Source organism: Streptomyces sp. NPDC045955, from assembly GCF_056430805.1.
The window spans coordinates 150,647-208,317 of record NZ_JBWKKY010000013.1; the positions used below are offsets into that span (position 1 = coordinate 150,647).

The 57,671-nt window shown below is 69.4% G+C and carries 38 protein-coding genes and 1 pseudogene (2 of these 39 running past the window's edge); 26 read left to right on the plus strand and 13 right to left on the minus strand.

Features of this window, described 5'->3' with window-relative positions:
* The 7 genes from AC07F0_RS26610 to AC07F0_RS26640 form a co-directional block, all read right to left on the minus strand.
* Positions 1-2,439: the 5' portion of a lantibiotic dehydratase gene (locus AC07F0_RS26610; protein ID WP_478982467.1), read on the minus strand. 231 nt of this gene lie to the left of the window's left edge; 2,439 of the gene's 2,670 nt are visible here — the first part of the coding sequence; the start codon lies at positions 2,437-2,439; its stop codon lies off the left edge, out of view.
* A 29-nt stretch (positions 2,440-2,468) separates the two neighbouring features.
* A complete protein-coding gene (locus tag AC07F0_RS26615) occupies positions 2,469-4,067 on the minus strand; it encodes a YcaO-like family protein (protein ID WP_478982470.1) in 1,599 nt (532 codons plus the stop codon).
* A gap of 269 nt (positions 4,068-4,336) precedes the next feature.
* Entirely contained in the window at positions 4,337-6,061 is a 1,725-nt protein-coding gene (locus AC07F0_RS26620; protein ID WP_478982472.1) for a hypothetical protein, read from the minus strand.
* An 87-nt stretch (positions 6,062-6,148) separates the two neighbouring features.
* A complete protein-coding gene (locus AC07F0_RS26625) occupies positions 6,149-6,847 on the minus strand; it encodes a nitroreductase family protein (protein WP_478982474.1) in 699 nt (232 codons plus the stop codon).
* A gap of 4 nt (positions 6,848-6,851) precedes the next feature.
* Positions 6,852-8,456 (minus strand): tpaE, encoded by a 1,605-nt coding sequence (locus AC07F0_RS26630; RefSeq protein WP_478982476.1) that lies wholly within the window; start codon positions 8,454-8,456, stop codon positions 6,852-6,854.
* Between the two features lie 30 nt (positions 8,457-8,486).
* Positions 8,487-9,059 (minus strand): TOMM precursor leader peptide-binding protein, encoded by a 573-nt coding sequence (locus tag AC07F0_RS26635; protein WP_478982478.1) that lies wholly within the window; start codon positions 9,057-9,059, stop codon positions 8,487-8,489.
* Between the two features lie 52 nt (positions 9,060-9,111).
* Entirely contained in the window at positions 9,112-10,356 is a 1,245-nt protein-coding gene (locus tag AC07F0_RS26640; protein WP_478982480.1) for a YcaO-like family protein, read from the minus strand.
* A gap of 716 nt (positions 10,357-11,072) precedes the next feature.
* Between AC07F0_RS26640 and AC07F0_RS26645 the strand changes: the two genes are divergently transcribed.
* The 6 genes from AC07F0_RS26645 to AC07F0_RS26670 all read left to right on the plus strand — a co-directional run bounded on the left by AC07F0_RS26645 (position 11,073) and on the right by AC07F0_RS26670 (position 24,450).
* Positions 11,073-11,705 carry a class I SAM-dependent methyltransferase gene (locus tag AC07F0_RS26645; RefSeq protein ID WP_478982482.1) on the plus strand — a complete coding sequence of 211 codons (633 nt, stop codon included), beginning with the start codon at positions 11,073-11,075 and terminating at the stop codon, positions 11,703-11,705.
* A gap of 170 nt (positions 11,706-11,875) precedes the next feature.
* Positions 11,876-13,066 (plus strand): cytochrome P450, encoded by a 1,191-nt coding sequence (locus AC07F0_RS26650; RefSeq protein WP_478982549.1) that lies wholly within the window; start codon positions 11,876-11,878, stop codon positions 13,064-13,066.
* Positions 13,067-13,433: 367 nt separating this feature from the next.
* A complete protein-coding gene (locus tag AC07F0_RS26655) occupies positions 13,434-18,650 on the plus strand; it encodes a family 43 glycosylhydrolase (RefSeq protein ID WP_478982484.1) in 5,217 nt (1,738 codons plus the stop codon).
* A gap of 249 nt (positions 18,651-18,899) precedes the next feature.
* The gene (locus tag AC07F0_RS26660) at positions 18,900-20,852 is read left to right on the plus strand and encodes a DNA/RNA non-specific endonuclease (protein ID WP_478982486.1); all 1,953 of its coding nucleotides are present in this window, start codon (positions 18,900-18,902) and stop codon (positions 20,850-20,852) included.
* A 51-nt stretch (positions 20,853-20,903) separates the two neighbouring features.
* The gene (locus tag AC07F0_RS26665; protein WP_478982487.1) at positions 20,904-22,844 is read left to right on the plus strand and encodes a S41 family peptidase; all 1,941 of its coding nucleotides are present in this window, start codon (positions 20,904-20,906) and stop codon (positions 22,842-22,844) included.
* A 226-nt stretch (positions 22,845-23,070) separates the two neighbouring features.
* Entirely contained in the window at positions 23,071-24,450 is a 1,380-nt protein-coding gene (locus AC07F0_RS26670) for a DEAD/DEAH box helicase (protein WP_478982551.1), read from the plus strand.
* 172 nt (positions 24,451-24,622) lie between these two features.
* Here the strand turns inward: AC07F0_RS26670 and AC07F0_RS26675 are convergent, their stop codons facing one another.
* On the minus strand, positions 24,623-26,077 hold the full coding sequence (locus tag AC07F0_RS26675; RefSeq protein ID WP_478982489.1) for a non-reducing end alpha-L-arabinofuranosidase family hydrolase: 1,455 nt from the start codon (positions 26,075-26,077) through the stop codon (positions 24,623-24,625).
* A 362-nt stretch (positions 26,078-26,439) separates the two neighbouring features.
* Here AC07F0_RS26675 and AC07F0_RS26680 point away from each other — a divergent pair, with 362 nt between their 5' ends.
* The 13 genes from AC07F0_RS26680 to AC07F0_RS26740 all read left to right on the plus strand — a co-directional run bounded on the left by AC07F0_RS26680 (position 26,440) and on the right by AC07F0_RS26740 (position 48,422).
* Positions 26,440-27,870, plus strand: a complete 1,431-nt coding sequence (locus tag AC07F0_RS26680) for an endo-1,4-beta-xylanase (RefSeq protein WP_478982491.1) — start codon at positions 26,440-26,442, stop codon at positions 27,868-27,870.
* A gap of 31 nt (positions 27,871-27,901) precedes the next feature.
* Complete coding sequence (locus tag AC07F0_RS26685) at positions 27,902-29,278, plus strand: RICIN domain-containing protein (protein ID WP_478982493.1); 1,377 nt, start codon at positions 27,902-27,904, stop codon at positions 29,276-29,278.
* Between the two features lie 523 nt (positions 29,279-29,801).
* Entirely contained in the window at positions 29,802-32,984 is a 3,183-nt protein-coding gene (locus AC07F0_RS26690; RefSeq protein WP_478982496.1) for a putative bifunctional diguanylate cyclase/phosphodiesterase, read from the plus strand.
* A gap of 74 nt (positions 32,985-33,058) precedes the next feature.
* The gene (locus AC07F0_RS26695) at positions 33,059-36,346 is read left to right on the plus strand and encodes an amino acid adenylation domain-containing protein (RefSeq protein ID WP_478982498.1); all 3,288 of its coding nucleotides are present in this window, start codon (positions 33,059-33,061) and stop codon (positions 36,344-36,346) included.
* Positions 36,343-37,131: a leucyl/phenylalanyl-tRNA--protein transferase gene (locus AC07F0_RS26700; RefSeq protein WP_478982500.1), complete on the plus strand. Its 789-nt coding sequence runs from the start codon at positions 36,343-36,345 to the stop codon at positions 37,129-37,131. The genes AC07F0_RS26695 and AC07F0_RS26700 overlap by 4 nt, the downstream gene beginning before the upstream one ends.
* Before the next feature lie 170 nt (positions 37,132-37,301).
* Positions 37,302-37,706 carry a response regulator gene (locus AC07F0_RS26705; RefSeq protein ID WP_478982502.1) on the plus strand — a complete coding sequence of 135 codons (405 nt, stop codon included), beginning with the start codon at positions 37,302-37,304 and terminating at the stop codon, positions 37,704-37,706.
* On the plus strand, positions 37,706-38,080 hold the full coding sequence (locus AC07F0_RS26710) for a response regulator transcription factor (RefSeq protein WP_436728560.1): 375 nt from the start codon (positions 37,706-37,708) through the stop codon (positions 38,078-38,080). The genes AC07F0_RS26705 and AC07F0_RS26710 overlap by 1 nt, the downstream gene beginning before the upstream one ends.
* On the plus strand, positions 38,080-39,177 hold the full coding sequence (locus AC07F0_RS26715; protein WP_478982503.1) for a HEAT repeat domain-containing protein: 1,098 nt from the start codon (positions 38,080-38,082) through the stop codon (positions 39,175-39,177). The genes AC07F0_RS26710 and AC07F0_RS26715 overlap by 1 nt, the downstream gene beginning before the upstream one ends.
* Positions 39,174-40,661 (plus strand): glycosyltransferase family 2 protein, encoded by a 1,488-nt coding sequence (locus tag AC07F0_RS26720; RefSeq protein WP_478982505.1) that lies wholly within the window; start codon positions 39,174-39,176, stop codon positions 40,659-40,661. The genes AC07F0_RS26715 and AC07F0_RS26720 overlap by 4 nt, the downstream gene beginning before the upstream one ends.
* Positions 40,658-42,757, plus strand: a complete 2,100-nt coding sequence (locus tag AC07F0_RS26725; RefSeq protein ID WP_478982507.1) for a sensor histidine kinase — start codon at positions 40,658-40,660, stop codon at positions 42,755-42,757. Before AC07F0_RS26720 ends, AC07F0_RS26725 begins: the two co-directional genes overlap by 4 nt.
* A 386-nt stretch (positions 42,758-43,143) precedes the next feature.
* On the plus strand, positions 43,144-45,903 hold the full coding sequence (locus tag AC07F0_RS26730; RefSeq protein ID WP_478982509.1) for a hybrid sensor histidine kinase/response regulator: 2,760 nt from the start codon (positions 43,144-43,146) through the stop codon (positions 45,901-45,903).
* A gap of 72 nt (positions 45,904-45,975) precedes the next feature.
* Positions 45,976-47,520, plus strand: a complete 1,545-nt coding sequence (locus tag AC07F0_RS26735; protein ID WP_478982511.1) for a diguanylate cyclase domain-containing protein — start codon at positions 45,976-45,978, stop codon at positions 47,518-47,520.
* 503 nt (positions 47,521-48,023) lie between these two features.
* Complete coding sequence (locus AC07F0_RS26740) at positions 48,024-48,422, plus strand: hypothetical protein (protein WP_478982555.1); 399 nt, start codon at positions 48,024-48,026, stop codon at positions 48,420-48,422.
* A 146-nt stretch (positions 48,423-48,568) separates the two neighbouring features.
* Here the strand turns inward: AC07F0_RS26740 and AC07F0_RS26745 are convergent, their stop codons facing one another.
* Positions 48,569-49,153 (minus strand): helix-turn-helix domain-containing protein, encoded by a 585-nt coding sequence (locus AC07F0_RS26745; RefSeq protein ID WP_478982513.1) that lies wholly within the window; start codon positions 49,151-49,153, stop codon positions 48,569-48,571.
* A gap of 116 nt (positions 49,154-49,269) precedes the next feature.
* Here AC07F0_RS26745 and AC07F0_RS26750 point away from each other — a divergent pair, with 116 nt between their 5' ends.
* The 3 genes from AC07F0_RS26750 to AC07F0_RS26760 are packed head-to-tail and all read left to right on the plus strand — an operon-like array spanning position 49,270 to position 51,548.
* Positions 49,270-50,106: an EamA family transporter gene (locus tag AC07F0_RS26750; RefSeq protein ID WP_478982515.1), complete on the plus strand. Its 837-nt coding sequence runs from the start codon at positions 49,270-49,272 to the stop codon at positions 50,104-50,106.
* Positions 50,107-50,152: 46 nt separating this feature from the next.
* Complete coding sequence (locus AC07F0_RS26755; protein WP_478982517.1) at positions 50,153-50,800, plus strand: FMN-binding negative transcriptional regulator; 648 nt, start codon at positions 50,153-50,155, stop codon at positions 50,798-50,800.
* 40 nt (positions 50,801-50,840) lie between these two features.
* On the plus strand, positions 50,841-51,548 hold the full coding sequence (locus tag AC07F0_RS26760) for a B3/B4 domain-containing protein (protein ID WP_478982519.1): 708 nt from the start codon (positions 50,841-50,843) through the stop codon (positions 51,546-51,548).
* Positions 51,549-51,596: 48 nt separating this feature from the next.
* On the opposite strand, the pseudogene AC07F0_RS26765 reads toward AC07F0_RS26760, so the two are convergent.
* Positions 51,597-51,947, minus strand: a pseudogene (locus AC07F0_RS26765) (aconitase family protein); the annotation flags it as partial.
* 280 nt (positions 51,948-52,227) lie between these two features.
* On the opposite strand from AC07F0_RS26765, the gene AC07F0_RS26770 reads away from it, so the two are divergent.
* Both AC07F0_RS26770 and AC07F0_RS26775 read left to right on the plus strand, forming a co-directional pair.
* The gene (locus tag AC07F0_RS26770; protein ID WP_478982521.1) at positions 52,228-52,491 is read left to right on the plus strand and encodes an RraA family protein; all 264 of its coding nucleotides are present in this window, start codon (positions 52,228-52,230) and stop codon (positions 52,489-52,491) included.
* On the plus strand, positions 52,472-52,714 hold the full coding sequence (locus AC07F0_RS26775; RefSeq protein WP_478982523.1) for an RraA family protein: 243 nt from the start codon (positions 52,472-52,474) through the stop codon (positions 52,712-52,714). Before AC07F0_RS26770 ends, AC07F0_RS26775 begins: the two co-directional genes overlap by 20 nt.
* A gap of 90 nt (positions 52,715-52,804) precedes the next feature.
* On the opposite strand, the gene adh is transcribed toward AC07F0_RS26775, so the two are convergent.
* Together adh and AC07F0_RS26785 are read right to left on the minus strand one after the other, a co-directional pair.
* Positions 52,805-54,322: an aldehyde dehydrogenase gene (gene adh / locus AC07F0_RS26780; protein ID WP_478982525.1), complete on the minus strand. Its 1,518-nt coding sequence runs from the start codon at positions 54,320-54,322 to the stop codon at positions 52,805-52,807.
* Between the two features lie 124 nt (positions 54,323-54,446).
* On the minus strand, positions 54,447-55,679 hold the full coding sequence (locus tag AC07F0_RS26785) for a GAF domain-containing protein (RefSeq protein ID WP_478982527.1): 1,233 nt from the start codon (positions 55,677-55,679) through the stop codon (positions 54,447-54,449).
* A gap of 301 nt (positions 55,680-55,980) precedes the next feature.
* Between AC07F0_RS26785 and AC07F0_RS26790 the strand changes: the two genes are divergently transcribed.
* A complete protein-coding gene (locus AC07F0_RS26790) occupies positions 55,981-56,283 on the plus strand; it encodes a hypothetical protein (protein WP_478982529.1) in 303 nt (100 codons plus the stop codon).
* On the opposite strand, the gene AC07F0_RS26795 is transcribed toward AC07F0_RS26790, so the two are convergent.
* Positions 56,249-56,737, minus strand: coding sequence for a hypothetical protein (locus AC07F0_RS26795; protein ID WP_436728580.1), 489 nt, complete (start codon positions 56,735-56,737; stop codon positions 56,249-56,251). The two genes, AC07F0_RS26790 and AC07F0_RS26795, sit on opposite strands and share 35 nt — an antisense overlap.
* A 709-nt stretch (positions 56,738-57,446) precedes the next feature.
* Between AC07F0_RS26795 and AC07F0_RS26800 the strand changes: the two genes are divergently transcribed.
* Positions 57,447-57,671, plus strand: partial view of a phage tail sheath subtilisin-like domain-containing protein gene (locus AC07F0_RS26800; RefSeq protein ID WP_478982531.1) — the start only. Its footprint extends 1,641 nt past the window's final position; the window shows 225 of its 1,866 coding nt (coding positions 1-225); the start codon lies at positions 57,447-57,449; its stop codon lies beyond the right edge, outside the window.

The window sequence follows — 57,671 nt, forward strand, 5'->3', positions numbered from 1 at the left end:
CTCGACCAGCCCGGACAGCAGGTTGTACTCGTCCAGGCGCTGAGTCAGCACGAACGCGTGCTGGGGCAGGCCCTGTTCGATGCGCCACTGGTCGAAGCGCAGCAGCGCCGGGTACGAGTCCTTGCTCAGCTCGGACAGTTCGGGGATCTCCCGTGCGGGCACCGTCCAGGTCCTGCGGCTGGCGACGACGTCGCCGACCATCAGCCGGGGGGACGAGCCCGGGTACCCGCGGTGACCCATCGCCCGCCCGATGTCGTCCATCGGCGCGTAGTTGTACCGGATGGTCGGGCTCAGGGCCTCTATGAGGTTGTAGAGGACCGGCACCACGATGGGGAGCAGGAAGTTCATGGGGGTCAGATGGACGCGCTCGTCGAGCTCGGGGTCCCAGAGGAGCAGCCCGCGGTGGGCGTGGTCGATCCGGATCATCAGCTTGTCGAGGCTGTAGGCCTTCATCTCCGGCGAGGTGGGCCAGGTGCCGGGGTAGTTCAGCACCCGGTCGGTGAGCGGCGGGTGCAGGTTGAAGTTGAGCCCGGCGACCATGTTGAGGTCCGTCTGCCCGGGGAATGCCTTCCTGAGGTGTTCCCGGACGGCCGACCGGAGCGTCCAGCCCTCGGCGGCCGAGCCCTCGATGAACGAGCTGAAGCGCGAGAAGTAGACGCCGTAGCCCGTCAGGACGCCGTTCACCACGACGTCGGGCGACGGGGCGCCGCCCGTGAGCTGGACCCGGAAGGTGATCGAGTCGGGGTCGACGCAGTCCTCCACGCCTGCGCACGCGTCCTTGAGCGCCTCGGGGGACATCCGGACGACGCCGTCCTCGGGCACGAGCTGCCCGCCGATGTCACGCAGGGCCTGGTCGCGCTGCGCGATGAAGGTCTCCGCCGCCGAGGAGTAACGCCCCCAGAACACCGCGTCCTGCTCGGCTTCCGAGAGCTGTACGAGCTTCTCGAAGAACGTCACGAAGGGCACGGTCTCGCGGTCGCCGAAGTTGTTCGCCGCGAAGGCGTACACGCCCAGCCGCTTCGTGTGGCCGTAGTCGAGCATCGACGACAGCCGCCACAGGCTCTCCAGCGCGGGGACGCTCTTGGCCACGGATTCCCGGTTCCAGGTGGCGGGAGGGTCGGGAGTCCAGAGGTCCTCGTACACCGGTGCCCGGGAGATCTCGGCGGGGGGCGCTTCCAGCCCGCAGATCTCGGCGATGCCGGTGAGGGCCTTGTCCGCGGCGCTGAGCAGCGGCCTGCGCTTCTCCGTGGGCGCGTCGGAAAGCGCCGTTTCCAGTTCCACGAGGGTGTCGAGGTGACCGCTCATCGCGGACACGGGCGGGGTCGTCCCGGCCCTCAGGACCCCCGCCAGCTTCTCTGAGTATCCCGGGTCCTGCTCGTCGAAGCCGGGGCTGACGTACAGCAGCTCGAGCCGCAGCATCGCCCGCAGGGCCTTCCTGCTGGCCTCGTCGTTGCCGGTCAACTCGGTCAGCGCCCGGAGCACCTCGGGCACCGACGCCGTGCCGGAGGCCATGACGGTCAGGATGCAGTTGACGACCCTGTCGCGCTTGAGTCTGACGACCGTCTCCGAGAGGCCTTCCCCGCCGCCGTCGGGGACGAGCCCGATGAACTCGATCGTCTTGTCGTCCGCGCGCAGCGACGAGTTCAGCAGCACCTGGCAGAGGTCGATGCCGCCGTCGACCCGTCGCAGTCCGGCGACCAGCCAGTTGACCAGCACCCGGTTCAGTGTCGACGTCGAGTACGTCCGGGGCTCGGACACGGCGTGCCCGGCCTCGGGAAGATCCGTGGGGAAGGCGCCGACCTCGGTGAACCGGCCGAAGGGCGACGGCTTCAGCGCGGCGCGATAGGCGAAGTTCACCAGCGTGGACTCAAGGACGCGCAACCGGCTCGGCTTGACCGTACCCATCTCGCCCGAGGTGTACCGGCGCAGGCTCTCGTAGAGCTGGTCGCCCGAGAGCTGGATGCTCCTCGCCATCGAGTCGTGCTCGAAGAGCCGGGCGAAACCGGCGCGTGCCGACTGCATCCTGGCGTCGAACAGCGACTGTGCCTCGTCCTCGCAGCGCCGCATCCGCTGAACGAGGTCGAACCACTCCCGCAGCGCGGCGACCGTGTCCGTTTCCAGGTGCGGTTCCACGACGTCGATCCGCCCCGCCGCCGGCTCGGCACGCTGGTTGTAGACGTCACGGCGCAGCCGGACGAGATCGGCACGCACCGACTCGTCCACGTGCGGGACGAACCCGGCCAGACGGTCGGACACCTCTTCCGCAACCCGCGCGCATTCCGCCCGGAGACGGCGGCTCTCCTCGATCCGCGCCCAGGTCTCGTCGAACCGGAGGTCCGCCAGTTCGGCTACCGGCAGCCGACTGCGCCGGAAGAGGACGTACGGGCTGACCCTCGCGGTGGACTCAGCCGGCGGCTCCGCATGCTCATCCGATCGCACGAAAGGGCTCTCCTTCTCTCACCAGCGGGCTACGCAAAGGGGTGCGGCGGGACGTCCGCCGGGGTCTGGTCGTCGGGCAGCAGGGAGGCACAGGGGAGCCGTCCGCCGTGCAGGCGCGGCAGCCCCTCCATACGCCTGGTGCGGTGCCCGAATGTCATGGGCAGGCATCCGGGGACGAAGCTGCGCGTGCACACCAGCCCGCGCCAGCGCAGCTCCGGCGTGGTGAGATCGGCCGCGTAGACGTGATTGCCGACGGCCTCGATCTGCGTGCGCACGTAGTCGAGGTCCTCCTTGAGGGTGCCGAACTCCGGGGCTGCCGCGGCCGCCGCGCTGAGACTGATCTCGGGCCGGTCCGGCGTCGTCAGGAACGCGAACCACTCCCGGGAGGCGGGCAGCGCACCGAGCAGGCTGTGGTCGTCCATGGTGACCAGCGAGTCGTAGTCCTCCGCGAGCCGCTGCCGGTGCTCCGGGTCGTCGTCGTACACGTACCTCATGGAGGCCACGCGCGCGGCCACCTCGAAGATGGCCGACTCGGCCGCCGCCCGCGGATACAGGCTGGCCGCGGTCGACACGAGCGTGCAGGGACCCGAGTCCGCGTCGCGCTGGGCGAGTGCCAGCACGACCGGGACCTCGATGTCCAAGGTCGCCCAGTACAGGCGGACCCGGAATCCGGTGACCACTTCGACGCGCTCCATCAAGTCCCTGATGTCGCTGTCGGCCGGTCCCAGGGTGAGTTCGGGGAGGAGCAGTTTGCGGTACCACGTGAGCAGGAAGGCGTCCCGTTCCACGATCTCGAAGAGCCCGTGCAGGGTCGCTTCCTCGTGACTCTGGCCCAGCGCGAAGCCGTTCGACGTGTCGTAGAAGAACGGCTGCCGTGTCTCCGGGCGGCGCACCCACGACAGCGCGACCTCCGGAAGGTATCGGGCGGGTCCTTCGCCGAGCGGCGTGACCGGGACCCATTCCACCGTTTCGGCCGCGTCCAGCGGCGTCCAGGGAAAGTCCTCGCGCGCGTACTGGTCGGCGGAGTGGTAGCCGAGGGTGCGGGGATCGATGGCCCGTGTCCCCAGCTCCGAGAGGGAGGCTTCCACGGTGCCGTCGACCGGCTGGTAGCAGAAGCCCGCGAGACGCTCCAGGCCCTCCAGCACCGCGGTCGTCCGGCTCTTGGCGAAGCTCCGGGAGCGCCCGACCCCGGGCTCCAGCACGCCGTTGCCCAGCGGCAGGCCCACCTGCGCCGTGGGGAGGGGGCCGTCCAGATCGGCGAGCGGTTCCCTGAACAGCGAGTGCGGTCCCAGGTAGTCGGACGTGAGTGTCGGCGGCAGCGGGCGGCCGGCCCGGAGCGCACCGTCGGACTTCTCGAGCAGCTCGGGCGCGGAGCCGAAGGCGACCGTGGTCGTGGTCGTCGCCGACTGGCATGCCGGGCATCCCGTCCTCGGCGGTACGAGTCCTTGTCGCACCGCGCCGCCGGCTCGGTCAACCATGGCGAGCGTGCCGGCCGGCGAGTTCTCCCGAAGGAAGAGTGCCGCGGTCCGAGTGACGACTGTGCGCACCGCGGGACCGGCCTGCTGCCAGAGCGCGTAGCTGCGCGCGCCTCCCGCGGAATCGCTGTCGGACGCCTCCTCGAACGGCATGTCGGCTGAGTCCACGTGCCTGGTGAGGGACCACGCCAGGCACCGCGGACATCCGCCGCCACCCTCGTCCGCCAGATCGTAGGCCAGGACGTAGACGCTGCCGCACCAGAACAACACGGCTATGCTCCGCCCCGTCCCGCCTCCATCGGCGTGTACCCGTGTGGGGTCGGTCAGCGGGCCCAGGAGTACCTCCGCGGGCCCGGGTGCGCCGGCGTCGGCCAACAGAGCGGAGACCAGGTCCGCAGCAGGTGGAACGTGCGTTTCCGTACTCATGCCATCTCCACCAGTCGGACCTGTTGCCGGGCGAAGGGAACCGTTTGCGCGGTCACCTCCGTACACTGCGGCCGTGTGATGTGCCGCCATACCTCGGTCCAGTCACGGAAGTGGGGGTTGAGCGGAACCAGGGCGCTGTCGTCGTTGACGAGCCGGAGCAACGCCATCGACACCGCTTCCGCGTAACAGGCGCCCGCGCCCTGCGTGACCGCTTTTCCGGTGGCGCGTCCCAGGACCCGGTAGATGCCGTTCGGCAGGCGGGTGCCGGACCACTGCAGCGCCTCGCAGCCACTGGTGCGCTCGACACCCCGCTGGATGTACCGGCTGAATGCGGCACACTCGTCGTGCCCCAGGTCGTCGTCGGACAACAGCACCAACTCGGCGTCGTCGGCCGGCGTCAGCATCGACCGCCTCAGCAGGGCACGGTAGACCGCCTCGTCCAGAGTCCAACCGGCGCTCAAGTTCGGCCGCGGTCCGTCGTGCTGCGCAGCGAAGAGTTCGAGGCCGTTGAGCGCTGCCTGATACAGGGCCTCCCGGGACGACAACGTAGCGGCGGTGATCTCGTGCGCCTCGGCAGGTCGGACGAGGAGGGTGGCCCGTGCCTGTCCGAACGGGACTTGGGGCAGGTCGCCCCCGTCCAGGTACCGGAAGGGGCCGACGAATTCGTCCGTCCAGCCGGCCAGGACGTCGATGATGTGCCCGTGGTCGTCGTCCAGCCGGCTGTCGTCGTCGGGACTGACGATGTTCCTGCGGACCAGGGCCTCTTCTGCGTCGTCGCGCTGGTCACCGGTGGCGGGTGGTACCACCGCCCGGTGGCAACGGCAGCCCGCTGCCGACCACGCGGGATGCGGTTTCACCGTCGGCAGGCTCGCGTCGAGGGGCATGGCCACCGCTGCTGCCGTGTGCTCACCGAGCCCGGCAGTGCGCTGGTAGATCGCGTGGATCACGGCTGCCGCAGTGAAGTCGTCCGGTGCCGGTGACACGGGGCCGGCCGGAGCACCGGGCTGTGCCGTGCGACCGTATCGGCACAGGCAGGCCCAGCAACCGGTCGACTTGTCGTCGGACCAGAGGATCCACTGGCGCCGGCCCGCCTCACCCACGATGCCGTGCGGTACGCCGCGGTCGAGCAGTGCGTCCTGCAGTCGCACGGTGCGTTCGTACGGGAGGCTGTCCGCGTCGATGACGACCATGCCCGCGTCCTCCCACTGCGGTACCGGGTCCTCGTCCGAGACGGTGTGGTACTCGGTCCGCAGCCCGAACAGCGGCGAACTGACCAGCAGTTGGCGCAGGTGCGCGAGCCAGTCGGCGCCGCCGTACAGGTGGAGGGTGGTGGCGAGCACACGGTCCAGCGCGCGCACCGGTTCATCCGTCAGCTGTGAGAAGAATGGAATCAGCCACTCCGCCGCGGGTCCCTTGACGGTGGCCTGATGGGCGATCGGCGCGTCGAGGACAGTCACGCACCGATGGGCCACCAACGCGTCGAGCACGCGCGACACCGCCGCGCGCGACCCGGCCGGGAACGCACCGACCAGGTCATGACCGGTGCGACTGCCGTCCGACCGGTCCAGCAGCGTCGAGACCACGCCGAAGGCGGCCGCACCCTTGATCGTGAAGGACGCGGAGCCGACACCGATCCATGCGCCGTGCTTCGTCCGCAGCGCGGACACGTCCGGGCGGGCGAGGACGACACCCGTCGCGTGCGACGCACCCTCGTAGGACATCAACTCACTCACTTTCGTCGCGCAGCATGTCGCGTCGCCGGATGACCGTCGACGGGGTGGGGAATGGGCGCGGGTTGACGCCGGTGATCACGGCGCCGGGTGGGCATAGGTTGCGGCGAGCAGGGGGTGCCGGGTCACACCGTCGCTCTGGATCAGATTCCGGACGGCCGAGCCGATGAACCCGCCGAACATGGTGCCGACGAGATCGTGGGACTGGCATCTCAGGTGGAAGTCGTACAGAGCCATGGAGGCACGCACCGCGCAGAGACGGTAGCCGTGCGATCCCGCCCACGAGTCCGCGCGGTCGATGTTGGCGTAGACGCTGACGATCCCGCCCGCGTCAGCGAACTCGCGCTGGACGCCGAGGAGTTCGGGATCGCCGAGGACCGAGGCCGGGGCAATGAACGACAACTCCTGCGCGGTGACCCGGTAGACCCCGGCCGGCTTCCCCTCGCTGCGCAGCGCGAAGACGAATGCCTCGAGTGGGCCGGCGTCGTCATCGAGCTTCCAGTCGTCGGCATCCCGCCGCAACGCGTTCTGCAGCAGGCTCAGGACCAGGTCCGTGCGCACTGGCGCGTCGGCGTAGTGCAAGGACGACCGGCGTGTCAGGAGGGTGGCGCGCAGATCGCGGGGGTGCCCGGGGGCCACCTGCTGCTCCTCGATGGCGACGGGCGTGGCATCCGCGAACGGCTTCGGTGACCGGTGTGCCGCGAGACCGTCGCCCGTACGGGCACGTGCGGCGAAACTGTCGAGCAGCGGTTGCATCATGGACGTGTCGGATCGCATCGATTCAGCCCACTTCCATGACCGCGGCGATGGGTTCTTCGGCCCGGGAGAGGCCCAGGTACTCACTCAGCAGGTGGTCGTCCCAATCCGTGACGAGTGCATAGTCAAGGTTCAGGTGGTCGGCGACCCTCCGGGCGGTGGACAGTCCGACGCCCGCGTCGCAGAGGGAGAGCCGGAGCCCGAACGTGCCGTATTTGGCGGCGATCTTCTTGAGGTTGGAGGTGACGACCAGCAGCAGCGGCCGGCCGCCCGGCAGCTCGTCGGTGGTGAGTTGTGCGAGGGAGTGGTCCTGGTCGCGGTACGCGTACCCGCCCACGGGCAGTACGGCCTCGTCACGGCTCACCACATAGGCCGTCGCCGAGCCGATGTTCCCGCCGGCCGCGGTCCATCGTTGTACCCACCCGTCGGTCCGCTCGCGGATGCCGAATGCCATCGCGAGCAGGAGGGAGACATCGGGCCGGCCAAGGTCAGCCCGGTCTTCGACCGGCGCTCCGGCCAACCTCGATACGTCCGCCTCGGGCAGCGCCACCCGCGGGCAGCTGGGCCAGCTCCGGAACTCCCACTGCAGCTTGATGTTGGAGGACTGGAAATGGGCCAGATGCCCTTTGGGATCCAGAAACCTGCGCGGTGGCAACGCCACGGCCGCCTCGTACGTCGCGCTGGACGGCGGCGCGGACGCCGTCGTGCCCTCGCTGAACGAGCAAGTGGGACACCCGGGGCGGGTCGCGCTGGGGCGGTGCCGCGTCGAGAGGGTGGTCAGGTCGATGATGCCTGCATCGAGCGGCAGGTAGGTCCGGATCGATCGCGAGACGAGCGCGAGCACGTGATGTGCGACGAGGCCGGCGATGAGGTCGTACGCGTGCTGCGGCGGATCGTCCGAGAGGTCGTCCTCGCCCGACACACCGCACTCCAGGCATGGGGTGAACGCGGGGTCGACGTACGGTCCCATGACCATCGAGGTGCTGTCGGCCCGGACGCGTAACAGGGACCGCTTCTCCGACCAACATCGGCGCTGCAGTTCGATGAGCTCCGGCTGAGACTGGCGGGTCTCGAAGAAGACGACGAAGGCGTCGCCGGCGACCGGCAGCCGATCGAGGTCGTCGACGACCTCGCACACCCCGCTCAGACAGCTCGTCGTGGCCTCCACCAGGGGGCAGTGTCCGGCGACATGGACGGTGGCGCGATCGAGCCTCGCGGCGGCGTCGGTCCAGGACAGGTTCACTCCGGTGGAGTTGCCGAGCCGTGACAACAGGCAGGCGATCTCGGGCGGCAACGCCGGGTGTTCGCCGACCCGGGTGCCCTCCTCCAAGGCCCCTGACGCCCACAACAGGGCCAAGGCTTTGTGGACGACCGCCTCGTCGAGTCCCACCGCGGCGGCGAGATCGGCATGCGTGGCGGTACCGTCACAAGCGGCAGCCAGCCGGCCAAGATGGCCGCGCGCGAACTTCCCGGTGAACACCTGCCGTTTGTCCGCGCCATCGAGCATCACGGCGTCGCCGGACTGGCGCAGCCGAACGCCCTTGCGGAGAGCGGGGCGGACGGGGACAGCGATCTGCTTGTCCCGACGCGCGACCCGTCCGAGGGTATCTGCCCTCAGCTCAACACCCATCGGTTGCACTCCTCCCCGAAAGCGAAAACCTCACGTGAGACCAGCCACCGCGCCGATGCCGGTCCGCCGGTCGCCCCATCGGGCACCACAACGCGGACAGCGATCCACCGCCACCGTCGACGCGGTCGACAGCGTCCCCGTGACCAGATCGAACTTCCGTACAGTGCCGCCGAGCCCCACTGGGCCCGTGCGCAGCTCGGCCATGGCCAGTGTCAGCAGGCCGTGCGCGATCGCGAGGTGCATGCGGCCGAAGCCCTCCGGCAGGCCCCGGGTCGCCTCGCCCACGGGATCGGTCTGGGCGGGATCCCGGTGCTGCTCGGCGCGCCGTAGGTAGCAGTCGTAGCAGGCCGTGGCCCCGGGGATGACGGCCGGACCGCACACGATCCTGGTCGGGTACAGCTCGACCGCCACCGTCGGGACGCCCCGCTCGAAGCCGAGCCGGTCGAGCGCGTCACGCAGTTTCTCGTCCTGCCCGGAATACACCGCCGCGATCACCGCGGCCTGTGACAGCCGGGCGTCGTCGGGAAGTTCACTGCCGGTCACCCGGCTCGATGCCGTCGCCTGGTACGCGTCGGCGTACTGCTCCCCGAACGCGTCCCTCACCAGGTACAGGCATTCCTCTGATTGCTCGGACAGCACGTGCCTTGTCCCCTATCTACGCAGCAGGCTGCGGTTCCGGATTCAGCGACTCCTCGCCGTGGCTCTCGTGTCCCATCGCCGTCGGCGCGGTGTAGAGCCGGTCCGTGCCGAGGTAGCGCTCGCTGTGAATGAACGACAGGGGCACGGCCTCGGGGACCAGCACCTTGACGGCGTGCATGCCGACCTGTCGTGCCTCGTCCGTGGTGACGTCCACCACGAGCACCTCGGCCCCCCGCGCGGCCACCCGGGACACCGCGGTCGCCAGCGGGTCCGGGTCGGCGGACAGGTCGGGCAACTCGTCGAGGCGTCGTACGTCCCGCTCGCCTTCCAGCAGGTGCCGGAAGGCGTCCCGTCGGTCGGCCGAGGCGTTGAAGGCCGCCGAGCCGATCACGCTGACGGTCCCGTCGTCGGGCCGTCCCGCCGGCCGGCTGTCCACCGCGCCGCGCAACGCCACCCGCACGGCGGCGAGTTCACGGTAGATCTTGGCCACGGCCCGCCGCGGATCGACGTCGCACGTGGCGCCGACGATCTGGGCCAACCGGTCTTCGTGGGGCGAGAGTTGCACGGCATACACCACGGGGATGCCGAAGTCCGTCGTCGCGTCGAAGAGCCGGACGTCGAGGTGACGCGCGGTTCCCGTCGCGTGGTAGGCGCGTTCGAGCGGTTCCAGCAGCTCCGGATCGACCGACAGGTGCGGCAGTCGCAGGCGTTGCAGCCACGCGAGCGAGAGCGCGTCCCGCTCCACGACTTCGAGCAGCCCGCCGAGCACCGCCCTGCGGAGATCGGAGTGGACGGCCGCTCCCGTGGTGATGCCCCTGGTGAAGCGTTCCGACCGTGACTGCGGTGCCATGTGCAGGTACACCGTGATGGCCGGGACGAGGACGGAGCACCGCCGGGTGAGCGACCAGGCCCGGACCCATCTGATCGGAACGGCCGGGTCGTACGGGACCAGACCGCAGTCGTCGCGAGCGAACTCGCTTGCGGAGCACTGGGGCCAGCGCGCCGGCGAGACGAACTCCTCGGTGAGCTCCTCCTCGGCGGCGACGAGGATGTCCTCGTCGTGCCAGGCGCAGACCGAGTACCGTTCGAGCGCCTCGGCGATCGAGATCAGCTTGGCCCGCTCGCCGGCCAGAGCGCTGCCGACACCGTCGATATTGCCCAAGTCCCCGTCGTTGTTCCAGCCCCGCATGCTGTGCAGGACCTTCGACGGATCGCCGATGCCGGCGACGCGGATGGCGAAGTCCGGATCGCCGTCGGCCACCGGCAGAGCCGCAGTGCGGGATACGAGGCCGTACGGCGAGACCAAGGACGCTATTCGCTGTAACGCAGGCGTACTGACGTCCACAGTTCTCCCCCGTTGAGAAACCTAGACACACGGCGGTTGGTCGGCCGCCGTGGGTTGATCGTTACCGACGGGACTCAGGCCTGTCAAGCAATCCCCTGCCGGTCGCATTAGTTGCGGGTTGAAATTCTTGCTGGTCAGAACGCCCTTTCTGCGTGTAGGCAGCATGCGTGCCGCTGGACGAAATTCGCGAGCTCAGGTGTGATGGTGGCAAGGCACTGGCCGTCCAGGGCGATGTACGGCACGATGTCTGGTCGGCGGAACGGGGAGAAGCGTCGGGACCTGCGGCGGTAGGTACGGACCTGCGTGCATGGAGCGGGAGTCCGTGGGGTATGTCCAGGTGTTGGCGCGGCCGAAGTGGCTCAAAACGCAGCCCAGAAACGGTTTTCGATAGGCCCCGGCCTGCCCGCAACGGAGACGAGAAGGCGGTCGAAAGGGGCACTCGTGGCGGATTCGTCGCGGATCTGAATTTGCGGACCTAGCCGATTGCGACACTTTTCTGGCACAGTCGCTGGAACCCCGAACCGAATCCGATGAGCGCGCTGGCCTGATGCCGCGTACGGTGCGGGGAGTTCCCCGCGGCGGACAAGTCAAGCCCGATCGGGCACGGGGCGGATTGACAACGGGAGAACGACGTGACCGACGTGACCAAAGAGAACGAGCGGCTCCTCGCACTGTGGCAGGAATACGCTCCCCGCTACGACCGTGACGCCGGGCGTCTCGAAAAGATGCTGCTCGATGACGGGCGTGCCTGGGTGGCCGGCCAGGCGAAGGGGGAAGTCCTCGAAGTCGCCATCGGCACCGGCCTGAATCTGGAGTTCTATCCGGCCGGGGTGTCCCTGACCGGACTCGACCTGAGCCCGGCCATGCTGGACCAGGCCCGGGACCGTGCCGCCGCACTGGGCCGGGAGATCGAGCTGCGGGAAGGACAGGCCCACGCGATGCCGTTCGCGGACGACTCGTTCGACACGGTCGTCTGCACGCTCGGGCTGTGCAGCGTGCCCGACGAACGGCCCGTGATCGCCGAGATGTACCGGGTGCTGCGACCTGGAGGGCGGCTGCTGCTGCTCGACCATGTGGGCAGTCACCACCGGTTGGTCTTCTGGTGGCAGCGCATGCTCGAGAAGAACATGCTGCGACAGTGCGGCGACTACCAGACCCGCAGGCCGCTCCCGCTGGTCCAGCAGGCCGGATTCGTCATCGAGTACCAGGAACGGCGCAAGTTGGGCGTCGTCGAGCGGGTCACCGCGCGCAAGCCGGCCGCATAGCGGCCGATTCACTTCGGTCGACCGCCAATTCGACGAGCAGCGGACCGCCCGGTGGAAATCACGGCTGCGGTGCCCGTGTTCGGGGACTTTCTCTTCTGAGCCCAGGACGAAGCCCTCCGCCGGCGGATCCATACCTACGTTCTAGCAAAGGATGACGAAACGTGACATCCATGGCCGACACCTGGGGAATCCACGAGGCGCAGTTCTGGCTACGTGGCCAGGCGCCGGAAGCCCCGGTGCGCTACGACGCTCAGGCCGGAATCTGGTGCGTCTACGGCTATAAGGAAGTCCAGCACGTCTTGGCCAACCCCGCGACGTTCTCCTCGAATACACAGCGTGTCATACCCAAGGACATGCTGGAGGGCCAGGAGGAGTTCAGCGAGGGCAACCTCATCCAGATGGACGGGCTGGAGCACAAGAAGCTCCGCGGGCTGATCAGTCATGCCTTCACACCGAAGATGGTGGCCGATCTGGAACCACGCATCGCCGAGCTGACCCACGAGTTGCTCGACGAAGTGCCCGACGGCAACCGGATGGAATTGGTGAACGACCTGGCCTATCCGCTTCCGGTCATCGTCATTGCCGAACTTCTCGGAGTGCCCGCCTCGGACCGGTACAGGTTCCGGGAATGGGGGGACGCCCTGATGGAGAGCACCCAGGAGTTCTCCTTCGCCGACCGGTCCGAAGACCAGCGGCAGCGGCTTCAGGACGCGATGCAGAAGGTCCGGAAACTCTCCGACTACCTGCGCGAACACGTGGAGGACCGCAAGAGGAATCCCCGCGAGGACCTGATCACCAAGCTGGTCCAGGCCGAAGTCGACGGTGAACACCTCACCGACAACGAAGTGGTGAACTTCTCCAACGTCCTGCTGATCGCCGGGCACATCACCACCACCATGCTGCTGGGCAACTCGATCCTGTGCCTGGACACCCATCCGGAGTGGTTCGCCAGGGTGCGCGAGGACCGGAGCATGATCCCCGCGGCGATCGAGGAAGCGCTGCGGTACTACAGCCCGTTCGCCGGGACGGCGCGGGCCACCATGACCGAGGTGGAACTCGGCGGCGAGCGCATCCCCGCCGACTCCTTGGTGGTGACGTTTCTCGGCGTGGCGAACCGGGATCCGAAGGTGTTCACCGACCCGCACACCTTCGACCCGACGCGGGACCCGAACCCGCACATGGCGTTCGGCCGTGGGGCACACTTCTGCATCGGCGCGCCACTGGCGAGGCTGGAAGGCAGGGTGGCGCTGAACATCCTCCTGGACCGCTTCCCGAACCTGCGGAGCGATCCGAACCGGCCGCCTCGGTTCCTTCCCAGCCTGAGCATGACCGGGGTCAAGGAACTGCCGCTGGTGTTCTGAGCACGCCACACCACAGGCCAACACCCGGGAGACGCCGAGTGGTTCGTCCACGACGGACCGATCACTCGGCGTCCGTCGGGTGATCAGGACGGTGCCGGCGAGTTCGCCGTGGCGCCGGCCGGACCAACACGGGGCGCCCGGCTCACCGCTGTAGACCACCGCGAGTCCCACGGGTTTGTTCGGCGGGTCGGACATTGTTCGGAACCTATTGACGCTGCCCTGGGCGTCGGCCGAGACTCTCGCAACACACGTCACCTGCGTGTAACGGCAGGCTCACGGCAAGGACATGCTGTCGCCTCGTCGTCTCCTCGTTTTCCGCTCCGCCTTGTCCGTCATCAGCCATGCCTCAGCAGGGACCTCAGAAGACATGACGCACGTCGCACGACTTCGCAGCCGCGCGAGACGTTGGGCGGGCCCTCTCGCCGGACTGACCGCCGCGTCGATACTGCTCACCCTCGCCGGATCCGCCGTTTCCGCGCAGGCGGCGCCGGCCGCACCGGCGGCCGAAGCCGCAGGCCTCACCGACGGTCTGGCCCTGTGGTACAAGCTCGACGCAGGCTCCGGCGGCACCGTGACCGACGCCTCCGGCAACGGCCGGAACGGCACGGTCAGCGGCACCGCCGACTGGTCGGCATCCGGTCAGGGGCTCGCCTTCAACGGGTCGGACACCTACATCAAGGTGCCGGACGACGTCATGAAGGGCATGGACTCGATCACCGTCTCCCTGGACGTACTGATCGACTCCACCCAGAGCACGCCCTACTTCCTCTACGGCTTCGGCAACACGAGCGCGGGTAGCGGCAACGGCTACCTGTTCACCACCGGCAACTCCTTCCGCACCTCCGTCGCGACGGGCAACTGGTCGACCGAGCAGACCACCAAGCCGTCCGACTCCCACAACCTGACCCGCGGCGTGTGGAAGCACATCACCTACGCGCAGACCGGTTCCACGGGCGTGCTCTACGAGGACGGCGTCGAGGTAGGCCGCAACACCTCGGTCACCACCACGCCCGGCGCCATCGGCTCCGGCACCACCAAGGCCAACTACATCGGCAAGTCCGTCTACAACGGCGACAAGCTCTTCAAGGGCCGGATACGCGACTTCCGTGTATACGACCGGGCACTGGACGGCTCGGAGGTCGAGCAGCTCTCCCTCCCCGTCACCACGCAGGGCGTCGCCGCCGACAAGGAGGCCCTGAGCCTCGGTGACACCAGCGGCGTCACCTCGGACCTGGACCTGCCCACGACCGGCCCGGCCGGCGGCTCCTCCATCAGCTGGGACAGCGACAACCCGTCGGTGGTGTCGGACACCGGCAAGGTGACCCGCCCCGAGGCCGGCTCACCGGACGGCCGCGCCACGCTCACGGCGACCCTGAGGAAGGGCACCGTGACCGGCACCAAGACCTTCGACGTCACCGTCCCGCCCACGCTCGACGACGACGCCGCCACCCGGCAGGCCGCCGAGGCGCTCACGGTCCACAACCTCGACGACGTGCGCGGCAACCTCACCCTGCCCAGGAGCGGCGCGTACGGCACGGCCGTCACCTGGTCCTCCGCGAACCCGGACGTCGTCTCCGCCGACGGCGCGGTCCACCGTCCCGCGCACGGCGCCGGCGCCACCACCGTCGACCTGACCGCCACCGTCGCCAAGGGCGAGGCCGAAGTGACCCGCGTCATGACGGCCAAGGTGCCCGAACTGCCCGCCGAGGCGGCCCTCAAGGGCTACATGTTCAGCTACTTCACCGGCGAGGGCACCTCCGACGGCGAACAGCTCTACGCGGCGCTCAGCAAGGGCAACGACCCGCTGCACTGGCGCGAACTGAACGACGGCAAGCCGGTCCTCACCTCCACGCTCGGCGAGAAGGGCCTGCGCGACCCGTTCATCATCCGCTCCCCGGAGGGCGACAAGTTCTACCAGATCGCCACCGACCTCAGGATCTACGGCAACGGCGACTGGGACGCCTCCCAGCGCACCGGCAGCAAGTCCATCATGGTCTGGGAGTCCACCGACCTGGTGCACTGGACGAATCAGCGCCTGGTCAAGGTCTCACCCGACAGCGCGGGCAACACCTGGGCGCCGGAGGCGTTCTACGACGCCGAGCGCGGCGAGTACGTCGTCTTCTGGGCGTCGAAGCTGTACGACAACGCCGACCACTCCGGCGACACGTACAACCGCATGATGTACGCCACCACCCGCGACTTCTACACCTTCAGCGAGCCCAAGGTCTGGATCGACCGCGGCTACTCGGTCATCGACTCCACGATGATCCGGCACGACGGGACGTACTACCGCCTGTCCAAGGACGAGCGGAACAACACCTCCTCCACCCCCAACAGCAAGTTCATCTTCGAGGAGAAGAGCGACTCGATCCTGAACCCGTCCTGGACCGCGGTCGCCGAGGGCATCGGCAAGGGCGCGATGAACGCGGCCGAGGGACCGCTGGTGTTCAAGTCCAACACCGAGGAGAAGTGGTACGCGTTCCTCGACGAGTTCGGTGGCCGCGGCTACATCCCGTTCGAGACGACCGACCTCGACTCCGGCACCTGGACCCCCTCCACCGGCTACGACCTGCCGTCCAAGCCCCGCCACGGCACCGTGCTGCCGGTCACCCAGGCCGAATACGACCGACTGCTGCGCGCCTACCAGCCGGACCAGGTCGTGAAGAGCGTCGAGGACGTGTCGGTCACGACACGGGTCGGCCGGGCCCCGGTCCTGCCGGCCACGGTGATCGCCGAGTACTCCGACGGCGTCAAGCGGCCCGTCGCCGTCACCTGGGAAGACGTACCGGCGTCGAAGTACGCCGGGCCCGGCACCTTCACCGTGGCAGGCAGTCTGCCGGACGGCGCCGCGATCCCGGTCCGGGCCGAAGTCACCGTGTCCGACGAGGGGCCTGACGTCCCGGCCGACCTGATGCTGCACTACGACTTCGACGAGACCGGCGGCAGCATCGCCCGTGACTCCAGCGGGCACGGCCACCACGGCACCTACGTGCGCACGCCCGCATTCGGATCCGGTGTCGAGGGAGGCTCGTTCAGGATGTCCGGCGACTCCGGCTCGCCGTACGTGAGGATCCCGAACGGTGTGCTGAAGAACGCCGGCAGCGTGACGGTGTCGACCTACGCCAAGTGGAAGGGCGGCAGCAGCTTCCAGTGGCTGTTCGGACTCGGACCTGACAGCGACAGGTATCTGTTCGCCACTCCGTCCAACGGCGGCTCCAGCCTCTACTCGGCCATCACGAAGGCGAGTTGGTCGGCGGAGTCGAAGCTCACAGCCGGCTCTCGGCTCACGCCCGGCCAGTGGCGGCACGTCACGGTGACGCTGGACGGCGCCACCGGCACGATGGTCCTCTACGCCGACGGTGTCGAAGCGTCCCGCACGACGACCACCATCAAGCCGTCCGAGCTGTACGACGCGGCCAAGGACTACAGCGGCTACATCGGCCGGTCCCTGTACGCGGCCGACCCCTACTTCGGCGGCGAGGTCGACGACTTCCGCGTCTACGGCCGTGCCCTCACGGGCGCCGAGGTCATGGAACTCAGCGGCAACACCGCGGGCATCGCCAAGGCGACGCACCCGGCGCTCAAGGTCGACGCGCTCATCGACGACGCGGGCGGCACGATCACCCTGCCGATGAAGGAGGGCACCGATCTCACCGCGTTGGCACCTCAGTTCGCGCTCGCCGCGGACGCGACGATCAGCCCGGCCTCCGGCAGCGTGCGCGACTTCACCCAGCCGGTGACGTACGAGGTCACCGGGTCGGACGGCAAGAAGCGCACCTGGAAGGTCTCGGCACTGATCATGAAGACACCGGTCCTTCCGGGTCTGAACGCCGACCCGAACATCGTGCGCTTCGGCGACACCTTCTACATCTACCCGACGACCGACGGCTTCGAGGGCTGGAGCGGCACGCAGTTCAAGGCCTACTCCTCCACGGACCTGGTTCACTGGAAGGACCACGGCGTCATCCTCGACCTGGGGCCGGACGTCAGCTGGGCGGACAGCAGGGCCTGGGCACCGGCGATGACGGAGAAGGACGGGAAGTACTACTTCTACTTCTGCGCGGACGCGAACATCGGCGTCGCGGTGTCCGACTCGCCCACCGGGCCGTTCAAGGACGCTCTGGGCAAGCCGCTGCTCAAGGCCGGTGACTTCCGCGGCCAGATGATCGACCCGGCGGTCTTCGCCGACGACGACGGCAAGCGGTACCTCTACTGGGGCAACGGCCGCGCCTACGTCGTCCCGCTCGGCGACGACATGACCTCCATCGACACCTCGAAGGTCACGGACATCACCCCGAACGGCTACAACGAGGGCACCTTCGTCATCAAGCGCAAGGGCACCTACTACTTCATGTGGTCGGAGAACGACACCCGGGACGAGAACTACCGCGTCGCCTACGCGACCGGCCCCTCGCCCACCGGCCCGTGGACCAAGCAGGGCGTGATCCTGGAGAAGGATCTCTCTCTGGGCATCAAGGGGCCGGGCCATCACTCCGTCGTCCACGTCCCGAACACCGACGACTGGTACATCGCCTACCACCGCTTCGCCCTCCCCGGCGGTGACGGCACCCACCGCGAAACCACCATGGACAAGCTGGAGTTCGGCTCCGACGGCCTGATCAGGAAGGTCGTCCCGACCCTCGGCGGCATCGACCCGGTCACCGTCGTCCGCGCGGGGCCGGACGTCACCGGCGCCGAGGGCGAGGCGATCACGCTCGCCGGCACCCTCTCCGGGGCCGGCACGCCCAAGTGGGTCGTGCAGGACGGCGCCCCGTGCGCCGTCAAGGATCCCGCGGCGGCCCGGACGACCCTCGTCTGCACCGACGACGGCACCTTCCAGGTCACCCTGACCGGCGGGCGCGGCACCGACACCGCGACCGTCCAGGTCTCCAACGCCGCGCCGACCATCACGTCCGCCAACGGTCCCGGCTCGCCCCTCCCGGCGGGCACGGCCGCCGTCGTCACCGTGTCGTTCGACGACCCGGGCTCGGCCGACCGCCATACCTGCACGGTCGACTGGAAGGACGACGGGCGGCCGACGACCGGCACGGTCACCGACTCAGGCTGCCGCGCCGCACACGTCTACGACGACGCGGGCATCCACCGCCCGGTCGTCACCGTCACCGACGACGACGAGGGCACGGACAGCACCACGCTCGGGGAACTGGTCGTGTACGACCGTGCCGCCGGGCCCGCTGCCGGCGCCGGCACGATCACCTCGCCGGCCGGTGCCTACCCGGCCGGGCCGGGGCTGACCGGAAAGGCGGCGTTCACCCTGAGTGCCCAGTACCGGAAGGGAGCCACTGTCCCCACCGGCAAGGCCACGTTCGTCTTCGGCTCCGCCCGGCTCACCTTCCGCTCGACCGGCTCCGACTGGCTCGTGGTGAACGGCTCCCGGGCCGTCTACCAGGGCACCGGCACGGTGGGCGGCAAGGGCGGCTACGCCTTCAGAGTCACCGCCACCGACGGCCCGGACAGCTTCCGCATCAAGATCTGGAACAGGTCCACCGGCGAGGTCCTCTACGACAACAAGACGGGCGCCAGGACGAAGGGCATCGTCACCGTCGGAAACCACCGGCGTTAGGTCCGTCTTCAACCGGTCGGTGGTTCATGGCGGCTCGATGTCCCGCCATGAACCCACCGGCCCTGGCACAGAAGCGGCAGCTCCAATGTCAACTTGCCTCTTGGTGCCGCTCGACCATCCTGGATATGAGGGGCAAATCACCGTCGGGCGTCGCTGCCCCGGACCGCGACTGCGCGCCCGACGCGCCGGTGCCGGCCGGCCTCCGGCGCATCTCCGTGCCTTCTCGCCCACGAAGGGATGCGTGCCAGCATGGCCACCAGAACCACGAACACGAAGAAGACCACCTCGAAGACCCCGCGACCGCAGGCCGCGTCCCACTCCGCGTCCAAGCCGGCGTCCAAGTCCGTTTCGAAGACGGCCTCGGCGAAGAAGGGCTCGCCCTCCGACGATGAACTCATCTCGTCGCTGCGGCAGTACATCCGCGTCCGGGGCCCGCACCTGCTGGAGGACCCGAACATCACGTCGGTGGGCGTCGGCCGCAAGGTCACCGGCGATCAGCCGGGCGGTGAGGTGGCCTTGCAGTTCACCGTGGCGACCAAGGCCGAGCCGGAGGCGCTGGAGTCCCTCGGCACCTCGCTGATCCCGGCCACGGTCACCGTCGACGGCTTCGAGGTGCCCACCGATGTCATCGAGCGCACCTACAAGCCGAGTTTCCACATGGTGGCCGAGGTCGAAAGCCCGACGCGCAAGAGCCGGCTGGACCCCATCCGGCCCGGGGCCAGCGTCGGCGCGGTGACGGTGTCGGCCGGCACCATCGGCTGCATCGTGTTCGACCGGGCCGACGGCACACCGTACGTGCTCAGCAACTGGCATGTGCTGCATGGGCCGTTCGCCGAGCTGGGGATCGACGTCGTACAGCCCGGCACCCGGGACGACAACCGCATCGACCGCAACAGGATGGGCGTGCTCAAGCGCTCCCACCTGGGCGTGGCCGGGGACTGCGCGGTGGCGACCATCGAGGACCGCGACTTCCGGCCGGAGTTCCTCGAACTGGACGTCGCCCCCCGGACCCTGGGGGAGCCCGAGCTCGACGACAAGGTGGTCAAGAGCGGCCGGTCCACCGGCGTCACCCATGGCATCGTCCGCCGCGTCGACACCGTAGCGAAGATCGACTACGGCGGAGTGACGGGCCTGCAGACCATCGGGTGCTTCGAGATCGGCCCGGACCCCGACCATCCGTCGGCGGACGGTGAGGTCAGCAGCGGGGGTGACTCCGGCGCGGTGTGGCTGTTCAAGGAGGGCGACGACCGCGTGAGCACGGTGCTGGCCGGCCTGCACTTCGCCGGCGAAGGCACCGGCGACCCGGACGAGCACGCCCTCGCCTGCCTGTCGACCTCGGTGTTCGAGAAGCTCGACATCACCCTCAGCCAGCCGTCGCCGGAACAGCTGGAGATCATCGCCGGCTACGACGCCGACTTCCTCGGCGAACGGGTCGAGGCCCCGGAGCTGGACGCCGACCTCGCGCGCGACGCCGCACTCCTGGACGGCTCGCCGGTCATCCCGTACACGCATTTCTCCCTCACCCTGAGCAAGAAGCGGCGCTTCCCGTTCTGGGTGGCCTGGAACGTCGACGGCGGCTCCCTGAAGAAGCTCAGCCGCAGCGGCATCCCCTTCGTCAAGGACCAGCGGCTGCCCGGCACGGCCCAGGTCGGCAACGAGCTGTACCAGGCCAACCGGCTCGACCGGGGACACATCGCCCGCCGCGCCGACCTGCTCTGGGGCAGCCTGCCGGAGGCGAGCAAGGCCAACACCGACTCGTTCTTCTACACCAACATCACCCCGCAGATGGACGACTTCAACCAGAGCTCCAAGGACGGTGTGTGGGGTGCGCTCGAGGACGCCGTCTTCGCCGACGTCGACGTCGACGACCTGAGGATCAGCGTCTTCGGCGGGCCGGTCTTCCGGGACGACGACCGGGTCTACCGGCGCGTGCGGATACCCCGGGAGTTCTACAAGGTCATCGCCTTCACCGAGAACGGAGAACTGAAGGCCAGGGCGTTTCTGCTCACCCAGAACCTGGACCAGCTCGAAGCGCTGGAACTGGACGAGTTCCGGGTCTTCCAGGTCACCCTCGGCGAGGTCGAGGACCGCACCCGGGTGCGCTTCCCCGCCGCCCTCCACAAGGGCGACACCCTGCGTGTGCCCGAGGCGGCGGCGGACCGCGCGCCGCTGGAGACCACGGCCGACATCCGGTGGGACTGACCACCCCCGGCACAGCCTTGATCACACACCACGAAGGACTGGCGCATCGCCATGACCCAACCGGTTCATGAGAAGAACGCAACAGGCTTCCCGAGGAACGCGGCGGAGCCGGTACGCGACCACCTGCTCGGTGCGGCTCCCCTGCCCGCGTTCCTGCACGGCGCCGGCCAGTTGTCCCTGGACGACCGCCGGCTCCTCGTCGACCAGGCCCTGGTCCTGCTGGAGCAGAACTACGTCCACCTTCCGCTGAAGACCGCGATGCACGCCGTCAACCCGGTCCAGCGGCTGCGGCTGCTGCGCCGGCGCATGGAACGGCAGACACCGCAGACCATGCCGAGGGAGTGGCTGTTCCACGCGGAGATGTCGGAGATCTTCCACTCGGTGCGGGACCTGCACACCAACTACCTGCTGCCCGATCCCTTCAAGGGCAAGATCGCCTTCCTGCCGTTCCTCGTCGAGTCCTGCACGGACCAGGACCGCACCCGGTTCCTGGTCACCCATGTGGCGAGCGGCTTCTCGGCGCCGGGGTTCGAGCCGGGGGTCGAGATCACCCACTGGAGCGGCATCCCCATCCGGGACGCCGTCGACCTCAACGCGGCCCGGTTCGCCGGCAGCAACACGGCGGCCCGGCGCAGCCGGGGTGTGCAGTCGCTGACCGTCCGGCCGCTCACCATCCATCTCCCGCCGCTGGAGGAGTGGGTGACGGTCAGCTACGTCGACCTCGCCGGAACGGCCCGGGAACTGCGGCAGAGCTGGCAGATCGTGGAGAACCTGCCCTCGTTCGTCTCCGCCGACCGGGGCACGGCCGTGTCCCAGGGCCTGGACCTCGACGGGGACGAGACCCAGCGGGCCAAGGTGCTGCTGTTCGCGCCCCGGGTGGTCGCCCAGGAGCGGGCCGCCGAGGCGGACGAACCCCTGCCGGACCTGGGAGCGGGCGAGATCGTCACCACCATGCCCAAGGTGTTCCGGGCCCGGGCCGTCACCACGCCGTCCGGAACGTTCGGCCACATCCGCATCTTCACGTTCAACGTCGACAGCCCCGGCGCCTTCGTCGCCGAGTTCGTCCGGCTCATCCGGCAACTGCCGCAGGGCGGTCTCGTCGTGGACGTCCGGGACAACGGCGGAGGGCACATCCACGCCGCCGAGTTCACCTTGCAGACGCTGACGCCGCGCCGGATCACCCCCGAACCGGTGCAGTTCGTCAACACCCCGCTCAATCTGCGGATCTGTCGGCGCTTCCAGGGTGGTCCGGGACTGGATCTGGGGCCGTGGGTGCCGTCCATGGAACAGGCCGTCGAGACCGGCTCGGTGTACTCCGGCGCCTTCCCGATCAGCCCCGAGAACGGCGCCAACGCCATCGGGCAGCAGTACTTCGGGCCCGTCGTGCTCATCACCAACGCCCGGTGTTATTCGGCCACGGACATCTTCGCGGCCGGCTTCCAGGACCACGGCATCGGCCCCGTGCTCGGCACCGACGAGAACACGGGCGCCGGCGGCGCCAACGTCTGGACGCACGACCTGCTGTCCGAGTTCCTGGCGGACGACCCGGGCACGCCCTACACACGCCTGCCGAAGGGCGCCGGGATGCGGGTGTCGATACGCCGCACGCTGCGGGTCGGCCCGAACTCGGGCACACCGGTCGAGGACCTGGGCGTCGTCCCCGACGAGCTGCACCGTATGACCCGCCGCGACCTGCTGGAGGGCAATACCGATCTCCTGGACCACGCGGGCCGGCTCCTGCATGGTCTGGCTCCGCACGCCGTGGCGATCACGGAGGCCGCACGCGCCGATGGTGCGCTCCGGCTGAAGCTCACTGCGGAGAACATCGACCGCGTCGACGTCTACCTCGACCAGCGCCCACGCGCCTCCGTCGACTTCACCGGCAGCCAGGCCGACCTGCTGGTCCACGGGGCCGCCTCCGCCCACACCGCTCGCCTGGAGGGCTTCGAGGCCGGCCGCCTGGTCGCGAGCGCGACCAGGGACCTGCCGTAGGCCCTCATCCGCTCCTGATCCGGCTTCTGAGCGGCGCGACCACGACAGGCCCGGGCGGCGTGCCCCGTGCTAACGTTGCCCGTTTGCAGCGTCGCTGTGCCGGTCTCCGTTCGGTGTCTCTGGCTGGTACGCCGCGTCCCTGCCGCGCCTTCCTCGGTACGGTCCCTTCGGAGGAAGGCTCTCTGTGAGCGAATCAGCACGTGCCGACGCCCGGCAGCAGGACGATGTGTGCGAGGTGTCGGGCGCCACTTCGGCGGTGCCCACGGCGGCGTCCTTCGCGCAGCTGGGGCTGCCGGCCGAGGTCCTGCGGGTGCTCGATGAGCACGGTGTGACCGTGCCCTTCCCCATCCAGGCGGCGGCGCTGCCGAACGCGCTCGCGGGACGGGACGTCCTGGGCCGGGGCCGCACGGGATCCGGCAAGACGCTCGCCTTCGGCCTGGGGATGCTCGCCCGGACGGCGGGGCGGCGCGCACAGCCCAAAGAGCCGCTGGCGCTCGTTCTGGTGCCCACCAGGGAGCTGGCGCAGCAGGTCGGTGAGGCGCTCACCCCGTACGCCGAGGCGCTGCGGCTGCGGCTCGCGACCGTGGTGGGCGGAGTGTCCATCGGACGGCAGGCCGCCGTACTGCGGGACGGCGCGGAGATCGTCGTCGCCACGCCGGGTCGGCTGCACGACCTCATCGAACGCAAGGGCTGCCGACTGGGACGGGTGCGCATCGTGGTCCTGGACGAGGCCGACCAGATGTGTGACATGGGGTTCCTGCCGCCGGTCACCGAGATCCTCGACCAGGTGCGTCCCGGCGGGCAGCGGATGCTGTTCTCCGCCACCCTCGACCGCGACGTCGACCAGCTGGTGCAGCGCTACCTGCGCGACCCCGCCGTCCACTCCGTGGACCCCTCGTCCAGCGCGGTCTTCGAGATCGAGCACCACGTCTTCGTCGTGCACGGCCCGGACCGGTACGCCGTGACCACGGAGATCGCCGCTCGGGACGGCCGCGTCCTGCTGTTCCTGGACACCAAGCACGGCGTCGACCAGCTCACACGGCATCTGCGGGCCAGTGGCGTGGCCGCCGCCGCCCTGCACAGCGGTAAGTCCCAGCCGCAGCGCACCCGGACCCTGGCCCAGTTCAAGAACGGGCAGATCACCGCGCTGGTGGCGACGAACGTCGCCGCACGCGGCCTGCACGTCGACGACCTCGACCTTGTGGTCAACGTCGACCCGGCCACCGACCCGAAGGACTATCTGCACCGCGCGGGCCGCACGGCCCGGGCCGGCCGCTCCGGCACCGTCGTCACCCTCGTCCTGTCGGCACAGCGCCGCGAGACGAGCCAGGTCATGGCGGACGCCGATGTCGCCCCCAAGGTCACCAAAGTGCGGTCCGGCGAGGCGGAGCTGAGCCGGATCACCGGCGCCAGGGCCCCCTCCGGAAAGCTGCTTGACGGCGGGTCGGCGGTAGCGCGGCCCAAGGACCACAACGCTCCGTTCCGCGGCCTGGGCAGCACCAAGGACGCCGGGGGCGGTTCCGGCGGCAGGTCTACGCGCAAGAGCAGCGAGGCCCGCAAGCTCGCGGAGGCCCGCAGAGCGGCCCGGGTACGGCGTGGCGGCTGAGACCGGCTTCCCGGAACCGCGTCACGGTATGGCCCTCGGGCCGGTGAGCGCTGCCCGGCCACCCGTTGCGTCGTCGTGTGAGCGCTGACGTGGTCGCGTGACCGGGCGGGCTCGGCCTTGCGCCGAGCCCGCCAGTCCGGCTCCCTACCGGAGCCGGACTCGTGTCACGCCGTCAGCGCCGCAGTGTCAGCAGACCCGGACGGTAGGGCCACTGGCTGTAGTCGCCGCCGGAGTTGGGGTTGCGTCCCTGGTAGAGGAACTGCAGGTTGCAGGGATCGACGGTGAAGGTCTGATCGGCGCTGGTGCGGATCAGTTCGCCATGGCTGATGTCGTTGGTCCAGGTGGCGCCGCTGTTGGCCTTGCCGGCGAAGGGGTTGCTCTCGGTCGCGGCCTGGGGTGTCCATGAGCCGTTCAGACTGGTGGCCGTGAACGAGCGGAAGTAGCGGCCCTGCGAGCCCCTCGCTTCGACGATCATGAGGTAGCGGTTCTGGCCCTGGAGCTTGTAGACCTGCGGGGCTTCGAACAGGTTGTCCGCCGTATCGCTCATGATCGTTGTGTAGGTCGAGCCGAAACTGCCCGGGAAGTTCCCGATCGGCATGCTGGCCCGGTAGATCTTGCCGTTGTCACCGGCGAAGAACAGGTACATGTTCTGGCCGTCGGCGATGAGCGTCTGGTCGATGGGGCCGGTGCCCGAGCCGGTGATGCTCCCGGAGAAGAGCACCTGCTGCGCTGACCAGCCATTGGGGTTGGTGGGGTCGCTCGACGTCCGGTAGGAGAAGGCGCTCCCACCGCCCCACTGGTAGGCGAGCACCCAGATGTTCTTCGGCGCGAAGTAGAAGAGCGTGGGCGCGACGGTGGAAGACGACATCGTGTTCTGGCCGGCCGAGGCCATCTCCGGCCAGTTGCCGAACAGGCCGAAGTTCATCGAACCCCAGCCCACTCCCGTTCCCGCGGTGCCGTGCGTCGTCGCGTAGACGAGATGCTTGCCGTTGTAGGGGGCGACGGTGAAGTCCTTGAGCGAGGCCCACCCGGGCTTGGGCTGCGCCAGCGCGCCCGTCGATGTCCAGCGGTATGTCGACGGAAGATCGCACGTGCCGGGGGTGCCGCTGCCGACCTTGACGAGCTGCCACTGCTGGTTGGTGCCGCCCCAGTCGTCGTACTGGACGATGTTCGCGTTGTCGGCGGTGGAGCCGCCTTGTACTTCCAGGGCCTTGTTGCTGTGGCGCGAGATGAGCCGCACGTAGCCGTCCGGGCTGTCGGCCAGCCGCCACTGCTGGTTGGTGGCGTTCAGGTCGGCCCACTGGACGATCGAGCCGCCGTTCGCGGTGGACCAGTTGTGGACGTCCAGCACCTTGCCCGAGTGGCGGGACTTGATGCGGAAGTAGCCGCCCCCGGAATCGACGAACTGCCACTGCTGCTGGCTCTGGTCGTTCCTGGTCCACTGGGTGATGCGGGCGCCGTCGCCGGTCGCCATGTTGTAGACGTCCAGGGCCTTGCCGCTGTTGCGGTTGACCAGAACGTACGAGGCGTTGGGGTCTACGGTCGCGGCGCCGGCGGGCTGGGCACCGAGGAAGGTGGCCACGAGCAGCAGGGGCGCAAGGACGGCGAGTAAGCGTCTCAGACGCATCAGGGGGCACTCCTTTGGGCGGGGGCGAGGGGACCCCGAGGACCATCTCGAAATGTTTCGAAGAATTCCCGGAAGCTGTGACGCCACAAGCTAGGAATGAGAGGGCCTCTGGTCAAGGCCTGTCGCTGAACTGTCCACAAACAGCGCTTCGCTCGCCCTCGAATGTTTCGGGTGGGAAATCGAAACTTCTTCTGCAAGGAGTATTGACGATGCATCGTCAATCCCTCAATCATCCGGTCTGAGAAACCGGCCGTGGTTCGAGATGTCGAACCACGTCGGCCCTGATCAATCTGTGCTGCACGACAGGCGCCACTTCCCCTGCGCTTCAGTCCTTCCTTGATTTCTACCTTGGAGGCACAGTCATGGGCTCGTATGCCCTTCCGAGACCCGTTGTCCGCCGGAAGATCCGCAGCCTGCTGCTGGCGCTGTTCGCCGGTGTCCTCGGCGTGGTCACCGCACTGGTCGTACCGCCGCCCGCACACGCCGCCGAGAGCACGCTCGGTGCCGCGGCGGCGCAGAGCGGCCGCTACTTCGGCACCGCCATCGCCTCGGGCAGGCTGGGTGACTCGGCGTACACGTCGATCGCGGGCCGTGAGTTCAACTCGGTGACGGCCGAGAACGAGATGAAGATCGACGCCACCGAACCGCAGCCGGGCCGGTTCGACTTCTCCGCCGGTGACCGCGTCTACAACTGGGCGGTGCAGAACGGCAAGCAGGTGCGCGGCCACACCCTGGCCTGGCACTCCCAGCAGCCCGGCTGGATGCGGAGCCTCAGCGGCAGCGCGCTGCGCCAGGCGATGATCAACCACATCAACGGCGTGATGGCCCACTACAAGGGCAAGATCACCCAGTGGGACGTCGTGAACGAGGCCTTCGAAGACGGCAATTCGGGAGCCCGGCGCGACTCCAACCTGCAACGCACCGGCAACGACTGGATCGAGGTCGCGTTCCGCACCGCGCGCGCCGCCGACCCGGCCGCCAAGCTCTGCTACAACGACTACAACGTCGAGAACTGGACCTGGGCCAAGACCCAGGCCATGTACCGCATGGTCCGCGACTTCAAGCAGCGCGGCGTGCCGATCGACTGCGTCGGCTTCCAGTCCCACTTCAACAACGACAGCCCGTACAACAGCAACTTCCGCACCACCCTGCAGAGCTTCGCCGCCCTCGGCGTCGATGTGGCCATCACCGAGCTCGACATCCAGGGCGCCTCGCCCACGACCTACGCCAACGTGGTCAACGACTGTCTGGCCGTCCCGCGCTGCCTCGGCATCACCGTCTGGGGTGTGCGCGACAGCGACTCCTGGCGGCGGGAGCACACGCCGCTGCTGTTCAACGACAACGGCAGCAAGAAGCCCGCCTACACCGCCGTCCTCAACGCACTCAACGGCGGCTCCACCACGCCCCCTCCGGACGGCGGACCGATCAAGGGCGTCGGTTCGGGCCGCTGCCTGGACGTGCCCGGCTCCAGCACCACCGACGGCACCCAGCTCCAGTTGTGGGACTGCAACAACGGCACCAACCAGCAGTGGACGCACACCGCAGCCGGTGAGCTCAGGGTCTACGGCAACAAGTGCCTGGACGCCGCCGGCACCGGCAACGGTGCCAAGGTCCAGATCTACAGCTGCTGGGGCGGCGACAACCAGAAATGGCGCCTCAACTCCGACGGATCCATCGTCGGCGTCCAGTCCGGTCTCTGCCTCGACGCCGTCGGGGGTGGCACCGCCAACGGCACCCTGATCCAGCTCTACTCCTGTTCGAACGGCAGCAACCAGCGCTGGACCCGCACCTGATGGGGCCTGCCACAGACGAAAGGCTGAGTCGATGAAGACCTACGGTGCGGCTTCCCCCGCCCCTCCGCGCAGACATCGCTGGTGGTCCCGGGTCGCCGCCGTGGTGGCGGCGGCCCTCGCGATCGGCATGCTCGCCGTGGTGAATCCGGCACCCGCCGAGGCGGCGACGGTGGACACCAATGCCTGGTACGTCCTGGTCAACCGCAACAGCGGTAAGGCGCTGGACGTCTCCGGCGCCTCCACCGCCGACGGCGCGCGGGTCAGCCAGTGGACGCGCAACGACGGAGCCCACCAGCAGTGGCAGTTCGTGGACTCCGGCGGCGGCTTCTACCGCCTCAAGGCCCGGCATTCGGGCAAGGTTCTCGACGTGGCCGGCGCCTCGACCGCGGACGGTGCCGCGATCCAGCAGTGGGCCGACCACAACGGGGCCAACCAGCAGTTCCGCCTGGCCGACTCCGACGCCGGCCACGTCCGGCTGGTCAACCGCACCAGCGGCAAGGCGGTGGAGGTGCAGGGCGCCTCCACCGCCGACGGCGGCAACGTCGTCCAGTACTCCGACTGGGGCGGCGCCAACCAGCAATGGCAGATGATCAAGCTGTCGTCCGGTGGCGGTGGCGGTGGTGGATGCGGCAGCGCCCCGACTCTGACGAGCGGTACGCACACGATTCAGAGCGGCGGCAAGAGCCGCAGCTTCATCCTCAGGGTTCCCGCCAACTACGACAACAGCCACCGCTACCGGCTGATCTTCGCGTTCCACTGGCGGGGCGGAACCGCCGGCGACGTCGCCTCGGGCGGCACGAGCGGGAACGCCTGGTCCTACTACGGCCAGCAGGAACAGTCGAACAACAGCGCGATCCTCGTGGCCCCCCAGGGCCTCGGCAACGGCTGGGCCAATGCGGGCGGTGAGGACATCACCTTCGTCGACGACATGATCCGGCGCATCGAGGGCGGCCTCTGTGTCAACCCGGCACAGCGCTTCGCCACGGGATTCAGCTGGGGCGGCGGAATGAGCTACGCACTCGCGTGCAGCCGGGCGAACGTCTTCCGGGCCGTCGCGGTCATCTCCGGCGCCCAGATCAGCGGGTGCAGCGGCGGCACCCAGCCCATCGCCTACTTCGGAATCCACGGCGTCAGCGACAACGTCCTCAACATCGGGCAAGGACGGTCCCTGCGCGACAGGTTCGTCAGCAACAACGGCTGCACCCCCCAGAGCCCGCGCGAGCCCGCGCCGGGCAGCCGAACGCACATCACCACCACCTACTCGGGCTGCCGTGCGGGATACCCGATCCAATGGGCCGCGTTCGACGGAGGCCACAGCCCCGGTCCGGTCGACGGCTCCCCCGGCGAAAGCGGCGTCGCCACCTGGACCAAAGCTGAGATCTGGAGGTTCTTCGCACAGTTCCAGTGACACGCCCCCGCACCACTGAGTGGAGCCAGGATCATCCTGGCTCCACTCTGTTCTGTCGACGGTGCCTTCGCGCTCTGGAAGATGCGATTCGAACTTGTTCGGCACACAGCGAATCGACCAGCTCCGGAGAGGGCCACAAGCATCGGACTCCACGCTCCGTCAGTGGCCGATCGTCTCCGGGAGGAACCGGTCCGGTTTCCGCGTCCCTATTTTCACGCATGTCGCGGAATCTCGCGAGGTGACGCGGTAGCTCTCCGTGCGCGTGCGGGAAATGGCAATCCCGGTAAGCTGGACGGAGGACACGTCGATGTCTTGGTGCAGAAGGAGCCCGCATAACGGCGACTGTGTATACCGCGGGCCAAGTATATCGGAAATCGTGTTCACAGGCGACCAGGGCCGAGTCCCGGCCCGGGGCCCGGAGAGTTCCCCTCACGTCAGCCCGGCCCCCACGGGCTTCTCCGCCCGGTGTCGTTCTCCCAGCTCAGCCGGTCCGACAAGTAACCCTCTCAGGAGGTTAGTTGGGATGAGCGCGCGACTGCGAAGCCAGGCTGCGATGGTCGCTGTCAGTTCATGCATCGTCGTGCTGACCGCGTTCTACTACGCATTTCCGGAAAAGCGGCTGCTCTTCGTCGCCATTGGAGCGACCGGCGTCATCGGTATCGTCCTGGGTGTCTTTCTCAACCACCCGGCGCATCGACTCCCCTGGCTGTTGCTCGCCGCGGGGAACCTGGCCTTCGCCGCAGGCCAAGCCACTCAGATCATCCTCATCCAGTTGCTCAAGGAGGATATCCCGTTCCCGTCGATCGCCGACGGCTTCTATCTCGCGGCATATCCGCTCTATGCGGCCGGGCTGCTGGGCTTCGTGCACTGGCGCACAAGCTGGCGCGACCGGGCGAGCCTGGTCGACGCGCTGACACTGACAGTCGGCCTGGCGCTGCTGTCGTGGCTCTTCCTCATCGATCCGTACGCCCGAGCCGCGGGTCTGACCTGGTGGCAGAAGGCGTTCGCCATCGCCTATCCGCTCGGCGACATCCTCGTCCTGGCGATGCTGCTGCGGCTGATCGTCGGCCGTGGCGGCAAGAGCCGCTCGCTCCTGCTGCTCACCGCGGGCACCGTCGGCCTGCTCACCGCCGACGTGCTCTACGGCCTGATCCAGCTGAACGGAACGTGGCGCACGGGTAGCGCGGTCGAACTCGGCTGGGCCGTCCTGTACGGGGCCTGGGCGGCCGCCGCGCTCCATCCCTCCATGCGCTTGCTGACGCAGCCGGTGATGCGGGCCGGAGCCGAGACCGGCACGGGCCGGCTGAGCCTGCTCACCCTGGCATCCCTGATCGCGCCGGCCATCCTCCTGACGGAGGCGGTGCGCGGCGTGAGGTCCAACGTCGGCGTCATCGGGGCCTTCTCCGCGGTTCTCTTCCTCCTCGTGCTCTACCGCCTGTCGGGGGTGGTGGCGACCCACCGGCGGGCGGTCAGCCGGGAGAAGGTGCTGCGCAACGCGGTGTCGTCGCTGGGCGGGGCCGGCGAGCTGCGGGATGTGGCCGCCGCCGTCCACTCCGCGGTGACGGAGCTGATGTCACACGGCCCGGCGCGTTCCGCGCTGCTCACCCTGCCGGACAGTACGCTCCGGGTGAACGGGGCGCATGGCGCCATGGGCGGGCCCCTGGCCGAGCGGGCGAACGCAGCCGCACGGGAACTGATGAAGTCCGGCGAGAACCGCCTGGTGACCCTCGAAGCGGTGGGGCCCGATCTCGCCGCCGGCCTCACGGGCGCGGACGAGGATCCGGTCCGCACCGGCCACGCGCTGGTCTGCCCGCTCGTCTCGCAGGATCACCTCTCGAGCGACCCGCTGATCGGGGCGCTGATCGTGGCCGGGGACGAGCACGACCTGCTCGTGCTCCGCGACACGCTGGCGACTCTCGCCGCGCAGGCGGCACTTGCCGCGGCGCGGGTCACCCTCGCCCATGAGGTGAACCGGCGCAACAGCGAGATGTACTTCCGCACGCTGGTGCAGAACGCCTCCGACGTCATCCTGATCCTCGACGACGACGACCGGGTCCGCTATGCCAGCCCCTCCGCCGAGCAGGTGCTCGGCCTGCCGGACCTGGAGGGCACCCTCCTCGTCGATCTGGTGCAACCGCAGGACAGCCGCGCGGTGGTCGAGACGCTCGCCCGGATACGGAGGGGCGAGTACCAGAGCAAGCGCGAGCACTGGCGCATGGTGCGCGCCGACAGGTCGACCATCGAGGTCGAGGTTAGGTGGAGCGACCTGCGGGAGGAGGAGACCGTCGGGGGAGTGGTGCTCACCTTGCGGGACGTGACCGAACAGCGCAAACTCGAACGCGAACTCACCCACCAGGCGTTCCATGACTCGCTCACCAACCTGGCCAACCGCGTGCTCTTCCAGGACCGGGTGAACCACGCCCTGGCGCAGGCTCAGCGGGACGGCACGGTGGTCGGCGTGCTCTTCATCGACGTGGACGACTTCAAGGTCATCAACGACATACATGGCCACGGTGTGGGCGACGAACTCCTGGTCGCGCTGTCACTCCGGCTGCAGACCACCGTCCGCGCCTCCGACACCGCCGCGCGCATCGGCGGCGACGAGTTCGCACTCCTGGTGGAGGGCTCCGTCACCACAGAGGGCGTGCAGCGGTTCACCGAACACGTGATGACCGTGTTCGCCGAGCCGTTCCGGCTCAGTGTGGGGCCGGTGATCACGTATGCCAGCATCGGCGTCGCGACGACGGAGGACAGCATCGACTCGGTCGAACTGCTGGCACACGCCGATCTCGCGCTGTACTCGGCGAAGACGGCGGGCAAGCGCCAGTGGCGCCGCTACCACCCGGAACTGCAGAGCGGCATGGCCGAGCGTGCCAATTTGCAGGAGGCTCTGGACAGTTCGACGATCGAGACTTCGTTCTTGGTGCTTTATCAGCCCATCGTGGAGCTGGCCAGCGGTAAGATCACCGGCTTCGAGGCGCTCGTTCGCTGGCCGCATTCCACGCGCGGCATGGTGATGCCGGAGCAGTTCATCACACTGGCCGAGGAGAGTGGGCAGATCGTCCCGCTCGGCGCCTGGGTGCTCGACCAGGCCGCGGCCGAGGCGGTCCGATGGCAGGACACCGTGCTGCGCGGCGGGACGGCCGACCGCAACGTGCCTTACATCAGCGTGAACGTGTCGCCGCGCCAGTTCCGGGACGATGAGTTCTACACCGTGGTCCGGCGTGCTCTGGATCTCTCCGGCATCGAACCGTCGTCTCTCGTATTGGAACTGACCGAGAGTGTGCTGATGTACAACGACGAACGTATCCTGGCTGAGATGAATGCGCTCACGGATCTCGGTATCCGTATCGCGATCGACGATTTCGGAACGGGCTACTCGTCGCTGAGCTATCTGCGTGAGTTTCCGATCTCGGTACTCAAGATCGACAAGTCGTTCGTCGACGAACTCGGGCGCTCGCCGGAACAGTACGCCCTTGTCGAGGGCATCACGCATCTCGCTGACACCCTCGGCCTCACGGTTATCGCCGAGGGGGTGGAGAACGTGAGGCAGCAGGAGTTGCTGATCTCCATGGGCTGCCGGTTGGCTCAGGGATACCTCTTCGCCGAACCGGTCACCGCGGAGGAGGCGAAGCAACTCGTCCTCGCGCCGCCGCTCGGACGCCTGGCCGAATTGCCTGTGAGGCCCGTGGAAGGGGAGCGGTGACAGCGGCGGTCCTTTCCCGTTAGGGGCGCAGGTCGTGCTCCGCGGGACTGCCGCGCGAAGGCAGGAGGCCCCGAGTGACGGATCGTCAGCACTCGTCGGCGGAGTCGGCTGCACCGTGTGTCGTGCTGCGCAACGACGAGGATCAGTACGCGATCTGGCCCGCCCACTGCCGGATTCCGGCCGGGTGGCGTCGGATCGGCGGACCGGAGTCCGCCGCGTGGTGCGGGAGCCTGGTCGACCGCCTGTGGACCGACATGCGGCCCGCGAGCGCCCGCGCCGGGGGGCGGCCCCCGGAATCCTGGCCGGGCACCGTGTCCGAGCTGGTCCGGGAGCGGGCGCGGCGTGAGCCGTCCGCTCTCGCGGTGCTCTCGGACGACGGTCGGCTCAGCTACGCCGAGCTGAGCGGCCGCGCCGACCGGCTTGCCGACCAGTTGCGGGGGTCGGGCGTCGGCGCGGAGTCCGTCGTCACCGTGTGCCTCGACCGCGTGCCCGAGCTGGTCGTGGCGCTGCTGGCGGTGCTGGGCTCCGGAGGCGCGTTCCTGCCCCTCGACCCGGCGACTCCGCGGCATCGGATGATCACACTGGTCAGGGAGACCGGTTCACGCCTCATCGTCACGAGCCGCGAACACGCCCCGATGTTCGCCGGGTGCGAGGCGCGGATCGTCTACGCCGGGGCCGCCGGGGAACCGGCCACGCAGGCGCCGCTGGAGACGCCGCGGCCGGCACGCGGCCCCCGGCCGGACGACCTCGCCTACGTGATCTACACCTCCGGATCCACCGGACCCCCCAAGGGGGTGATGATCACCCACCGGTCGCTGGCCCACTCCCTCACCACGGTGGCCAGGGCATACGAACTGACGCCCAGCGACCGGGTGCTGCACGCGGCGGCGCTCGGCTTCGACACCTCACTGGAGCAGATCTTCGCGCCGCTGATCAGCGGCGCGACGCTCATCCTCGGGGGAACACCGACGTGGGCGCCCACCGACCTGCTGCACCGCCTGCCCGAGCACGGGATCACCGTCGCCGACCTGCCCCCCGCCTACTGGCACCGGATCGTCTCCGTCGCGGAGCGCGATGAGATCCTCGCATCGCTGAGGCTCGTCATCGTCGGCGGCGAGATCGTCACGGCGAAGGACTGCCGCGCCGTTCTGCGACGGATCCCCGGCGCACGGCTCGTCAACGCCTACGGGCTCACCGAGACCACCATCACCTCCACGCTCTGCGACCTGAACCAGGAAGTGCTCGCCGCGCCGGACACCGCCGTCGCCCCGGTCGGCAGGCCCCTGGAGGGGACTCACGTCCACGTGCTCGACGCCGAACTACGCCCGGTACCACCGGGCGAGCGCGGCGAGATCTACATCGGCGGTCAGGGCCCGGCGCGTGGTGTCTGGCGGCAACCCGTCCTGACCGCACGGCAGTTCCTGCCCGATCCGTACGGCTCCGCGCCGGGGGACCGGATGTATCGCACCGGGGATCTGGGCCGGTGGCGCTCGGACGGCAACCTGGAAGTCCTGGGCCGGGTCGACGACCAGGTGAAGATCCGCGGGTTCCGGGTCGACCCGGCCGAGATCGAGGCCGCGCTCGTCTCCCACCCGGAGGTCGGCCAGGCGATGGTGGTGGCTCGGACGCGCGACAACGGCGACCGGGACCTGATCGCGTACTACACGCTGGTCTCACCGCCGGCAGCCGGTGGCGAGGCCGCGCTGCGCGCACGGCTGCGGTCGGCACTCGCCCAGGTCCTGCCGGGTTACATGATCCCGGCAGCCTTCCACGCGATGGAACGGCTGCCTGTCGCGCCCAGCGGAAAGCTCGACCGCAGAGCCGTGCCGGAATCGGGGACCGCGACGACGACGGCCGGCGCCGACGACCGTCCGGTGCCGCAGGGGCTGGCCCAGCTGTGGTGCCAGATCCTGGGTGTGGACTACGTCCGTCCGCACGACGACTTCTTCGAGCTGGGCGGCAACTCACTGCTGGCCATGGAGATGCTCGCCCGGACCCGCGTCATATTCGGCATCGGCGTCACCCAGATCCGCGACCTGACCCGTTCACTGCTGAGGCAGCCGATGCTCGCCGCGTTCGCCGAGTCCGTGCGCCAGGCACGTGCCGGCACACTGACCCACCCGGCCGGCGGGAGCGTCGACTTCGCCTCGGAGAGCGATCGGCGCGTTCCGGCGGTGGGCCGTGACGCGCCGGCACCGGATCACCGGCACCCCGGCGACGTCCTTCTCACCGGGGCGACGGGATTCTGCGGCACGTACATGATCGACGAGCTGCTGCGCAGCACGACGGGCCGCGTCCTTTGCCTGGTCAGGGCATTGGACGAGCAGCACGGCATGGAGATGCTCCGCGCGAGCCACCAGCGGTACGTCCTCAGCGAACTGTCCAGCCCGCGCGTCCAGCCGGTCGTCGGCGACCTGGGCAAGCCCCGACTGGGGCTGACTCCCGGCCGGTTCGAGGAGCTGGCATCGACCATCGACGCCGTCTACCACTTCGGCGCCCAGGTCAACTTCATCTACCCGTACCACGAGTTGCGCGCGGTCAACGTCGATGGAACGTACGAGATCATCCGCCTCGCCGCCGGCCGGGCCGTCCCCGTCCACTTCACCTCCAGCATGGCGGTGCTCGCCGGATTCGGGCCGGCCGGGGTGCGCGAGGTGACCGAGAGCACGCCGCTGGACTTCCCGGAATATCTGTCGGTGGGATACGTGGAGACCAAATGGGTCGCCGAGGCGCTGCTGAAGAAGGCATCCGACGCGGGCCTGCCGGTCGCCGTCTACCGCCTGATGGACATCACGGGCAGAAGCGGAACCGGCGTGATGAACACCATCAGCGAGATGGCCGCCCTCATCAGGTTCATCGTGCGCACCGGTCTGTGCCCTGACGTCCGGCTGCCGCTGGACTTCCTGCCGGCCGACTGCCTCGTCCGCGCAATCGGTCACGTCTCCACCTGCCGTCCCGCGCGCGGCGAGGTCTACCACCTCACCAACCCCCGTCCCGCGCTGCTGAATTCGCTGGCCGAGAGCATCCGCCGACTGGGATACCCGGTCCGGGAGATCCCGTACGCCGAGTGGGTTGCCGCTCTGGTGAAGTACGCGGCCGGGCACCCCACCGACGCGATAACACCGTTCGTCCCGCTCTTCGTCGACCTGTGCCACCACACCGACATCACCGTGAGCGAGATGTACTTCCAGGGCGTTTTCCCGGAGTTCGCCCGTGGCAACGCGGAACGGGCACTGGATGACGCCGGAATCGACATTCCGCCCGTGGACGCGGAGACGTTGGACAGCTACATCGACTTCCTCCAACAGGCCGAGCGCGTCCGGCCGGTACGGAGCCGAGAACGTGGAGCGGCACGGTGGTGAGGCGATGCCCTGGCTGGGAGGCGCTGGACGTGCTGGAAGCGGCGCCCGACGGTCCGGTGGCCTTCTCCGCCGACCTCAGTCCTGGCGGCCTCCTGGAGGCGTACCGCGCCGGGGTCTATCCGTTCCCGGCATCCGACGAGTACACCCGCGCCCTCAACGAAGTGGTCTTCGCCGATCAAGTCGAGGACGGCAGCATCAGGCTCGTGGGGGAGCTACTGGCCGATCCCTTCGCCGTCTCGTGGTGGTCACCGGACCCCAGGCCGGTGCTGCCCGTCTCGGCCGCGCACCTCAGCCGGAGCCTCGCCCGGCGGCTGCGCAACCGGCTGCCGTGGTCGACCAGCCTGGACCGGGAGTTCGAGCGGGTCGTCCGCGAATGCCGCGGTGACCGTGTCCCGCTGTGGCTCACCGAAGAGCTGATCGCAAGCCTGATCCGCCTGCACGAGCTGGGTCATGCTCACAGCGTCGAGGTGTGGGAGGACGGCGATCTGGTCGGCGGCGTCTTCGGCCTCAGGATCGGATCGGTCTTCAGCATGGACTCCATGTTCTTCCGGCGTCCCGGGGCCTCGAAGGTCGCGGTGAGCGACCTCGCTGCGCGTTTCGCGCAGGCCGGCGGCGAGCTGCTCGACGCGCAGCGCGACAGCCCGCACGTCCGCGACCTCGGCGGCGTGCTCGTACCGCGGGAGCAGTACGTGCGGCACCTCCGCCGCAGCACGCGTGACAGCCTCCCGATGCCCACCGCCACCTTGCCCGCCCACCGCCTCGCCCAGCCGGCGCAGTCGCGCTGAGACGTGTTCGTCGCACTACTCGGCGCCCCCGGCCTGCTCGTCTGCGACCCCCTGCCCAAGCCGACCCGTCACAGTCTGTGACGGGCGGGCGATGTCACCGTGGGATGGATGGGGCATATGTGGTGGAAGTGCGCTGTTGGTCCTAATTTTGTGACTGACGGTCTGACTTCGTGGACAGGACGGTGATGTTTCCACCGCGCGTACTCGTGATCGAGGACGACCAGGATGTGAGCGCCCTGCTGGAGCGGCACTTCCGCGAGCGGGGATGCCCCGTGACCGTCGCGTACTCGGGGGAAGCGGGGCTCGGCCTCGCTTTCGCCGACCCTCCGGACATCGCGGTCGTCGACGTGATGCTGCCCGGCATCGACGGACGGGAGGTCGTCCGCAGGCTGCGGGCGGACGAGCGGACGAGGAGATGCCGTCTGGTGGTCTCCTCGGTGCTCGACCCGGAAGATCTCGTCGGCCTCGCGGACGAGGTGCTGGCCAAGCCGTTCCGGCAGTCGGCCGTGGCACGGCTCGTGGACTCCTATCGAAGCCCCGTGGCCCAGGAGTCCCAGGAGTCCCAGGAGGAGTAATGGCTCATGTCCTGATAGCCGACGACGACGCGGACATCCGGGATCTGGTGGCGTTCAAACTGACCCAGAGCGGTCACCAGGTCACGGCCGTGGAGGACGGAATGGCGGCGCTCCGGGCCGCGCGTGAGAACACGGTCGACCTGGCACTGCTCGACATTCGGATGCCGGGCATGTCGGGCCTGGATGTGTGCCGGGAACTGCGCGCGGCGGCCCAGACCGCGACGCTCCCCGTCATCATGATCACCGCCCGTTCCCAGGAAGCGGACGTCGAGGTCGGCTTCGCGGCGGGAGCCGACGACTACATCATCAAGCCGTTCAGCCCGCGGGAGCTGTCCAGCAGGGTCACCGCGATACTCAACCGGGTGGAACGGTGATGCCCACCGGCCTCGTCAGTGGCGCGCTGCTGGGCCTGCTGGGTGTCGTCCTGGCGCTGGGCCTGCTGATCGTCGCCAACCGCCTCGTCCGCAGGTACCGACAGCGCAGACGCGAGCGGATCGCGGCACCGGTGCGCGGTCTCCTGCTGCAACTCCTGTGCGCGGAGGAGGATGAGCAGAACGAGCTGCTGCACCAGCTGGCGGAGATCGACAGACGGACCTGGGCCGCCCTGGAGCCGACCCTGACGGCACTGCTGGGCAAGGTCGCCGGCGGAGCCCGTACGGCGCTGGTCCGCCTGTACGAGCTGCGCGGGGCCGCCGTGGACGCCGTTGCCGACCTGTCGAGCCGCAGCGCGCCCCGGCGCGGGCGCGCCGCACATGTGCTCGATCAGCTTCGCCACCGTCCCGCCGCCCCGTCGCTGTGCCGTCTGCTGGCCGATCACGACCCCGAGGTCCGCCTGGCCGCAGCACGCGCGCTGGGCCGGTGCGGGGGACCCGAGTCCGTGCCGCACCTCCTGGAGGCCCTGCACGGACCGCGGGCGGTGCCGCCCGGCGTGGTCATCAGGGCGCTGGTCTCCCTGGGCCTGGATGCACAGCGGAGCGTCGCCGCGGGACTGGAGCATCCGGAGCCTCTCGCCAGAGCCGTGAGCATCGAGGTCCTCGGCGCGACCGGGGCGGTCTCCCACACGTCCGAGATCGTCCGCGCACTGCGCGAGGACCCCCAGACGGAGGTACGCATCAAAGCGGCCCGCGCGCTGGGCAGACTGGGTATGCCCGACGGCCTGGAGCCGCTGCTGGCGGCTGTCCGGCCCGGTCAGCCGGTCGCCCTGCGCATGGTGGGCGCCGGGGCCCTCGGCGCTCTGGGAGCCGTCGCCGCGACGGGCCCGCTGGCAAAGCTGCTCGGCGATCCCGACCCACATGTGGCAGCCGCCGCGGCTCGCGCGCTGCTGCAGCTCGGCCCGGAAGGGCAGGCCGCGCTGCGCGGGGTGGCCGACGACCGCTCCCGCGGACAGGCCGCCGCCCAGGCCAGGGCCGTGCTCGCCGAATCGGCGGTCGGGGCCGCACGCCACGACGTCCGCGCGGAGGTGGCTCTGTGAGCTTGGCGGCGGGCGAACCGTGGGCGTCACTGCTGGGTGCGGCGCACATGTTGGTCGCCGTGTGCGACAGCGTGGTGATCATGTACTTCGTGGCCATCAACACCAGTTATCTGGTGCTGATCCTCATCGCTCTCGGGGAGTACGTCAGAAGGCTGCGCCGGGCTCCCTTCGCGGGCCATGACGAGGCCGCCACCAACCCCCTCACCCCACCCGTTTCGGTGATCATGCCCGCGTACAACGAAGCGGCCGGCATCGTCGAAGCGGTACGGGCCATGCTGCTGCTGCGCTACCCGGAGTTCGAGGTGGTCGTCGTCGACGACGGCTCCACCGACGGCACGCTGGACGCCCTGCGGGACGCCTTCGACCTCGCCGAGGTGGAGTACGTGGTGCCCGACGACGTCCCCGTGCGCGGCAGGGTCACCTCCGTCCATCTGCCCAGGGGCGGCCCGGTGCGCCTGGTGGTGGCCCGCAAGGACAACGGCGGCAAGGCCGACACGCTCAACGTCGGGATCAACCTGGCGCGCTATCCGCTGCTGTGCATGGTGGACGCCGACTCGATCCTCGACTCCCAGGCGCTGCTCGCGGTGGCCAAACCGTTCTGCGACGATCCGATGCGGGTGGTCGCCTCCGGCGGCGTGGTCGGTCTCGCCAACGGCTGCACGGTCGTGGCGGGGCGGGTGGTCGAGGCGCGTGTGCCCCCGGACCTGATCGGCCGCGTTCAGGTCGTCGAGTATCTTCGAGCCTTCCTGCTCGGCCGCACCGGATGGTCCAAGCTCGGCAGCCTGCTGATCATCGCCGGGGCCTTCGGTCTCTTCCGCAAGGACGCGGTAGTGGCGGTCGGCGGGATGGACCCGGACTGTATCGGCGAGGACGCGGAACTGGTCATCCGCCTCCACCGGCACATGCGCGAGCAGGGTCGTGACTACCGCATCGTCTTCGTCTCCGAGCCGATCTCCTGGAGCGAGGCACCCTCGAAGCTGATGATCCTGGCACGCCAGCGGCGGCGGTGGCACCGCGGCCTGACGGAGATTCTGCTCAAGCACCGCCGCATGATCGGCAACCCCCGCTACGGCCGCATCGGACTGCTGGCACTGCCCTTCTACGTCGTCTTCGAACTGCTGGCCCCGCTGGTGGAGCTCGCGGGGCTGGTTCTCGTGCCCCTGGGCGTACTGATCGGCGCGGTGGACGTCGACTTCCTTTGGCGCTTCATGCTTGCCGCCTACGCCTACGCCATCGTCGTCAGCATGGTGTCGGTCGGTGTGGAGGAGTACGCCTTCCACCGCTTCACACGGTGGCGGGACGTCTGGGGGGCGGTCTGCGGGGTGGTCGTCGAGAACATCGGATACCGCCAGTTGACAGCGTGGTGGCGGCTGCGCGGCATGTGGGACGCGTTGCGCGGGGCTCCCCAGGTGTGGGGTGCCATGACCCGTGCCGGATTCGACTCGCCCGACCAGGTGAAGGAGAGCGGAGGTGATCGTGCGTGAGCCGTGCTTCGGGCCGGGGCGGCGGCCGGGTGGCGCACCGGCTCGGCCTCGCGTTCGGACTGCTGACCCTTCTGATCGGCCTGTGCGGAACCGGTACCCTGATCGGCGCGCTGGTGCTGGACAGCCGGCGCGACCGGATCAGCGACCGTGTCCACCCCGCCGAGAACGACAATCTGCGCCTGCTCAACGCGGGCATCAGCGTGCAGCGTTCGATGCGCGGCTATTTGATCACGGGGGACCGCAGAGAGCTCGCCGCCTTCCGTGCGGCGCGGGACAGCATCCCGTCGTTCATCGACAGCGTCCGTGGGCACGAGGTCGCGGACGAAGGCGATCTCGCGACACAGCAGCGGCAGATCGAGGCGTATCTGCGCGTGGCCGGCAACCAGGCGCAGACCACTCCGGGAAGCGCGCGGGCCGTCGCGCTCACCCGTGAGGCCAGTCGGCGGTTCGACGCGTTCGAGGTCACCAACGCCCGTCTGAACAACCAGCTGAAAGAAGAAGAGCAGCGTCTTGAGGGGCACACCGACACGATGATCCGGGCGGGCCTCGCCGGGCTCGGCGCGGCGCTGGTCGTGGCCCTCACCGTGGCCGTGTACACGTCGGTGCACGCCACGCGCGCGCTGACCGGGCCGCTGCGCAGAACCGCGTGGACGCTCGGCCGGCTCACCGCCGGAGACCATGCGGCCCGGGCCGATGTGACGGGGCCGGAGGAGATCCGGGCGGTGGCCAGGTCGGTCAACCTGCTCGCGGACCAGAGCGACCGCCTGCGGGCGGTCGAGCAGGAACGGCAGCGACTGTCGACGGCCGCGAGGGAGTTGGGCATCCGGATCAGGGACCGCCTCGAGGTCGACTATGTCCTCGACGCGGCGTGCCACGGCATCGGCGAGGTCCTGCGCGCCGACTACGTCTTCATCCTGCTCGCCGAGAACGGCGGCTCCGGGTTTCCCGTGGTCCGGGTGTGGTCCGCGGAGCGGGGCCTGCTGCCCGACGAGGAGCGCGGACGCATACCGACGCTCCCGGCGGACGTGGTCCGCGACCATTACCGGCGGGGAACGGCCTGGCTGGTCACCGACCTGCCCCGGTACGTGTCCGACACCAGACGGATGCCCGGTGCCCCTGGCTCCTTCGGGACGACCGGTATGCCGGCGGAGAACCGCGCCGTCGCGGCGGCGCTGGGCCTGTACTCGGCGGTGATCACCCCCATGGGGGTGGGGGAGGAACCGATGGGTGCCGTGTCCGTCGCCCGTACCAGCGCCGACCGCCCCTGGCGTCCGGTGGACATCGAAATCGCCGAGTCCATGGCCGGCGGTGTCGGCCGGGCGCTGCACACCGCCCTCCTCTACGAGAAGGAGTCGGGCCTGGTGGACAAGCTGCGCGCCCTGGACAAGGCCAAGAGCGACTTCCTGTCCACCGTCTCCCATGAGCTGCGCACCCCGCTGACCAGCATCGTGGGATACATCGAACTGCTGAAGGACGAGGACACCGGTCCGCTCTCCCCGTCACAGCTGCGCATGCTGGACGTCGTGGACCGCAACGCCAACCGGCTGCGGTCACTGATCGAGGATCTGCTCACCCTCTCCAGGATCGAATCAGGAGCGTTCACCTCCCACAAGGCACCGATCGACCTGCGACGGCTGGTGGCCTCGGCGGTCGACGCGATCAAACCGGCCGCCGAGGCCGCCTCGGTCACACTGGAGACGCGGTACCCCGAGCAGCCCCTGGTGCTGGACGCGGACGGCGAACAACTCGACCGGGTCCTGATGAACCTGCTGTCCAACGCGGTGAAGTTCACCCGCGGCGGCGGGAAAGTCAGTGTAAGAGCCGACGCGCAGAACGGGGAGGCGGTGCTGAGCGTGAGCGACACCGGCATCGGCATCCCCGCGGCCGATCAGGAGAAGCTCTTCCAGCGGTTCTTCCGCGCCTCGAACGCCACCGAGCAGGCCATCCCGGGTACCGGTCTGGGACTGACCATCGTGCACACGATCGTGGCGAACCATGGCGGCCGGACGGAGGTGCGCTCCGAGGAGGGCCGGGGTACCACCGTCTCCGCCTGGCTGCCGCTCACCGGTACGGACGGTGGGGCGGGCTCCGCCTGAACGGCGCCCCGCGGCTTCCAGGTGGCGCCCGGCACGCCGGGACCCCCTGACCGGACTTCAGTGTCCGGCAGTGCAGGGGCGGACCAGTCCTTCCGCGTCGAACTGAAAGGCCGTCAGATGGTCGCCACGGAAGCCATGGGCATGAGGGTGCCTGGCAACGGGCTCCCCGAACACCGCAGCCCGGCCCCGGATCGGCGTCCGCTTCCTCGATTTGCGATCTTCAGTGGTTCATTCTTTGCTGGAAATGTCGGACGAGTGGATCGCTTGGTCTCCGTCATCGCACGCCGCACCGAAACCGTCGCGACCGGTTTGTTCAAGGGGCCCGGCCGCGCCTCATGGTCGTGCCCGAAATGTGGAGGCGGACGATGGAACGGGAATCGAAAGCCATGCCAAGGCAGTATGCGGCCGACGACGACGAACGGTTTCGGCTGCTGCTCAAGAACTCTCCGGACATGGTCTTCAGCCGGACGATGGAGGGTGTCTACCGGGAGGTGTCCGCCGCGGGGGAGGAACTGCTGGGCCGTCCGGTCGAGCAGATCGTGGGGACGTCGCTGGAGTCCTGGGTGCATCCGGGCGATGTCGAGGAATTCGCCTGGGCCGAGCGGGATCTGCGCCGCAACGGCCGAGTGGCGGTCTGTCTGCGTCTGCGGCATGCCGACAGGCACTGGATGTGGACGGAGATGACGTCCTGGGTGGTGCGGGACCCCGCAGGCGTGCCGATCGAAGTACGCGGTTTCATCCGTGAGGCGGAGAGCCAGCGGCGCAGGGAAGAAGCGCTGCGGCTCTTGCAGGATCAGGCACGTTCGGTCATCGAGACCGCCCGGGACGCCTTCGTCTCCGTCGACGAGGACGGTCTGGTCATCGACTGGAACCTGAGCGCCGAAAGACTGTTCGGGTTCAGCCACCATGAGGCGATGGGCCGTCCGCTGACGGAGACGATCATCCCTGAGCGGTACCACGCCGCGCACAGGGCCGGTCTGCGACGGGTGCTGTCGGGCGGGGAGCCTCATGTGCTGGGCGGTCAGGTCGAAGTCACCGCCCGTCATCACGACGGCCACGAGATCCCGGTCGAACTGGCGGTGTGGCGGCTGAAGTCGGCGAAGGCGCGCTGCTTCAACGCCTTCATCCGGGACATCAGCGAGCGCAAGCAGGTCGAAGCCGCTCTGGCGGAGGCCCGTGACCAGGCGATCGCCGCGTCCCAGGCGAAGTCCCAGTTCGTCGCCTCCATGAGCCACGAGATCCGCACCCCCATGAACGGCGTCATCGGGCTGAGCGACCTGCTGCTGGGCACCGCACTGGATGCCGAGCAGCGACGTTACGCCGAGGGCATTCAGGCCGCCGGCACGGCACTGCTGTCGCTGATCAACGACATCCTGGACTTCTCCAAGCTGGCGGCGGGCAAGCTCGAACTGGACGAGGTCGCCTTCAGCCCGCAGGTGCTGGTGGAGGAGGTCGTCTCGCTGGTGGCGCAGACCGGGCACGCCCAGGGGCTGGAACTGCTCAGCGACTGCCATCCCGACCTGCCCGCAATGGTGCTCGGCGACGCCGGCCGATTGCGGCAGATCCTGCTCAATCTGGCGTCCAACGCGGTGAAGTTCACCCAGTCCGGCGAGGTCGTGCTCCGTGCCCGCCCGGCTCCGTCCCGGCCACCCGCGGAGCAGGCGCCCTGGCTGCAGTTCGAGGTGGCCGACACAGGCATCGGTATCGCCGAGGCCGATCAGGCACGGATGTTCGACGCCTTCTCCCAGGCCGATGCCTCCACCACCCGCCGCTACGGAGGCACCGGTCTGGGCCTGGCCATCTGCCGCAGGCTCACCGAGGCCATGGGCGGCTCCATCGGCGTCACCAGCCGGCTCGGCCAGGGCAGCACCTTCTCCTTCGTGGTACCGGTTCGCGCGCCCGACACCCCCGCACAACCCCCGGCCCCACCGCATCCCGACATCCTTCGCGGGCTGCGGGTCCTGGTCGTCGACGACAACGACACCAACCGGCTGATCCTCGACACGCAGCTGCGCAGATGGCACATCCAGCCGACCATGGTCGCGGGCGGCCCCCAGGCCCTGGTGGCCCTGCACGAGGCAGAGGCCGCGGGCCGTCCCTTCGCCGTCGCCCTGATCGACATGTTCATGCCTGACATGGACGGCCTGGAACTCGCCCGCCGGATCACCACCGACCAGAACTTCGCCCGTGTGCCGCTGTTGCTGCTCACCTCCGGCCCCCCGCCGCCTGCCGCCGAGCTGCATGCGGCCGGGATCGCCCACAACCTGTCCAAGCCCGTCCGCCAGTCTCAGCTCCTGGACACCCTGGTCGAACTCGCCACCCGGACAACGCCGGTGGCCGCGGCGGCTCCGGCGGCGCAAACCCCCACCGCGCCCCAGCCCGCCCACCGAGGCCGTCTCCTGCTGGTCGAGGACAACGACATCAACCAGATGGTCGCCCAGGGCATGCTCACCCGGCTCGGCTACGGCACGGACACCGCCGCCGACGGCATCGAGGCCCTGCGCATGACCGAGGAACACAGTTATCAGGCCGTCCTCATGGACTGCCACATGCCCCGGATGGACGGCTACAGCGCCACCCGGGAACTGCGCCGCCGGGAACGGGACCACGGCCGTCACCTGCCGGTGATCGCCATGACCGCCGGCGCCCTCGCTGATGACCGGGAACGGTGCCTGGCCGCGGGCATGGACGACTACGTCTCCAAACCCGTCAACGCCGACGAACTGGAACAAGTTCTCGCGCACTGGGTCCCCCCACAGGAGGACAACGAGGACCTGCGCGCCTCCATCGAGCAGCGGCTGAACGAACTACGCGGCACCGGCACCCCGGCCGAGCACGAACTGGTGGACAGGCTGGTGGACCACTTCCTCATCCGGGCTCCCGAGATGACCAGCGCACTCTTCCACGCGCTCGACCACCACGACACGCAGGAGATCGGAAACCTGGCACACAGCCTCAAAGGCGCCGCCGGCAACATGGGCGCCGAGGGCCTCGCCGCCCGTTGTCAGGAGCTGGAAGAGCACGCGCAGGCCGGACACCCGGCCTCACTGGCCGATACCGCTCCCCGCCTCCAGGATGAAATCGACCGCACCTGTCGCACCCTCGAGTCGCTCCGCTTCCGCCCTCCCGGCCACAAACCTGGCTGAGGAGCCGCTCGCATGCCGCAGCTCGCATGCCGCCGCCCGGTGCGTACAGGCCGGAGGAGAAAGGGAGAACCTGTGGGCAAGGTTCAGGTCCTGTCGCCCGCTCACCGTGGTGCTGTGGCGACCTGGGCGTATGCGGCAGCAGGGACCGCGGTCATCGCCATCTATCTGGTCACCTCCGCCACAGCCCGTTACATGCTGCCCGTGCTGGTAGCCGCCTCGGTCGTCTTCGCGATCGCAGGGGGAATGACCAGGAACAGGCCACCATCGATCCTTCCGTGGTGTCTCTTCGCGGCGGGCATGGCACCGTACACGGCGGCGGACGCGATCTGGGGCATGTACCAGGTCCGCGACGCAGAGGTTCCGTTTCCGGGTTGGGCCGACACGCTCTACCTGGGCAGCTACCTGTTGTTCGCCGCGGGCCTGGTGACGTTGGCCCGGCAGCAGTCAGGCCGCCTGCACTGGGCGGGGCTGCTGGACGCGGGAATCGTGACGCTGGGATTCGGCATTCTGTCGTGGGCGTTCATCATCGCCCCCTACGTGCGCAGCGAGCTGTCCGCGTGGCCGCTCGCGGTGTCCATCGCCTATCCCGTCGCCGACCTGGTGCTGTTGTCCGTGGCCGCGCGGCTGATGCTCACCACCGGCAAGCGCACACCGTCGTTTCTTCTGTGCGTCGGATGGCTGCTGGTCCTCCTCGCCGCCGACGGCCTCTACTACGGAACGCTGGCGACGACCGGGACCGCGATCGGGGAGGACGTTTCCGAAGTGGGGTGGATGGTCTCGTCCCTCATGCTGGGGGCCGCGGCGCTGCACCCATCCGTCGGCCGGCCGGTACAACTGTCGGACGGCAGGGAGAAAATGCCTCGGAAGCGACTGTCGGTCCTGATCGCGCTCATCCTGGTGGGGCCGTTCATCGTGCTGGCCAACGTCGGGGGCATCCGGGACCAGCCCGTGAATGTCACGGTGATCGTCGGCATGCTGGCGACGCTTTCGTTGCTGTTGGTGCTGCGCATCGCGTTCCTGGCCCACTATGCCCAGACCATGGCCACCGAAGCGCGGACGCAGGCCCAGGACCTCGCAGCGTCACTGCGGGAGCAGGAAGAGCTCCAGAAGCAGCTGAGCCATCAGGCCACCCACGACCCGTTGACGGGTCTGGCCAATCGAGCGCTGTTGGACGCGCGTATGCAGTCCGCTCTCAGCCGGTGCTCCGCCTCTTTCCCCGCCGGATTGCTGATGCTCGATCTCGACGGCTTCAAGGACGTCAACGACACGCTGGGGCACCCGGCCGGCGACGAACTGCTCGTCGACGTCGCAGGGCCGCTGACGAGCAGGGTCCGCGAGCAGGACATCGTGGCCAGGCTCGGCGGGGACGAATTCGCACTCCTCGTGGAAGGCGTGGACGCGGGCACGCTGTACGACTACGCCATGCGGATCCTCGACTCCTTCAAAGACTCCTTCATCCTCGACCATGGCCATTCGGTAAACGTGACGACGAGCATCGGAGCACGGAGCATCACCAGGCCGACCACGTCGGCAGAAGCTCTGCGGGACGCTGACGTCGCCCTGTACCGAGCCAAAACCGCAGGCAAGAACCGGGCCGCGTTCTTCGAACCCCCATAGCGCGATCTGGACCGCCGAACTGCCCGTCCAGATGCCGGCGTCGGTGTGGTCGTTCTGGACGTACTACCGCTACACCGGCAACGCCGAACGCCGTCACCGTCGCCTACCCGGCGGTCAACCACCCTGCGGAGGACCAGGACTGGGAGGACTGCGAACATCGAGGCCCGCGTCCTGGACATCTGCTGGTGCTACCTGGCCCTGGACACCGCCGCCAAGCTCGCCGACCTCAGCGGCCAACTCCGGTGACGTGGCCGGGGGGAAGTCCCCATGCTGCGCGCCCCGATCAGGGCCAGCAAGCCCACGGCCTGGGGCGCGGTCCAGGCCGCGCTGAACACCGTCCTCACCCGGTTTCTATGGCTCTGCCCAGATCTACGGCTTTTTTCCGTCTGGGGAAACCGGTTGACTGAAACTTCGGCGAACGTTAAGTGCCCCTGGTGGACGCCCTGCGGCGCAGTCCGGTCCCGCACGTCTTCCTCAACCGATGACCGGGGCGCGCCGAGGCGATGAGCAGCCCATCGACCCGGCCCTCCTGCTACCGCGGCGGTGTCGTGCTGAGCAGCGCCCTGGCCGGCATCGACCAGGCCCTGTGGGACATCGCGGGAGGCCGGCACCGCGGCCTTGGACCTGCGGGCTGCGCCGGATCGGTCGATCTGCGCGCCATACGACCGGCGGTCATCGCCTCCGGTCTGGCCGTGTCCCGCCGGCTGGGCTGGCATCCCTCGGCCGGAGTGCGATCCGGAGCGCGACAGGTCGGCTTCGCCGGGGCCGGGGACGGTCACCGGCAGCTCCGTGAGGCTGGAGGCGGCCCTCACGCCGGCCCGCCGGCCCGTGCCTTGTGCACCACGCATACGGCATCCGGGAGCGGTGACCCCGTCGGCGAGGCGGGACGGGAACCGTCGTGACGGATGAGGTTCCCCCGCGGTACGGCGCCGCCGGGCGGGCGTAGGCAAACTGCTTGGGCCCCTGTCCAAGATCCCGTCCTCCGGTGCCGTCGGCACCGGCACTGCGCATCGTGTGCCGGACCGGCGAGGACTTCGTCCGTCATGGATCAGGGTGCGGCGGCTGGGCCGGGCGGCAGCTGGACCGTCATGATCAGGTGACAGGTCTCGTTCCCGGATCCGCGGTAGGTATGCGCGGTGTCGCCGTCGAAGCTGGCGGTCTGTCCGGCCTCGAGAGTGTGCTCGGTGCCGTCGACGACCAGGGTCATCCGGCCGGCGGTGACGCTGACGGTCTCCACGACCCCGGCCTGGTGGGGATGGCTCGGGTACTCCTCACCCGGCTCCAGCCGCCAACGCCAGACCTCGACCGGGGCCGGGCCGGAGGTCGTCAGCATGAGCCGGGCCTCGCCGCCCGACTCGCCTGTCCACAGCGGGGCCACGGCGTCGGCGGCCACGATCCGGACCCGGCCCTCGTGCGGTCCCTGCATCAGGGCGGACACCGAGATGCCGAGGGTGTCGGCCAGCCGGACCAGGGTGGCCAGATTGGGGTTGCCCTGCGCCTTCTCCAGGGCCACCAGGGCCCCCTTGCTGACTTGGGCCCGTCGGCTGAGTTCTTCCAGGGACAGGCCCGCGCGGACCCGGGCCGCCCGGACGTTGTGCGCGACCGTCCGCAGCGCCGTGGCTGTCTCGGCCACGTGATCACCGTCCTCGTCAGTGGACCAGCTCGATGCACCGCACGGTCGTTTGGTTGACACCCGCTGGTCGTTTCGTTGTACCGTATGGCCGTTCCATTGATAGTAAGGGATGTGCTGTGATCGCTCTGCTGCTGGCCCTGGGCAGCTCACTCGCCTACGGTTGCGCCGACTTCCTCGGAGGCATGGGCGCCCGTAAGGCCCATGTCCTGCGCACCGTGATGGTCGCGGCTCCGGCCAGCCTCGCGGCCGAGCTGCTGCTGTGGCCGGTGCTGGGCGCGTCGTTCAGTACATCGGCCCTCGGCTGGGGTGCCGCCTCCGGGCTCGCGTCGGCCGCCGCGTTCGCCCTGCTCTACCGCACACTCGCGATCGGCCCGATGAACGTGCTCTCGCCCGTCACCGCGCTGGTCTCCGCCGCCCTGCCCGTGGGTGTCGGCCTGCTCCAGGGCGAGCACCTCGGTGCCGCCGCACTGGTAGGGCTGCCGTTGGCGCTGTTCGCGGTGGTGCTGGTCAGCGCGGGACACGGCGCGGGCTCGGCACGCCCCTCCCGCACGGCGTTGCTGCTGGCGTCCGGCGCCGGCGCCGCCATCGCCCTTCAGCTGATCTTCCTGCACCAGGCACCGTCCGACAGTGGAGTGGCCCCTCTGATCATCGGTCGAGCCGTCTCCTCGGCCGTCACCCTGGCCGCGGCGGGTCTGCTGCACCGCAGGCTGGGAACCGAGCGGCCCGCGTACGCGATGTCGGCCGCCGCGGGTGTGCTGGACTCCGTGGCGAACCTGTTGTTCCTGTTCGCCGCCCGCAGCGGGGACCTCACCGTCGTCGCGGTGATCGTCGCCCTCTACCCGGCCGGCACGGTCCTGCTCGCCCGCGGGGTCCTCGCCGAACGCATCCACCGCGGCCAGCTCGTCGGCCTGGGCACCGCCGCCGTGGCCGTCAGCCTTCTCGCCGTGACCTGAGCGGGTCCCCCGCTCCACCACGCCGCCACCACGCAAGGAACCCAGCATGTTCATACAGCCTTGGGACGCAAGCCTGGACGAAGCAGAATGGCGGGCCTGGATCGCCGAAGGCCACGACTTCGGTCAGCTGAGTGTCAACGGCCTGCCCGGTCATCCGCCCGTCGTCGTCCCCACCCACTTCACCGGCGACGGCAACCATCTGCTGATCCACCTCGCCCGGCCCAACCCGGTCTGGAAGGCGATCGAGCACGACCCGCACGTGATCTTCAGCGTCATCGGCGATTACGCCTTCATTCCCGGCCCCTGGCGTGCCAAGCCCGGCATCCCGGCCACGGATGGCGTACCCACCAGCTACTACGCAGCCGTCCAGTTCACCTGCCACGCCACCATCGTGGACGACCCGGAAGCCAAGGCCGAGCTGCTGCGCCGCCAGCTCGCCCACTTCCAGCCCGACGGCGACCACGCCCCCGTCGCCGTCGACCAGCCGCCGTACGGCCGGATGCTGTCCGGCATCCGTGGCCTGCGCCTGGAAGTCGCCCACGTGGTGGCCAAGTTCAAGTACGACGACCACAAGCCCGTCGAGCACCGCACCTCCGTCGCCGACCGCCTCGCCGACCGCGGCGAGGGCCTGGACGTGCCCACCGCGCGCCAGCAGCTCCGCCGCCTGGACCGCATCGGCCCCTGGAAGCCCTGACCCCCCTCCACTCCACACGCAGGAAACGGAACCGTCACCCATGACCGCCTTCCGCCTCGCCCCCGCCGTCGCCGACGCCTTCCCCGCCACCCTCATCGCCGTGGTCACCGCCACCGGACTGCGCGGCCACGAACCCTGGCCCCACACCGTCACCGCGCTGGAGGAACTGGAGCAGCAGCTCGCCGACGGGACCTGGCAGCCCGCGGACGAGACCGACCCCCGCATCGAGGCATGGCACACCGCCTACCGTTCCTTCGGCACCAACCCGCGCCGCATCCGCCCCAGCGTCGACGCGCTCGGCCGCCGCCTCGCGAAGAAGGGCAGCCTCCCGCGCATCAACCCGGCCGTCGACTCCTACAACGCCGTCTCCGTTCGCCACGGACTGCCCGCCGGAGCCTTCGACCTCGACCACGTCACCGGCGACGTCGACATCCGCTACGCGGACGGCACCGAGTCGTTCACCCCGCTCGGCGAACCCGACACCATCGAGAACCCCAAGCCCGGCGAAATCATCTACGCCGACACCACCGACGTCCTGACCCGCCACTGGAACCACCGCGACGCCCACCGCACCCGCGTCACCGAGGATTCCACCCACGTCGCATTCGTCCTCGAAACCCTCCACGCCGACCGAGACGGCGACCTCCTCACAACCGCAGCGGACGAGCTGCAGGGCCTGCTCGCACCGCACGCCAAGCAGACCGCCGTGCACTACCTCAGCCCGGCACAACCCCAGGCCGCGGCCTGATACTTCCTCCCCGGCCGATGGACCCTCTACCCCGCATAGCCCCCCGTCCGCGGAGACACCGGTGCCGTCGAACTCGACGAACCTGCCGATGACTCCGTGGGCCCGCGGCAGTTCGGTGAGGGTGAGCACCAGGTCGGTGGCCGTGGCGCCGGCGGCAAGTTCGCCGGTGAGGTGTACGCCGACGACGTCCGGGACGAGGGCGGACATGGACTGGCCGAGCATCGCCGCCTCGGCCTCGATGCCTCCGATGCCCCAGCCCAGTACGCCGAATCCGTTGACCATGGTGGTGCGCGAGTCGGTGCCGAGGCACGCGTCCGGGAACGCGAGACCGTCCTCGACCATGACCACGCGGGCGAGGTGCTCCACGTTGACCTGGTGCATGATCCCGGTGCCGGGGGGAGCGCCGGCGCGGCGGAGATCATGCGCAAGCACATCGACACCAGCCTCGGAGCGACAGCGGTGTGGCGCCTCGGCCACGCCGACGCCGCCGACGGAACCTGACTGGGTCCTGGCGACAGTCAGCGGTGCCATCACCGGCCGAGGCAGGAACGGGCGAGCGCCTTCCTGGATTTCGGGTGCGTCTCCTTCTCGATGCTCGTCCCACGCCCGGTCCCTTTGCGCCCTCGCCGAGGTCCGGCGCACCTCGCTGTGGACCTCGACACAACACCTTGGAGTCGCGATGCACAGGACGTCCCCCGTTGCCACCGCCGACCTCGCCGACGAGCGCGGCGACCAACTGCCAGTCTGCGAGGTGCAGTTCACTTCCTACGAGGCAGTGCACTCCTTCGCCGGCCCGGTCCGCACCATCTCCTGTCCCGGCGACAACGCCCTGCTGCACGAATTGCTCCGTACACCCGGGAAGGGCTGTGTCGCGGTTGTCGACGGCGGAGCCTCGCTGCACGCCGCGCCCGCTCGGCGATCTGATGGCCGAGCGGGCGCGTGACAACGGATGGGCCGGCGTCGTCGTGTACGGGGCCGTCCGCGGCCGCGCCCTCCTCGCCGGCCTGGAGATAGGCATCCACGCCCTGGGCACCAGCCCTCGCAAGAGCGGGAAAGCCGGCGCGGGCGTCGTCGACGGACCCGTGTCGTTCGGCGGCGTCACGTTCACACCCGGTGACATCCTGCACTGGGACCGCGACGGAGTCGTCCTGCTGCCGCGCACCTGACACCGGTGGAGTCCACTGTGCCGCCCGCCCAGGTCACGCCTCGTTGACCATCTCGAATATTTGCCCTGGTCAGGCGCCCATTTTCGGCGTCTAGAAGAAGCCCAGCCTCTTCGGCGAATACGACACCAGCAGGTTCTTCGTCTGCTGGTAATGGTCGAGCATCATCTTGTGCGTCTCGCGCCCGATGCCGGACTTCTTGTAGCCGCCGAACGCCGCGTGGGCCGGGTACGCGTGGTAGCAGTTGGTCCACACCCGGCCCGCCTTGATCTCGCGGCCCAGACGGTAGGCGGTGTTGCCGTCGCGGGTCCAGACGCCCGCGCCGAGGCCGTACAGGGTGTCGTTGGCGATCTTCAGGGCCTCGTCGACGGAGTCGTACGTCGTCACCGAGACCACCGGGCCGAAGATCTCCTCCTGGAAGATCCGCATGTCGTTGGTGCCGCGGAAGATCGTCGGTTCGATGTAGTAGCCGCCCTCCAGGCCCGGGACCGCGCGGGGGTTGCCGCCCGTGACCAGTTCGGCGCCCTCCTTCCTGCCGATGTCGAGGTAGGAGAGGATCTTCTCGTACTGGTCGTTGCTCGCCTGCGCGCCCAGCATGGTGGCCGGGTCCAGCGGGTCGCCACCGACGATGGCCCGGGTGCGCTCGACGCAGCGGGCCATGAAGTCGTCGTAGATCGACGACGGGATCAGGGCGCGGGACGGGCATGTGCAGACCTCGCCCTGGTTGAGGGCGAACATCACGAAGCCCTCGACCGCCTTGTCCAGGAAGTCGTCGTCGGCGGTCATCACGTCGGGCAGGAAGATGTTCGGGCTCTTGCCGCCCAGTTCGAGCGTGACGGGGATGATGTTCTCGCTCGCGTACTGCATGATCAGGCGGCCGGTCGTCGTCTCGCCGGTGAACGCCACCTTCGCCACGCGCGGGCTGGAGGCCAGGGGCTTGCCCGCCTCCACGCCGAAGCCGTTGACCACGTTGACGACGCCCGGCGGAAGCAGGTCGGCGATCAGCTCCATGACGTAGAGCAGGCTGACCGGGGTCTGCTCGGCCGGCTTGATGACGACGCAGTTGCCGGCGGCCAGCGCGGGGGCCAGCTTCCACGTGGCCATGAGGATCGGGAAGTTCCACGGGATGATCTGGCCGACCACGCCCAGCGGTTCGTGGAAGTGGTACGCGACGGTGTCGGCGTCGATCTCCGCGATGCTGCCCTCCTGTGCGCGGACGACGCCGGCGAAGTACCGGAAGTGGTCCACGGCCAGCGGGATGTCGGCGGCCAGCGTCTCGCGCACCGGCTTGCCGTTCTCCCAGGTCTCGGCGACCGCGATCTTCTCCAGGTTCTCCTCGATGCGGTCCGCGATCCTGTTGAGCACGCGCGCCCGTTCCGCGGGGGACGTACGGCCCCACTGGTCGGCCGCCCGGTGCGCGGCGTCCAGGGCCAGGTCGATGTCGGCCGCGGAGGAGCGGGCGACCTCGCAGAAGACCTTGCCGGTCACGGGGGTCGGGTTCTCGAAGTAGCGGCCCTCCACGGGGGCTTTGAAGTCGCCGTCGATGAAGTTGTCGTAGCGGCGGGCGAAGGTGACGATGCTGCCGTCCGTTCCGGGCTGCGCGTACACCATGGCGGCTCTCCTCGGTGAGATGACGGGCGGGTTACGGCTCACGCCGTCGTGACGACCTCACTGTGCTCCCGGGAGGTTGGCGCAAGGTTGGTGCCGTGACCGTCGTGTTCGCCGTGACATGCGGTCAGTCGCGCCGGGCCGTGGTCAGGCGGCCCCGCGCGATCGCGCGGCGGGTGTCGTCCGGGCCGAGCAGGTGCAGCGCGTGTTCGTGGATCTCCGCGTCGTACGGGGCCCGTTCGCCGTAGCGCAGGGCGTGTTCCGGGCGGGTGCTCGCCAGGACGGCCTCGCGTACGGCCACTTCGAGGCGGGTGCGCCACTCCTCGATGCCGGGGGCCTCGGAGCGGGGGAGCAGCGGGCCGCCGTAGAGGCGCAGCGCGGTGTCGGTGTCGCCCTGCTCCAGGGCGCGCAGGACGTCGGCGGCGTCGCAGGAGACCGGGATCGTCAGGGCGTAGCGGCGGGGCGAGACACCGCCGCCGAGGGCGCGGCGCAGGTGGGAGATCTCCGCCTTGAAGGTGGACGCGGTGACCGGCCGGTCGCCGTACAGGGCGGCGCGCAGCCGCTCCGGGGAGAAGCCGTCGGGTTCGAGCGCGAGCAGGGTGAGGATCTCCACCTGGCGCGGACGCAGGGGGAGCGGGCGTCCCTCCCGGGCGGCAGGCATGGTGTGTTCCGTGCCGAGGCAGGTGAGCCGCAGCTGTCCCGGACGCGGCAGTTCCGTGGTCAGGCGGGCCTCGATGGTCGACACCAGCGTGCGTACGGTGGACATGGCCAGGGGGTGCGAGCGGTCCCAGGTGGTCGACAGGTCCAGTACGCCGAGGACGCGCCCGTCCGCGCCGTGGACCGGGGCGCAGTAGCAGACCCAGCCGTGCAGGGCCGACACCAGGTGCTCGGCCGAGAAGACGGAGCTGGGGCGGCCGGTGCGCAGGGCGAGGGACAGGGCGTTGGTGCCCATGGCCTGCTCGTCCCACCGGCCGCCCGGCGCGAAGTTGACGCGCTCGGCCCGGCGGCGCATGGCCGGGCCGCCGCAGGTCCACAGGATGGTGCCGGACTCGTCGGTGACCGCCGTGACGAACCCGGCGTCCTCGGCGATGCTGCGCAGTTCCCCGGCGAGGCCGGAGACCGGCCGGTACAGCGGTGAGGACGTCCAGCGCTGGTGGACGGGGCCGCCGTCGGTGACCGGGGCGCTGTCCCGCCCGGGGTCGACGCTGCTCAGGGAACGCGCCCAGGACTCGGTCACCTCGTGGCGCAACGCCGCGCTGCCGCCCGGCCGCGCGCCCGCGACGCTCAGCCGCGGCACCCAGCGGGACCACTCGTGCTCCAGCACGGCCCTGCGCTGCCGGAGGTCAGGGCGCTGTGACATGGCCTCTCCCTGCCGTCGTACGTCGTACCGGGAGAACCGGGTCCGGGCACGGTGCCGGCCCGGTCCTCGGTCTGGGGTCAGTGTTACCGGATGCGGAGGGGCCGGGTCGAGGAGAGTGCCGGAATGTGTGGAACCGCCGGAGTGCGCAGGGCCCGGGAACGACCCCGCCCTGAACGGGCGACCGCCCGACTGGATGTTTGTCCGGTGCCCGCGTGCCGCCATACGGGTGACGGGTTCACTCGACCCGACGGACCGGGCCCGGCCGGCGTACCACCGGTGCGCCGCGTCGCGTTGCCCGGGCATGGACAGTACTGAGACGGCGCGGCGCCCTGTCGGGAACGACGCCGCTCCCCGGTCGTTCGCCGAACTGACCACCGGATACGGGGGGCATCCGCCCATCTACGCGGTGCTCGTCGCCGAATGGCAGGCCAGGGGCAACGAGGTCCCGGAGCACCGTGACGGCCAGTGGGTCTCCTTCGCGGCGCCGTCCGCGAGCGAGACCTGGGCCGCCCTCACCACATGGACCGCCGGCCGGCACCCGCTGACAGCCGCCCCCGACGGGGCGCGCCTCACCAGCAGTCGGCCACCGCGTGCTCCGCGCTGACCGGTGCCAGCACGGCGAGGGCCTCGGTGGCCTCCCGCAGAGCCGACTCCAGCCTGCCGGGGGCGTGCAGGCTGCCCGTGCCGTCCGGCGGGACGAGCCATTCCAGGCGCCCGGCGGGCCGGTACGGCGGCGGCACGGCGACCCAGGAGCCCCGGCCGACGTGCCGGACACCGGAACCGACCCACTCGCTGACGGGGTCGGGTGGCAGGAAGAAGCCCACTCTGCGTGCCGCGCTGTCCACCAAGGTGGGGCCGGGCACCTGCAAGGGGTCGCGCCACAGATGGTCCAGGGCGAGCAGACCGAGCCGGTCGGGGACGCTGAGCACGTCCCAGTACCGCCCGGCCTCCACGAGCACGGTCCCCGTGCCGTAGTCCCACTCCCGCTTGCACTCCTGGGGGTCCCTGGCGGCCGCGGCGAGCCACTCGACGGCTTGCTTCCACATCACGCTCTGCATGGCCACCCCAGGCACAGTCGGCCGACGCCCCCGACGGGCGCACGCTGGACACCAGCCGGTGACCCGCGCAGCCTCGGGCTCCGCGTGCCGGTCCGGCACCGGCCATGCTCGTAGATGTTTCTACGCGCTGGAAGGGGTGGCGCGGTCTGGCGTTTGGGCCGGGCATGTCCCGGTCGAAAGGGGGCACTCGAAGGTGGATCCCGTAAGGCATCGATCAACTCCGTACGCGTCCACGCCGCCCCGCTGAAACCGGCCATCGGAAGATGGACGACCGGGGGAGGAGCCGGGGAGCGCGCCGGGCGGATGAGACGCGGGTGCCGGAAATGCGGGGTCTCCCAGGCAGGCTGTCCGCCCGGCGATCACCGCCGCTGTGCAGGAGGTGTGGACCAGTCCACGAGGGCGCGCGGGCGTGATGTGCGGATCGCGGAATTTTGCCTTCACGGAACCTTCCACTGTGCTGGCCAGAACGCGTCTTGTTCGGTCAACTCCGAACGCATCAAGGTGGGTTGAGCACTTGAGCATCAGGAGTCACAAGCGCGCTGCTTGACCCGTGCGACCGAACCGCACGGGTACCGACGGGGGAACTGATGAGGTGCGCGTGTCCACCGCCGACGGGCGGGGACCGAGTCCTCGCGCATGGCCGGCACGTCTCTCCCTCACCTCTCTTGGTGCCTTCATCCGGTGCCCGAGACAGGGATTAGGAGGGGGAATGCCGATGAGTGCAGTGAGCGCCGCCAAGCCGACGTATCCCGGTGTCTACGTCGAAGAGCTTCCCAGCAGCACCCGCACCATCTCGACCCTGACCACTTCGGTGACCGCCTTCGTGGGCCACACCCGGCGCGGTCCGCTGAACGAGCCGGTCCGCGTCACCAGCTTCACCGAGTTCGAGCGCCGCTTCGGGGGGTTGAGCGCCCAGAGCGCCGTCGGCTACGCC

What these genes read in the sequence shown, in the direction of transcription:
- AC07F0_RS26615 (WP_478982470.1), bottom strand. Translation starts at nt 4,067, where the DNA reads ATGCCGTTCGAGGAGGCGTCCGACAGCGATTCCGCGGGAGGCGCGCGC.
- AC07F0_RS26620 (WP_478982472.1), bottom strand. Translation starts at nt 6,061, where the DNA reads ATGTCCTACGAGGGTGCGTCGCACGCGACGGGTGTCGTCCTCGCCCGC.
- AC07F0_RS26625 (WP_478982474.1), bottom strand. Translation starts at nt 6,847, where the DNA reads ATGCGATCCGACACGTCCATGATGCAACCGCTGCTCGACAGTTTCGCC.
- AC07F0_RS26630 (WP_478982476.1), bottom strand. Translation starts at nt 8,456, where the DNA reads ATGGGTGTTGAGCTGAGGGCAGATACCCTCGGACGGGTCGCGCGTCGG.
- AC07F0_RS26650 (WP_478982549.1), top strand. Translation starts at nt 11,876, where the DNA reads ATGGCCGACACCTGGGGAATCCACGAGGCGCAGTTCTGGCTACGTGGC.
- AC07F0_RS26655 (WP_478982484.1), top strand. Translation starts at nt 13,434, where the DNA reads ATGACGCACGTCGCACGACTTCGCAGCCGCGCGAGACGTTGGGCGGGC.
- AC07F0_RS26660 (WP_478982486.1), top strand. Translation starts at nt 18,900, where the DNA reads ATGGCCACCAGAACCACGAACACGAAGAAGACCACCTCGAAGACCCCG.
- AC07F0_RS26665 (WP_478982487.1), top strand. Translation starts at nt 20,904, where the DNA reads ATGACCCAACCGGTTCATGAGAAGAACGCAACAGGCTTCCCGAGGAAC.
- AC07F0_RS26675 (WP_478982489.1), bottom strand. Translation starts at nt 26,077, where the DNA reads ATGCGTCTGAGACGCTTACTCGCCGTCCTTGCGCCCCTGCTGCTCGTG.
- AC07F0_RS26680 (WP_478982491.1), top strand. Translation starts at nt 26,440, where the DNA reads ATGGGCTCGTATGCCCTTCCGAGACCCGTTGTCCGCCGGAAGATCCGC.
- AC07F0_RS26685 (WP_478982493.1), top strand. Translation starts at nt 27,902, where the DNA reads ATGAAGACCTACGGTGCGGCTTCCCCCGCCCCTCCGCGCAGACATCGC.
- AC07F0_RS26690 (WP_478982496.1), top strand. Translation starts at nt 29,802, where the DNA reads ATGAGCGCGCGACTGCGAAGCCAGGCTGCGATGGTCGCTGTCAGTTCA.
- AC07F0_RS26710 (WP_436728560.1), top strand. Translation starts at nt 37,706, where the DNA reads ATGGCTCATGTCCTGATAGCCGACGACGACGCGGACATCCGGGATCTG.
- AC07F0_RS26715 (WP_478982503.1), top strand. Translation starts at nt 38,080, where the DNA reads ATGCCCACCGGCCTCGTCAGTGGCGCGCTGCTGGGCCTGCTGGGTGTC.
- AC07F0_RS26730 (WP_478982509.1), top strand. Translation starts at nt 43,144, where the DNA reads ATGCCAAGGCAGTATGCGGCCGACGACGACGAACGGTTTCGGCTGCTG.
- AC07F0_RS26740 (WP_478982555.1), top strand. Translation starts at nt 48,024, where the DNA reads ATGAGCAGCCCATCGACCCGGCCCTCCTGCTACCGCGGCGGTGTCGTG.
- AC07F0_RS26755 (WP_478982517.1), top strand. Translation starts at nt 50,153, where the DNA reads ATGTTCATACAGCCTTGGGACGCAAGCCTGGACGAAGCAGAATGGCGG.
- AC07F0_RS26760 (WP_478982519.1), top strand. Translation starts at nt 50,841, where the DNA reads ATGACCGCCTTCCGCCTCGCCCCCGCCGTCGCCGACGCCTTCCCCGCC.
- AC07F0_RS26770 (WP_478982521.1), top strand. Translation starts at nt 52,228, where the DNA reads ATGCACAGGACGTCCCCCGTTGCCACCGCCGACCTCGCCGACGAGCGC.
- AC07F0_RS26775 (WP_478982523.1), top strand. Translation starts at nt 52,472, where the DNA reads ATGGCCGAGCGGGCGCGTGACAACGGATGGGCCGGCGTCGTCGTGTAC.
- adh (WP_478982525.1), bottom strand. Translation starts at nt 54,322, where the DNA reads ATGGTGTACGCGCAGCCCGGAACGGACGGCAGCATCGTCACCTTCGCC.
- AC07F0_RS26785 (WP_478982527.1), bottom strand. Translation starts at nt 55,679, where the DNA reads ATGTCACAGCGCCCTGACCTCCGGCAGCGCAGGGCCGTGCTGGAGCAC.
- AC07F0_RS26790 (WP_478982529.1), top strand. Translation starts at nt 55,981, where the DNA reads ATGGACAGTACTGAGACGGCGCGGCGCCCTGTCGGGAACGACGCCGCT.
- AC07F0_RS26795 (WP_436728580.1), bottom strand. Translation starts at nt 56,737, where the DNA reads ATGCAGAGCGTGATGTGGAAGCAAGCCGTCGAGTGGCTCGCCGCGGCC.